Source organism: Actinoplanes sp. NPDC000266 (assembly GCF_042899005.1).
In the GTDB taxonomy this organism is placed as follows: Bacteria; Actinomycetota; Actinomycetes; order Mycobacteriales; family Micromonosporaceae; genus Actinoplanes.
In genome coordinates, this window is record NZ_JBIAZI010000005.1 from 1 (window position 1) to 56,826 (window position 56,826).

General features: G+C 70.9%; 50 protein-coding genes, 2 pseudogenes and 1 riboswitch (1 of these 53 only partly in view). Of the genes and pseudogenes, 24 read left to right on the top strand and 28 right to left on the bottom strand.

Going from position 1 to position 56,826, the window contains the following annotated elements:
- Positions 1-138 precede the first annotated feature (138 nt).
- Positions 139-951 carry a hypothetical protein gene (locus tag ACFY36_RS20440; protein WP_499747573.1) on the bottom strand — a complete coding sequence of 271 codons (813 nt, stop codon included), beginning with the start codon at positions 949-951 and terminating at the stop codon, positions 139-141.
- Positions 952-1,064: 113 nt separating this feature from the next.
- Between ACFY36_RS20440 and ACFY36_RS20445 the strand changes: the two genes are divergently transcribed.
- The gene (locus tag ACFY36_RS20445) at positions 1,065-2,828 is read left to right on the top strand and encodes a potassium channel family protein (RefSeq protein ID WP_499747574.1); all 1,764 of its coding nucleotides are present in this window, start codon (positions 1,065-1,067) and stop codon (positions 2,826-2,828) included.
- On the opposite strand, the gene ACFY36_RS20450 is transcribed toward ACFY36_RS20445, so the two are convergent.
- Positions 2,808-4,028 (bottom strand): DUF4032 domain-containing protein, encoded by a 1,221-nt coding sequence (locus tag ACFY36_RS20450; protein ID WP_499747575.1) that lies wholly within the window; start codon positions 4,026-4,028, stop codon positions 2,808-2,810. The genes ACFY36_RS20445 and ACFY36_RS20450 overlap by 21 nt on opposite strands.
- 120 nt (positions 4,029-4,148) lie before the next feature.
- Here ACFY36_RS20450 and ACFY36_RS20455 point away from each other — a divergent pair, with 120 nt between their 5' ends.
- Together ACFY36_RS20455 and ACFY36_RS20460 are read left to right on the top strand one after the other, a co-directional pair.
- Complete coding sequence (locus tag ACFY36_RS20455) at positions 4,149-5,585, top strand: trypsin-like serine peptidase (protein WP_499747576.1); 1,437 nt, start codon at positions 4,149-4,151, stop codon at positions 5,583-5,585.
- A 10-nt stretch (positions 5,586-5,595) separates the two neighbouring features.
- The gene (locus ACFY36_RS20460; RefSeq protein ID WP_499747577.1) at positions 5,596-6,315 is read left to right on the top strand and encodes a phosphatase PAP2 family protein; all 720 of its coding nucleotides are present in this window, start codon (positions 5,596-5,598) and stop codon (positions 6,313-6,315) included.
- Here the strand turns inward: ACFY36_RS20460 and nagA are convergent.
- The 3 genes from nagA to ACFY36_RS20475 are packed head-to-tail and all read right to left on the bottom strand — an operon-like array spanning position 6,274 to position 9,187.
- Positions 6,274-7,362: an N-acetylglucosamine-6-phosphate deacetylase gene (gene nagA, locus ACFY36_RS20465; protein ID WP_499747578.1), complete on the bottom strand. Its 1,089-nt coding sequence runs from the start codon at positions 7,360-7,362 to the stop codon at positions 6,274-6,276. The genes ACFY36_RS20460 and nagA overlap by 42 nt on opposite strands.
- A complete protein-coding gene (locus ACFY36_RS20470; RefSeq protein ID WP_499747579.1) occupies positions 7,359-8,276 on the bottom strand; it encodes an ROK family protein in 918 nt (305 codons plus the stop codon). Before ACFY36_RS20470 ends, nagA begins: the two co-directional genes overlap by 4 nt.
- A complete protein-coding gene (locus ACFY36_RS20475) occupies positions 8,273-9,187 on the bottom strand; it encodes an SIS domain-containing protein (RefSeq protein WP_499747580.1) in 915 nt (304 codons plus the stop codon). The genes ACFY36_RS20470 and ACFY36_RS20475 overlap by 4 nt, the downstream gene beginning before the upstream one ends.
- A 193-nt stretch (positions 9,188-9,380) precedes the next feature.
- On the opposite strand from ACFY36_RS20475, the gene ACFY36_RS20480 reads away from it, so the two are divergent.
- A complete protein-coding gene (locus tag ACFY36_RS20480; protein WP_499747581.1) occupies positions 9,381-10,166 on the top strand; it encodes a DeoR/GlpR family DNA-binding transcription regulator in 786 nt (261 codons plus the stop codon).
- Here ACFY36_RS20480 and ACFY36_RS20485 read toward each other — a convergent pair.
- Positions 10,163-10,648 (bottom strand): glutathione peroxidase, encoded by a 486-nt coding sequence (locus tag ACFY36_RS20485; protein WP_499747582.1) that lies wholly within the window; start codon positions 10,646-10,648, stop codon positions 10,163-10,165. The two genes, ACFY36_RS20480 and ACFY36_RS20485, sit on opposite strands and share 4 nt — an antisense overlap.
- Positions 10,649-10,837: 189 nt before the next feature.
- Here ACFY36_RS20485 and ACFY36_RS20490 point away from each other — a divergent pair, with 189 nt between their 5' ends.
- The 4 genes from ACFY36_RS20490 to ACFY36_RS20505 all read left to right on the top strand — a co-directional run bounded on the left by ACFY36_RS20490 (position 10,838) and on the right by ACFY36_RS20505 (position 12,705).
- Entirely contained in the window at positions 10,838-11,155 is a 318-nt protein-coding gene (locus ACFY36_RS20490) for a hypothetical protein (RefSeq protein WP_499747583.1), read from the top strand.
- Positions 11,148-11,609, top strand: coding sequence for a putative T7SS-secreted protein (locus tag ACFY36_RS20495; protein WP_499747584.1), 462 nt, complete (start codon positions 11,148-11,150; stop codon positions 11,607-11,609). Before ACFY36_RS20490 ends, ACFY36_RS20495 begins: the two co-directional genes overlap by 8 nt.
- Before the next feature lie 88 nt (positions 11,610-11,697).
- A complete protein-coding gene (locus ACFY36_RS20500) occupies positions 11,698-12,315 on the top strand; it encodes a polymorphic toxin type 28 domain-containing protein (protein ID WP_499747585.1) in 618 nt (205 codons plus the stop codon).
- Positions 12,316-12,324: 9 nt separating this feature from the next.
- Positions 12,325-12,705, top strand: a complete 381-nt coding sequence (locus ACFY36_RS20505; RefSeq protein WP_498692763.1) for a contact-dependent growth inhibition system immunity protein — start codon at positions 12,325-12,327, stop codon at positions 12,703-12,705.
- 155 nt (positions 12,706-12,860) lie between these two features.
- Here ACFY36_RS20505 and ACFY36_RS20510 read toward each other — a convergent pair whose 3' ends face one another.
- The 3 genes from ACFY36_RS20510 to ACFY36_RS20520 all read right to left on the bottom strand — a co-directional run bounded on the left by ACFY36_RS20510 (position 12,861) and on the right by ACFY36_RS20520 (position 16,849).
- Positions 12,861-13,100, bottom strand: coding sequence for a hypothetical protein (locus tag ACFY36_RS20510; protein WP_499747586.1), 240 nt, complete (start codon positions 13,098-13,100; stop codon positions 12,861-12,863).
- A gap of 138 nt (positions 13,101-13,238) precedes the next feature.
- A complete protein-coding gene (locus ACFY36_RS20515; protein ID WP_499747587.1) occupies positions 13,239-14,105 on the bottom strand; it encodes an ABC transporter permease in 867 nt (288 codons plus the stop codon).
- Entirely contained in the window at positions 14,102-16,849 is a 2,748-nt protein-coding gene (locus tag ACFY36_RS20520; RefSeq protein WP_499747588.1) for an alpha/beta fold hydrolase, read from the bottom strand. Before ACFY36_RS20520 ends, ACFY36_RS20515 begins: the two co-directional genes overlap by 4 nt.
- Positions 16,850-16,926: 77 nt before the next feature.
- Between ACFY36_RS20520 and ACFY36_RS20525 the strand changes: the two genes are divergently transcribed.
- Complete coding sequence (locus tag ACFY36_RS20525; protein ID WP_499747589.1) at positions 16,927-19,122, top strand: AAA family ATPase; 2,196 nt, start codon at positions 16,927-16,929, stop codon at positions 19,120-19,122.
- Here the strand turns inward: ACFY36_RS20525 and ACFY36_RS20530 are convergent.
- The 5 genes from ACFY36_RS20530 to ACFY36_RS20550 all read right to left on the bottom strand — a co-directional run bounded on the left by ACFY36_RS20530 (position 19,119) and on the right by ACFY36_RS20550 (position 22,278).
- On the bottom strand, positions 19,119-19,412 hold the full coding sequence (locus tag ACFY36_RS20530; RefSeq protein WP_499747590.1) for a DUF3263 domain-containing protein: 294 nt from the start codon (positions 19,410-19,412) through the stop codon (positions 19,119-19,121). The two genes, ACFY36_RS20525 and ACFY36_RS20530, sit on opposite strands and share 4 nt — an antisense overlap.
- 23 nt (positions 19,413-19,435) lie before the next feature.
- Positions 19,436-20,446, bottom strand: a complete 1,011-nt coding sequence (locus ACFY36_RS20535) for an ABC transporter permease subunit (RefSeq protein WP_499747591.1) — start codon at positions 20,444-20,446, stop codon at positions 19,436-19,438.
- On the bottom strand, positions 20,443-21,420 hold the full coding sequence (locus ACFY36_RS20540; RefSeq protein WP_499747592.1) for an ATP-binding cassette domain-containing protein: 978 nt from the start codon (positions 21,418-21,420) through the stop codon (positions 20,443-20,445). Before ACFY36_RS20540 ends, ACFY36_RS20535 begins: the two co-directional genes overlap by 4 nt.
- A 171-nt stretch (positions 21,421-21,591) precedes the next feature.
- Complete coding sequence (locus tag ACFY36_RS20545; RefSeq protein WP_499747593.1) at positions 21,592-22,008, bottom strand: hypothetical protein; 417 nt, start codon at positions 22,006-22,008, stop codon at positions 21,592-21,594.
- 69 nt (positions 22,009-22,077) lie between these two features.
- Positions 22,078-22,278, bottom strand: a complete 201-nt coding sequence (locus tag ACFY36_RS20550) for a winged helix-turn-helix domain-containing protein (RefSeq protein ID WP_499748187.1) — start codon at positions 22,276-22,278, stop codon at positions 22,078-22,080.
- Positions 22,279-22,411: 133 nt separating this feature from the next.
- Between ACFY36_RS20550 and ACFY36_RS20555 the strand changes: the two genes are divergently transcribed.
- Complete coding sequence (locus ACFY36_RS20555; RefSeq protein ID WP_499747594.1) at positions 22,412-23,008, top strand: GNAT family N-acetyltransferase; 597 nt, start codon at positions 22,412-22,414, stop codon at positions 23,006-23,008.
- Positions 23,009-23,164: 156 nt separating this feature from the next.
- Here ACFY36_RS20555 and ACFY36_RS20560 read toward each other — a convergent pair.
- Both ACFY36_RS20560 and ACFY36_RS20565 read right to left on the bottom strand, forming a co-directional pair.
- Positions 23,165-23,470: pseudogene (locus tag ACFY36_RS20560) on the bottom strand (nitroreductase/quinone reductase family protein); the annotation flags it as partial.
- The gene (locus tag ACFY36_RS20565) at positions 23,427-24,176 is read right to left on the bottom strand and encodes an SDR family NAD(P)-dependent oxidoreductase (protein WP_499747595.1); all 750 of its coding nucleotides are present in this window, start codon (positions 24,174-24,176) and stop codon (positions 23,427-23,429) included. The pseudogene ACFY36_RS20560 and the gene ACFY36_RS20565, both read right to left, overlap by 44 nt.
- Before the next feature lie 97 nt (positions 24,177-24,273).
- On the opposite strand from ACFY36_RS20565, the gene ACFY36_RS20570 reads away from it, so the two are divergent.
- The 4 genes from ACFY36_RS20570 (at position 24,274) to ACFY36_RS20585 (ending at position 28,565) form a co-directional block, all read left to right on the top strand.
- On the top strand, positions 24,274-24,861 hold the full coding sequence (locus ACFY36_RS20570) for a TetR/AcrR family transcriptional regulator (protein WP_499747596.1): 588 nt from the start codon (positions 24,274-24,276) through the stop codon (positions 24,859-24,861).
- A gap of 75 nt (positions 24,862-24,936) precedes the next feature.
- A riboswitch (SAM riboswitch) is annotated at positions 24,937-25,070 on the top strand.
- An 11-nt stretch (positions 25,071-25,081) separates the two neighbouring features.
- The gene (gene thrC, locus ACFY36_RS20575; protein WP_499747597.1) at positions 25,082-26,365 is read left to right on the top strand and encodes a threonine synthase; all 1,284 of its coding nucleotides are present in this window, start codon (positions 25,082-25,084) and stop codon (positions 26,363-26,365) included.
- 242 nt (positions 26,366-26,607) lie between these two features.
- Positions 26,608-27,585 (top strand): GNAT family N-acetyltransferase, encoded by a 978-nt coding sequence (locus ACFY36_RS20580; RefSeq protein ID WP_499747598.1) that lies wholly within the window; start codon positions 26,608-26,610, stop codon positions 27,583-27,585.
- On the top strand, positions 27,567-28,565 hold the full coding sequence (locus ACFY36_RS20585) for a GNAT family N-acetyltransferase (protein WP_499747599.1): 999 nt from the start codon (positions 27,567-27,569) through the stop codon (positions 28,563-28,565). Before ACFY36_RS20580 ends, ACFY36_RS20585 begins: the two co-directional genes overlap by 19 nt.
- Here ACFY36_RS20585 and ACFY36_RS20590 read toward each other — a convergent pair.
- A complete protein-coding gene (locus ACFY36_RS20590) occupies positions 28,501-28,968 on the bottom strand; it encodes a hypothetical protein (RefSeq protein WP_499747600.1) in 468 nt (155 codons plus the stop codon). The two genes, ACFY36_RS20585 and ACFY36_RS20590, sit on opposite strands and share 65 nt — an antisense overlap.
- A complete protein-coding gene (locus ACFY36_RS20595; RefSeq protein WP_499747601.1) occupies positions 28,968-29,477 on the bottom strand; it encodes a GNAT family N-acetyltransferase in 510 nt (169 codons plus the stop codon). Before ACFY36_RS20595 ends, ACFY36_RS20590 begins: the two co-directional genes overlap by 1 nt.
- A gap of 106 nt (positions 29,478-29,583) precedes the next feature.
- On the opposite strand from ACFY36_RS20595, the gene ACFY36_RS20600 reads away from it, so the two are divergent.
- Positions 29,584-30,474, top strand: coding sequence for a hypothetical protein (locus ACFY36_RS20600; RefSeq protein WP_499747602.1), 891 nt, complete (start codon positions 29,584-29,586; stop codon positions 30,472-30,474).
- 267 nt (positions 30,475-30,741) lie between these two features.
- Entirely contained in the window at positions 30,742-32,364 is a 1,623-nt protein-coding gene (gene groL / locus ACFY36_RS20605; protein ID WP_097317642.1) for a chaperonin GroEL, read from the top strand.
- 61 nt (positions 32,365-32,425) lie between these two features.
- Here the strand turns inward: groL and ACFY36_RS20610 are convergent, their stop codons facing one another.
- Positions 32,426-37,000, bottom strand: a complete 4,575-nt coding sequence (locus ACFY36_RS20610) for an Ig-like domain-containing protein (protein ID WP_499747603.1) — start codon at positions 36,998-37,000, stop codon at positions 32,426-32,428.
- A 45-nt stretch (positions 37,001-37,045) separates the two neighbouring features.
- The gene (locus ACFY36_RS20615; RefSeq protein ID WP_499747604.1) at positions 37,046-42,340 is read right to left on the bottom strand and encodes a beta strand repeat-containing protein; all 5,295 of its coding nucleotides are present in this window, start codon (positions 42,338-42,340) and stop codon (positions 37,046-37,048) included.
- A 129-nt stretch (positions 42,341-42,469) separates the two neighbouring features.
- On the opposite strand from ACFY36_RS20615, the gene ACFY36_RS20620 reads away from it, so the two are divergent.
- Both ACFY36_RS20620 and ACFY36_RS20625 read left to right on the top strand, forming a co-directional pair.
- On the top strand, positions 42,470-44,269 hold the full coding sequence (locus tag ACFY36_RS20620; protein ID WP_499747605.1) for a glycerol-3-phosphate dehydrogenase/oxidase: 1,800 nt from the start codon (positions 42,470-42,472) through the stop codon (positions 44,267-44,269).
- The gene (locus ACFY36_RS20625; protein WP_499747606.1) at positions 44,266-44,532 is read left to right on the top strand and encodes a DUF4031 domain-containing protein; all 267 of its coding nucleotides are present in this window, start codon (positions 44,266-44,268) and stop codon (positions 44,530-44,532) included. Before ACFY36_RS20620 ends, ACFY36_RS20625 begins: the two co-directional genes overlap by 4 nt.
- Here ACFY36_RS20625 and ACFY36_RS20630 read toward each other — a convergent pair.
- On the bottom strand, positions 44,522-45,154 hold the full coding sequence (locus ACFY36_RS20630; RefSeq protein ID WP_499747607.1) for an HD domain-containing protein: 633 nt from the start codon (positions 45,152-45,154) through the stop codon (positions 44,522-44,524). The genes ACFY36_RS20625 and ACFY36_RS20630 overlap by 11 nt on opposite strands.
- Before the next feature lie 23 nt (positions 45,155-45,177).
- Here ACFY36_RS20630 and ACFY36_RS20635 point away from each other — a divergent pair, with 23 nt between their 5' ends.
- On the top strand, positions 45,178-46,311 hold the full coding sequence (locus tag ACFY36_RS20635; RefSeq protein ID WP_499747608.1) for an FUSC family protein: 1,134 nt from the start codon (positions 45,178-45,180) through the stop codon (positions 46,309-46,311).
- Positions 46,311-48,099 (top strand): annotated as a pseudogene (locus ACFY36_RS20640) (PrsW family intramembrane metalloprotease); the annotation flags it as partial. The gene ACFY36_RS20635 and the pseudogene ACFY36_RS20640, both read left to right, overlap by 1 nt.
- 738 nt (positions 48,100-48,837) lie before the next feature.
- Here the strand turns inward: ACFY36_RS20640 and ACFY36_RS20645 are convergent.
- Together ACFY36_RS20645 and ACFY36_RS20650 are read right to left on the bottom strand one after the other, a co-directional pair.
- Positions 48,838-49,452, bottom strand: a complete 615-nt coding sequence (locus tag ACFY36_RS20645; RefSeq protein ID WP_499747609.1) for a hypothetical protein — start codon at positions 49,450-49,452, stop codon at positions 48,838-48,840.
- A 42-nt stretch (positions 49,453-49,494) separates the two neighbouring features.
- Positions 49,495-50,739 (bottom strand): AI-2E family transporter, encoded by a 1,245-nt coding sequence (locus ACFY36_RS20650; protein WP_499747610.1) that lies wholly within the window; start codon positions 50,737-50,739, stop codon positions 49,495-49,497.
- Between the two features lie 157 nt (positions 50,740-50,896).
- On the opposite strand from ACFY36_RS20650, the gene ACFY36_RS20655 reads away from it, so the two are divergent.
- Positions 50,897-51,193 (top strand): GroES family chaperonin, encoded by a 297-nt coding sequence (locus ACFY36_RS20655; protein ID WP_499748188.1) that lies wholly within the window; start codon positions 50,897-50,899, stop codon positions 51,191-51,193.
- A gap of 44 nt (positions 51,194-51,237) precedes the next feature.
- On the opposite strand, the gene ACFY36_RS20660 is transcribed toward ACFY36_RS20655, so the two are convergent.
- The 5 genes from ACFY36_RS20660 to ACFY36_RS20680 form a co-directional block, all read right to left on the bottom strand.
- Complete coding sequence (locus ACFY36_RS20660) at positions 51,238-51,570, bottom strand: DUF1416 domain-containing protein (protein WP_499747611.1); 333 nt, start codon at positions 51,568-51,570, stop codon at positions 51,238-51,240.
- Positions 51,571-51,572: 2 nt separating this feature from the next.
- Positions 51,573-52,421: a sulfurtransferase gene (locus tag ACFY36_RS20665; protein ID WP_499747612.1), complete on the bottom strand. Its 849-nt coding sequence runs from the start codon at positions 52,419-52,421 to the stop codon at positions 51,573-51,575.
- A 163-nt stretch (positions 52,422-52,584) separates the two neighbouring features.
- Complete coding sequence (locus tag ACFY36_RS20670; protein ID WP_360248245.1) at positions 52,585-52,662, bottom strand: Ms5788A family Cys-rich leader peptide; 78 nt, start codon at positions 52,660-52,662, stop codon at positions 52,585-52,587.
- Positions 52,663-52,732: 70 nt separating this feature from the next.
- The gene (locus ACFY36_RS20675; protein ID WP_499747613.1) at positions 52,733-53,524 is read right to left on the bottom strand and encodes an LmeA family phospholipid-binding protein; all 792 of its coding nucleotides are present in this window, start codon (positions 53,522-53,524) and stop codon (positions 52,733-52,735) included.
- 64 nt (positions 53,525-53,588) lie between these two features.
- A complete protein-coding gene (locus ACFY36_RS20680; protein WP_499747614.1) occupies positions 53,589-54,578 on the bottom strand; it encodes a hypothetical protein in 990 nt (329 codons plus the stop codon).
- 204 nt (positions 54,579-54,782) lie between these two features.
- On the opposite strand from ACFY36_RS20680, the gene ACFY36_RS20685 reads away from it, so the two are divergent.
- From ACFY36_RS20685 to pstS, 3 genes are all read left to right on the top strand, one after another.
- Positions 54,783-55,505: a winged helix-turn-helix transcriptional regulator gene (locus ACFY36_RS20685; RefSeq protein ID WP_184954742.1), complete on the top strand. Its 723-nt coding sequence runs from the start codon at positions 54,783-54,785 to the stop codon at positions 55,503-55,505.
- Between the two features lie 8 nt (positions 55,506-55,513).
- Positions 55,514-56,392 carry a mycothiol synthase gene (mshD, locus tag ACFY36_RS20690; protein WP_499747615.1) on the top strand — a complete coding sequence of 293 codons (879 nt, stop codon included), beginning with the start codon at positions 55,514-55,516 and terminating at the stop codon, positions 56,390-56,392.
- Positions 56,393-56,650: 258 nt separating this feature from the next.
- Positions 56,651-56,826, top strand: the beginning of a protein-coding gene (gene pstS, locus ACFY36_RS20695; protein WP_499747616.1) for a phosphate ABC transporter substrate-binding protein PstS. The gene runs 919 nt beyond the window's last position; the window shows 176 of its 1,095 coding nt (coding positions 1-176); it begins with the start codon at positions 56,651-56,653; its stop codon lies beyond the right edge, outside the window.

A 56,826-nucleotide genomic window follows, 5' to 3' on the forward strand; every position in this document is an offset into this window, starting at 1 on the left:
TGTTGGTTCCCCGCCACAGCGTCCGGCGGGGGGGGGGGGGGGGGGGCCGGCCCGGGGGGGGGGGGGGCGCGGGGCCGCCCCCCCCCCCAAACCCCCCCCCCCCCCCCCCGGGGGCCGCGCCCCTTCCTGCTGAAAGGGCTACTTGTACTGCTGGTCGATCCCGGCGACCGGGCGGCCGTTCGGCGAGAACTGGCGGTGCTCGTCGATCGGCTCCTCGTGCAGGCGCGGGTCCTCCGGGGCCGCCGTGGTGGCGGCGACGGGAGCGGGCTTGGGCCGCTTGTTCGGCTTGGCCTGCGCGAAACCGGCGTCGGCGGCCGGGACGATGGCCATGCCACCGGCCGGGAGGCCGCTGGTGTCCGCGGGGTCGCCGGTCGCCTTGCGGGCGATCGGCCGGGTCAGGCCGGCCGACGGCTGTCCGTCGGGCATGAGCAGGCCGCCGACCAGCGGCAGGCCGCCGGAGTTGTTGAGCAGCGGGAGCTGCTGGAGCGGCAGCTGCCGCAGGGGGAGCTGCTGAAGGGGCAGCTGCTGAAGGGGAGAGCCCTGGAGCGGGAGCTCCTGGACCGGGACGTCGCGCAGCGGGCGGTCGAGGGCCTGGCCGCTACGGGTGCGCTGCAGCGCACCGCCGACCACGTCGGCCGCCGGGAGCTGCGGCTTGGGCTCGTTGGCGGCGTTGCCGGGCAGCAGCGGGTTCAGGTCGGGCGTGCCTGTCGGCGCCTTGAAGCCCACGACCGGGTTCTGGGCGAGCGGGCTGTCGTTGAGCGAGCTGTAGCGCAGCGGATTGTCCACATTGACGCCGTTGCTCTGGCCGAGCACGTCGGCGAGACGCTGGTCGAGCTGCTGCTCGGCGGTGTCGGTACCCGCGCCCGGCAGCAGATCGGCCTGCGCGGGGGTGGCCCCGAACAGGAAGATCCCTCCGGCGAGCACCGCTCCGGCGACGATCGTTTTGCGCACTGAACTCCTCCTGGCGACTGGGGGATGCTGACCTTTAACCCAATTCGGACTTAAGGCTCGGATGGGGCAACGAGCGGCCCCGGCGGCGGGTTCCGGCTGGTTACGATCGCGGCGTGGCAACCGATCAAGGCAGATCCCTCATGGCCCGGCTGCGCGAGCGCACGAACGACGCCCGCCCGCACATGGTGATCTGCGGATCGGACGCCCTGGTCTACACGCTGGCCGAGGAGCTGGCGCGCTCCGGGCACCGGGTCCGGCTCACCCTGATCACCCCACCCGAGCTGAAGACGGCCGTCCCCGATCTGGGTGACCTGCGGGCCCGCGGCGTCAAGGTGATCACCGCGACCCGGCTCGACGAGCGCACGTTCCGCGACGCCGGCCTGGCCGGGGCCGACGCGCTGGCCCTGGTGATGCCCGACGACATGGTCAATCTGCACGCCGCTCTCTGCGCCCGCGCCGTCGAGGGCGACCTGCGGCTGGTCATCCGCATGTTCAACACCGGTCTGGCGTACGGCGTCCGGCGGCTCTTCGCCGATTGCGCGGTGCTCTCGGATGCCGCGATGGCCGCGCCGGCCTTCGTCGCGGCCGCGCTCGGCGAGGTCGCGCCGACCCACTTCCGCTACGCGTCCCGCACCATGAACGTGGCCCAGCGGGCCGACGTGCCGGACGACGCTGTCCTGCTCACGCTGGCCACATCGGACGGCCGGGGCAAGACCACCGTGCTGCCGCCGGCCTCGGAGGCCAAGCCGGCCGATCTCGTGCTGGCCGAGGCCGGCCGCCGCCCGGCCGCGCAGGCGGTGGCCGCCCGCCGGCTGTCCCGCGAGGGGCGGCGCCGGCGGCCGTGGCTGTCGATAGGCCGGGCCATCCGGGTCGGCCTGAGCCGCAAGCTCGGCATCGCCGTGCTGGTCGCGCTCGGTCTCACCCTGGTCTCCGGTGTGCTGCTGAGCCACTTCACCGGCGTGCAGGGATTCTGGAAGTCGATCTACATCACGTTACTGACCGTGGTCGGCTCGTCCGATGTGGAGGAGAACAACAAGCCCGCGGCCCAGGCTGCCCAGCTGGTGCTGACCCTGGCCGGGGTGGCGCTGTTGCCGCTGGTCACCGCAGCCGTGGTCGACGGCGTGGTCAAGACGCGGCTGGCCCTCGACCGGGGCGAGATCCTCAAGGTCTACTCGGGTCACATCGTGCTGGTCGGGCTGGGCAACGTCGGCACCCGGGTGCTGCGCCAGCTGATCGATCTCGGCCTCGACGTGGTGGCGATCGACCGTAATCCGGAGGCTCGCGGCGTGAAGGTCGCCGAGGACCTGGACGTCCCGGTGATCATCGGCGACGCGGCGCTGGAGGCGACGTTGCGCTCGGCGTCGATCGCCAACTGCCAGGCGCTGGTCGTGGTCTCCACCGACGACTCGGTCAACCTGCAGGCCGCCCTGCACGCCCGCCAGGCCCGCGACGGCATTCGGGTCGTGCTGAGGCTCTACGACGACGACTTCGCGCGGCGGGTGCAGGACGCGTTCAACATCGACATCTCCCGCAGCGTCTCGCGGCTGTGCGCGCCGGCCTTCGCCGCCGCCATGCTGGAACGCGAGGTGCTGGCCACCATCCCGGTCGAGCGGCACGCGCTGCTGGTCGCGGCGGTCAAGGTGATGCCCGGCTCGGCCCTGGACGGGGCCGCCGTGCGGAGCGCCGACCGCCCCGAGAGCGCCCGGGTGATCGGGATGACCGCGGCCGGCTCCGAATGGGTCGACTGGCTGCCCGACGCCCGGCGCGTGCTGGCGCCGGGCGACGAGATCGTGGTGGTGGCCCGCCGGGCCGGCCTGCGGGTCCTGCTCGAGCAGGCGGCGCGGCCGCTGGACGAGCTAGACGCCGCCGGCGAGTGAGCCGACCTCGACGCCGAGGACGGCCTGCTCGTCGGGCTTCTTGGCCAGGATGTCCTTGAGGTACGACTGCACGGCCGCGGCCATACCCACGTCACGGCCGGCCTGCTCGGAGAGCAGCCACTTGTGCTGGATGACCTGGGTGAAGATCTCCTGGGGCTCCAGCTTGCGGCGCAGGTCGGGCGGCACGGCCCGGACCACCGGCTCGAAGACCTCGGTGAGCCAGCGGTGCGCGGCCTGCTGCTCGTCGGTGAGCAGGCTCTCGGCGCGGTAGGTGTCCAGGTCGTTGAGCAGCTGCCGGGCCTGGTTCTCCTCGGCGTCGAGGCCGGTCAGGCGCAGCAGGCGGCGGGTGTGATAGCCGGCGTCGACGACCTTGGGGCGCACCCGGTAGCCCCCGTCCGTCGTGGACATGGCCACCTCGGCCACGTCGAAGCCGAGCTCGTTGAGGCGGCGGATGCGGCCCTCGATGTCGTGCCGGGCGTCGTCACGGGGCACTTTCTGCTCGTACGTCACCTCGTGCCACAGCCGTTCGTAGCGCGCCACGATGTCGTCGACCACGGCCTCGGGGTCGATCGACTCGTGCAGCAGCTCGGCCGCCTCGAGGTCGAGCAGCTCGCCGAAGATGTTGAGCCGCAGGATCTCGACGTCCTCGCTGCGCTGGCCCTCGGAGAGCTTGGGGTAGAGGTTGCCGGTCTCGGCGTCGACCAGATAGGCCGCGAAGGCGCCGGCGTCACGGCGGAACAGCGTGTTGGACAGTGAGCAGTCGCCCCACGAGAAGCCGGTGAGGTGCATGCGCACCACCAGGGCGGCCAGCGCGTCGAGCAGGCGGTTGAGCGTGTTCGGCCGCAGCACGTGCGAGAACAGCGCGCGGTAGGGCAGCGAGAACTGGAGGTGCCGCGTGATCAGCACGCTCTCCAGCGGCTCGCCGTTGGCGTCCTCGCGGTCGGTGACGATGCCGACCGCCTCGACCGCGGGGAAGTCGATGCGCTCGAGCGCGCGCAGCAGGTCGTACTCCTTCTCGGCGATCCGTTCCCGGGTCTCCTTGAGGGCGTAGACGACGTTGTTGAGCTTCACGAACCGCACGATGTGGCGGGAGATGCCCTGGGGCAGGGCAACCAGGTGATCCGCGGGCCATTCCTCCAGCGGAATGCCCCACGGCAGTTCCAGCAGCGCTGGGTCGACGACGGCGGAAGTGATTCGCACCGAACCAGTGTGCACGGTCTCCCCGGCGCGTCGCTGCCGCAGGTGGCTCGTTACACACAAGCGAGAACGCCTGATTAGCACATATGTCCCTGATATGACGTGAATGGCGGGTTGAACTAAATGCGACGTAAGGCAGGCATAGCAGTCGCGGCCTGCGCGGCTCTGGCCCTGACCGGCACGGCCGGCGCGACCGCGTGGAGGGCCGCGGGTGACAAACGGCCCGTCGGCACCTGGCAACAGGCGCCCGCGCCGGTGGAGCGCACGCCCGTCGCAGCGGAACAAGCGGAACAAGCGGAACTCGCGGAACAGGCGGCCCAGGCCGAAGCGGCGCCGATGGCGGGCCTGCCGGGCGCGGCGGTGGCCCCGGCGCCGTCCGCCTCATCGGTCACAGTGGCCCCTGGGGCCGCCGAGGAAGAGGCGCTTGATCAGGAGGGCCGGCACGAGTCGGCGTCCGCGGTGAAGGGCGACGGCCGGCAGAAGGTCGGAGAGCTGCTCAACGTGCGCCGGCTGCTCGGCTATCTGGGCGGCCAGCCGAAGAAGGAGACGTTCCGCTATCCGGGCGCGTCCTATGTGAAGCTGCACTTCTCCCGCATGGAGATGCTGCCGGGCGACTACGTGACCGTCTCCAACGCCGACGGCACCGAGTCCTACCGCTACGACGCTCCCGAGCTCAGCGACCACGACAGCGACCGCTGGGCCATGTCGGTCACCGGCGACACCGCCGTGCTGGAGATGCACCGGGGCCCGGCCGATCCGCTGCGGCTCGGCGAGCTGCTGGGCACGCTCGGCGTCGACGTCGACCGGGTGGCCAAGGGCTTCAGCCGCTCCGAGCAGCGGGCACAACCCGAGAAGCAGCTGACGGCGCCCGGGCGTACGGGCAAGGAGGAGTCGGTCTGCGGCAGCGACACCTCGGCCGACGCGGTCTGCTACCGCTCGTCCGACCCGGTCGCCTACACCAAGTCGAAGGCCATCGCCCGGCTCCTGATCAACGGGACCGAGCTGTGCACCGGCTGGCGGATCGGCGCCCAGAACCGCATGCTCACCAACAACCACTGCTTCACCAGCACGGCCGAGGCCCACGACACCGAGGTCTGGTTCAACTACCAGTGCGCGCAGTGCGGCGGCTACGACGTCTACAAGCCGACCAAGGTCTGGGGCGCCAGCGTCCTGACGACCGACCGGGTCTACGACTACACGCTCTTCTCGGTCTCCAACTTCGCGGCCGTACGGAAATTCGGCTACCTGACCCTCGACACCGCCCGCCCGGCGAAGAACCAGGAGCTCTACGTCCCGCAGCACCCGGCCGGCGAGCCCACCCGGATCGCCGGGTCGCTCGGCGAGAAGGCCGGCAACTGCTCGGTGGTCGATCCCGGCTACAACGGTTACGCCACCCAGTCGGACGTCGCGTACTACTGCGACACCGAGGGCGGCTCGTCCGGTTCGCCGGTGCTGTCCCGCAAGACCGACAAGGTCGTGGCGCTGCACCACTTCGGCGGCTGCCCCAACTCCGGGGTTCGCGGCGACCTGCTGGCCGCGAGGCTGGGCAAGTACATCTAGTTTTGAAGGCGTGCGTAAACCGAAGAGCTGGTGGCCCGACGTCGCGTTCCTCGCGGCGTTCGTCGCGCTCACCGTCGCCCTGATCAACGGCCACCTGCTGACGCTCGATCAGCGGGTGGCCGACTGGGCGTTCGCGCACCAGCCCGATCCGGTCTACTGGACGGCCCGGGTGCTGAACTACTTCGGGCAGGGCGGTCAGGTGCTGATGCCGGTCGCGCTGATCCTGACCGGGGTGCTGCTGTGGCGGACCCGGTCGGTGCGTGCGCTGCTGCCATTTGTGGCGGGCTTCGTTCTGACGTACGTCACCATCGGGCCCCTGAAGATCTGGGCCGACCGCGCGGCGCCGCGTTTCGACGGGCCCGACAAGACGGTCATGCACAATCCGTACGCCTCCGGGGCCGAGGCGATGAGCTATCCGTCGGGGCACCTGGGCAACTCGCTGGTCTGGTACGCGGTGCTGGCACTTCTGATCGCGGCGCTGCTCCGGCGGCCCCTGACGGCGGCTCAGACCGTTCTGATCCGTTTCGTTCCGGTGGCGATCGTCTTCTGCACGACCGTCTACACCGGCTTCCATTGGCTGACCGATTCCGTGGCCGGGCTGCTGCTCGGGCTGGTGCTGGCGCGCATCGTCGAACGGGTCCCCTGGGACTCGGTGCCTCTGCCGCGGCTTGGAGGCTGGGAGCGCCCTTTAAATCCACACCCCGCGCCGCATGACGCGCTTCACCGTTAAGTCCGGATTCAGTACGACGAGGTCGGCGCTCAGGCCGGCCTCCAGCGCGCCGGTCTGATCGGCGAGGCCGAGGACCCGGGCCGGGGTGGTGCTGGCCATGGCGGCCGCGTCCTCGAGCGGGATGCCGGCGGCGACCGCGTTGCGCAGGGCCACGTCCATGGTCAGGGTGCTGCCGGCGATCGAGCCGTTGCGGGCCAGCCGGGCCACCCCCTCGGCCACGGTGACCTCCTGGCCGCCCAGGTCGTAGGTGCCGTCGGCCATGCCGGTGGCGTCCATGGCGTCGGTGATCAGCGCGGCCTTGTCCGGTCCGGCGGTCCGGGCCGCGAACGACAGCATGCCCGGGTGCAGGTGGATGTTGTCGGCGATCAGCTCGCACACCACCGGCGACGACAGCAGGCCGATCACCGGGCCGGGCTCGCGGTGGTGCGGCGGGCGCATGCCGTTGAACAGGTGGGTGCCGACGGCGGCGCCGGCCCGGACGCCGGCCAGGGTCTGCTCGTACGTGGCGTCGGTGTGCCCGACGGCGGCGGCGACCCCGTTCTCGCGCAGGAAGGCGATCGCCTCCAGGGCGCCCGGAAGCTCGGGGGCGACCGTCACGAGACGTACGGCCGCGGTCTTGATCAGCTCTTGCAGCTCGTCGATCGAGGGGTCGCGCAGATAGGCCGGGTTCTGGGCGCCGCAGCGGGCCTCGGAGAGGTACGGGCCCTCGTAGTGCACGCCCGCGATGACGCCCTCGTCGATCAGCGGCAGATAGGCCGCGGTCGCGTCGCGCATCAGCTCGAAGGGGGAGCTGACCAGGCTGGCCAGCATGGTCGTGGTGCCGTGGCCCAGGTGGAAGGCGGCCGCGGCCCGGGCCGAGCCGGCGTCGCCGGTCGTGAAGGTGTGCCCGCCGCCGCCGTGGCAGTGGATGTCGACGAAGCCGGGCACGATCACGTCGTCGCCCGCGCCCCCGTGAGCTCCGACCTCAAGGATCGTCGGGCCGTCGACCTCGACGTAGCCCTCGACGACGGCGCCGGGACGGACGATGCGGCCGCCGATGCGGGTCACAGTGACTCCAAGTGGTCGAGGGCGAGCAGGGCCGCGCCGATGCAGCCGGCCTCGTCGCCGAGCTCGGCCCGGACGATCCCGGGGATCCGGTGGAAGGTGACCCGCGCGGCGAACGCCTCTCGCAGCGGGCCGAGCAGCGCCTCGCCCGCCTCGGCCAGGCCGCCGCCCAGCACCAGCACGTCGACGTCGTACAGGGCCTGGGCGATGAGCAGGCCGTCGGCCAGCACGTCGATCGTCTCGCGCCACACCGTGCGGGCCAGCTCGTCCGTCTCCAGACGGCTGACCACGTCGAACGCGGTCGCGCCGGGCCGGCCGGACAGCTCCGCGTAGCGGCGGCCGACCGCCTTGGCCGACGTGTGCGCCTCCAGGCAGCCGTTCTGGCCGCAGCCGCACGGGTTGCCGCCGGGGCGGACCACGATGTGGCCGAGCTCGCCGGCGGCGCCGTGCGCGCCCGAATATCCGGCGCCGTCGACCACCAGGGCGGCCGCGATGCCGGTGCCGATGGCCACGAAGAGCACGTGACCACGGCCGCGGCCGGCGCCCAGCCGTGCTTCGGCGATGCCGCCGACGCGGACGTCATGACCCAGCGCGGCCGGAAGGCCGAGCCTCTTCTCCAGGGGGTCGCGCACCGGGACGTCGCGGAAGCCGATGTTGGACGACCAGACGGCGACGCCGTGGGCCTCGTCGACCACGCCGGGAACGGCGATGCCGGTGGCGACGGGGGTCAGGTCCTTGGCCCGGGCCGTGGCCGCGAGCCCGTCGGCGATGTCGACGATGTTGTCGAGGACGGCCTCGGGGCCGCGCTCGGCCAGGGTGGGGTGGCGTTCGGAGTGGTGGACCGTGCCGTCGGCGCCGACCAGGGCACACTTCATGCCCGTGCCGCCGACGTCCAGCGCGACGACGACGTTCGTCATCCCAGGATCACGGAGCGGGTCAGGTTGCGGGGGTGGTCGGGGTCGAGGCCCTGGCTGGTGGCGAGCAGCACGGCCACGCGCTGGGCCACGACCAGGTCGGCCATCGGGTCGAGCGGGGCCCGCCCGCCGCACCAGCTGCCGAGGGCGGCGTAACCGCCGTGGTGGCGGCTGTGCACGAACGAGGCGCCGGTCGCCTCGACGTCGTCGGCCAGGCCGGCCGGGACGTCGCCGAAGGCCCAGACGACGCGGCGCGGGGCGGCGATCGCGATCGGGCCGTGCCGGTAGTCCATGGCCGGGTACGCCTCGGCCCAATATCCGGCGGCCTCCCGGCACTTCAGGGCGGCCTCCTCGGCCAGGCCGACGGTCCAGCCCCGGCCCAGGAAGGTGATCTGCTCGGCCAGCGCCGGGTGCACCGGCAGCGGCAGGCGGATGGCGACCTCGGCGTCGGCCGCGACCGGGTCCATGTCCTCGCCCAGGTGGGAGCGCAGCAGCGCGAGGGCGCTGGTGGCGAAGCGGGTCTGCACGACCGACTGCTCGTCGGCGAAGTCGAGCACGATGGCGTGGGCCGCGGCTTTCGCCGCTTTTTCCTCCGCCACGGCCGTGATCACGGTGACGTCGTCGAGTTCCTTGATCAGGTCAAGGACCTCGGTCGTGGTACCCGAGCGGGTGATCGCGACAATCCGGTCATACTTTCTTCCCGGCGGGAACTCCGACGCCTGGAACGCGTCGGTCTCGCCGTGGCCGGCCCGCTCGCGCAAGGAGGCGTACGCCTTGGCCATGAACCACGACGTGCCGCACCCGACGACGGCGACCCTCTCGCCCCGCTCCGGAAGGCCCGGGGAGCCGGCCAGCTCGGCGGCCTTGCGCCAGCACTCGGGCTGGCTGGCGATCTCCACCTTGACGTAGCTCATGGGTCACCCTTCACACCGTGCGTCGCTGCGCATATGCGCTCGGTTTTAGGCACTTTCGAGCGCCATTCTGCGTGGAAGGCCGCCGTGGATGCAAGCATTGTTTGACGTACCGCGCAGAGCCGAGGTTTGCTTCCCGGGCTTTCGCTCACTAATGTGCACACTCTTATCATGGAACGCTCATCGGGGAGTCTCGGTGGACCGGTACGCGCGGTGGAATGCCCTGCTCGAGTTACTCGCGGAGAGTGGCCGGGTCAGCGTGGAGGACGCGGCTGAGCGCCTGGACGTCTCGCAGGCCACCATCCGCCGCGACTTCGACCAGCTGGCCCAGCAACAGATGATCACCCGCACCCGTGGCGGCGCCGTCGCCAACGGGGTGTCGTACGACCTGCCGCTGCGCTACAAGAGCGCCAAGCACTCGGCCGAGAAGCAGCGCATCGGCGAGGCCGCGGCCCGCCTGGTCACCCCCGGGACGGTCGTCGGCCTCAACGGCGGCACGACGATGACCGAGGTGGCGCGGGCCCTGGCCGTACGCCCCGACCTGAACGCCGGCGGCGAGGGCGCCCAGCTCACGGTGGTGACCAACGCGCTGAACATCGCCAACGAGCTGCTGGTCCGCTCCCGCATGAAGATCGTCGTGGCCGGCGGCGTGGTCCGGCCCCAGTCGTTCGAGCTGGTGGGGCCGCTCGGCGGGGCGCTGCTGAAGGAAGTGACGCTGGACATCGTGCTGCTCGGCGTGGACGCGCTCGACGTGGAGCTGGGCGCGGCGGCCCACCACGAGGGCGAGGCGGCCATGAACAGCCTGATGGTGGCCCGGGCGAAGAGGGTCGTGGTGATCGCCGACTCGTCGAAGCTGGGCGGGCACGCCTTCGCCCGCATCTGCCCGATCGGCAAGGTCGAGACCCTGGTGACCGACTCCGGCGCCCCGCCCGAGGTGGTGGCCGCGCTCAGGGACGCCGGAGTACAGGTCATCTGCGCCTAGAGCTGTTGCTTGATCGCCTCGACCAGGGTCTCGTCGTCCGGAGTGACCCGCGGCGAGAACCGGCCGACGACCTCGCCCGTGCGCGAGATCAGGAACTTCTCGAAGTTCCACTGCACGTCAGCGCTGCCGTCCTCGTGCTGCCGGGCCGCGGTCAGAGCGGCGTACAGGGGATGCTGCTCCTCGCCCTTGACCGAGATCTTCGAGAACATCGGGAACTGAACGTCGAAGGTGCTCCGGCAGAACTCGGCGATCTCCTCATCGGTCCCCGGCTCCTGCCCCATGAAATCGTTGGCCGGGAAGCCGAGCACACTGAAGCCGCTGTCGCGGAACCGCTCGTGAAGCTTTTCCAGCCCGTCGTACTGGGGCGTGAGCCCACACTTCGAGGCCACATTGACCACGAGCAGAACCTGCCCGTCATACGCCGCGAGCGAGGTGGTCTCCCCGTCGATCGTCCGCAGCGGAATGTCCTGAACAGCAGTCATCTAGCCAGCCTCCGGCCTCGCATTTATCGCATCCGCCCGCAAGTCTCCCCCAGCGCGCCGCCCGGCGTCCCGCTCCCGGGCCCATTCACCGCATGAATTTGATCAACGTCGATATTGCGTGTGAGGTCTAGCCTCGCGGGAGCGACGTTCGACGGACCGCCGACATGGGGTGAAGGCAGGCGAGAGACGATGGACGGTCTCGGGTTTCACGTGGAGGTCGAGGTCCTGGAATCGGCCTCGGCGGGCATCAGGCAAAGCGTGGCTGACCAGCGCGACTCCGCTCTGGAAAATCTGGACGGGGCGGCCGGTGCCTACGGGCACGCGGGATTGCACCGGGCGATGGAGAACTTCTGCGACCGGTGGAACGAGGGTCTCGACATCCTCGTGGAGGACGCCGAGGCGATCGGGAAGATCCTGGACGAGGCGGCGAGGGCCTACCGGTCGGCGGACGCCGCCTCGGCGGGACGCCTGACCACCGACCCCGCCGAGGGAGTCGTCGATGACTGAACTCGGGCAGACCCACGATCCGCTGGTGTTGGTGCCGGGTGATCCGGGGGCGGTGGAGAGCAACGTACGGGCGTTGCAGAACAGGGCGGCGAACGCGGAAAAGGCCGGCGACGGCCTGGTTGACATCGACACCGGCGCGTGGACGGGTGCGGCCGGCGACGCGTTTCGGGAGAAGTTCAGTTACGAGCCCAACAAGTGGTACGAAGCGTCCAACTCGCTTGCCACCGCCGCCGACGGTCTGGCCGTCTACGCGGGCACGCTGCGATGGGCGCAGGGCCAGGCGGCCGAGGCGATCCGGCTGTGGGACGAGGGTGAGGCCGCGTCGGCGCGCGCCCGGCAGGCGTATGACCAGCAGGTGGCACAGGCGGTGCCGGGGCAGGTCGTCGCGCCCTTCGTGGACAGTGGTGAGGCCTGGCGGCAGGCGGCGCGGGGACACCCTGCGGAACGCGCGTGACCAGGTCGTTCAGGAGGGTGACACTGCGGCGCGGTTCCTCGATGCGGAAGCGGACGCGGCGCCGGAGGAGTCGAGTTGGCTGGATGCTGTGGGCGACTTCGCGCTCGATGTGGGCGCGGACGTCGTCAACGGGCTGGCCTCGTTCGGCAACGCGATGATCCAGCATCCGGGCGAGACCGCTGCCCTGGCCGGCGGGCTGCTGCTCACCGCGGTCAGCGCGGGCGGGGAAGGGCTCGGATTCGCGCTCGACGCGACTGGCGTGGGAGCTGTTGCCGGCGTACCTCTCAATGTGGTCTCCGCCGCCGGGATCACCACTGGGGTGGCCATCACAGGCGCCGCCACCACGTCTCTCATGCAGCACGCCGCCGGCGAGGACGCGGTCTCGCCGATGAGTGGGAGCCAGCCGTCGCGGTCGGTGCCGACGAAGACCGACCGGATGAAGGAACACCTGACCGACCGGGACCTGGATGCGGCCCGCCGGGAACTGAACGGAGAGGTCGTCGCCCGGAAGCCGTCCGGTCAGCCGTGGGATCACGTGGACGAGGTACGCAACGCGCAACGCGGTCTCACCCGCCGGATCGATCAGCTCAAGCGGTTGCTCGGCGACTCACGGACGAGTGAGGCGGAACGCGCCGCCTATCAGAGCGAGTTGTCCGAAGCCAGCCGCCTGCTCGATCATTCGGAGCAGTTCGTACCCCGTATTTAGGAGACAGACGTGCAGCAGTCGCTGGAAGAGATCGAGGGGAAGGCCTGGGGCGAGCCGCCGGCGGATGCCTCACGGCTGATGGCGACGGTCTATACGTTGCGGAGGCAGCCGGTGGGGACGCTGGGCGTGGAAGGGCTGCGCGTGCTCATCGGGCAGAAGGAGGGGCTCGAGACGCTCGTGCCGCTGGCCTTGGACGAGCTGGAGCGCGATCCGCTGGCCGAGGGCGACTTCTACCCCGGCGACCTGCTGGCCGCGGTGGTGCGGGCGCCACACAGCTATTGGGAGCGGCACACCGATCAGGCGGCACGGCTTCGGGCGGTGGCCAGAGCTGTGGACCTCGAAGAACTTGACGAGGCGACCAGGAACGCAATCGGCGCCTTCAGGGCGTGACGGCCGGCGGTCGCCGCTACGAGCCGAGGGTCAGGAGGTCGTCGCGCCACTGAGCGAAACGCTTGGACGGCGAAGCCGCCAGCCAAGGCGAAGCCATACTGGGCCGCCACCTGGAGGCCGAGCTCCGCCAGTTTGAGGAGGCCCGGCTCCATCCCTCAGCCGGCCAATTCGGGGAAATGGGACTGCCACAGCGTTCGCAGACGCACGGGAAGCCACAGGCTCGGCCAGATTTGGCGCAAAATGTCGCCGCTGAGCCATCGGCTCAGATCGTCAGTGGTTGACGCCTGGTTCAGCACGGTCTGGTACATCACTTGGAGGTCGCCGGCATCTTCCAGGTCGTAGGTGCCGTCACCGGACCAGTCCAGCCCTCGGTCGAGGGTGACGATGCCCCTCATCGGGCCGCGCAGGCTGTCCAGGCTCGCCGCGACCACATAGTGCCGCTGGTCGGCGTACCGGGAACCGGGCGGTGCGCTGTTCGACGTCGCCGTCTGCTTACCTCCCCGCTCTGATCGTACGACCCGGGCTGTCGGTGCTCAGGAAGTGACGTCCTTGCGGGTGAAGCGCCAGAACGCCAAGGACCAGCACACCGTGGCGTAGCAGACGGCGGCGATGGCGCCCTTCACCAAGTCGTCTATCTGGGCCGGGGTGGAGAGCAAACCCATCCAGGCGTCGCTGTAATGCGTGGGCAGGATGTTGCGGATGCCGCCCAGGGCCGTGATCTGGTCGAGGATGCTGGACAGGATCCAGAGCATCACCGCTCCGCCCACCGCGGCCAGCGGGGCGTCCGTCAGGACCGTCAGCAGGAAAGCTATGCCGGCCACGATCAGCATCGAGACGGCCAGGTAGGCGGCCACGCCCAGGATGCGGAGCAGGCCCTGGCCCGGTGGGATCTCGGCCGCCACCGAGCTGCCCAAGGGGTGCCAGCCGTAGCGGATCGTGCCGGCGATCAGTGCCGTCACCGTCAGGGTCAGCAGGGCGGCCAAGGAGTAGAGCAGGGCCACGATCAGCTTCACCGCCAGCAGGCGGGCCCGGGGGACCGGGATGGCCAGCAGATATCTGAGGCTGCCCCAGCCCGCCTCGCTGGCCACCGGGTCGCCGCAGAACAGGGCCACCACCACGACCAGCAGGAAGCCGGCCGACACGGCCAGGCAGAACAGGGCGAAGTTCAGGCCGCCGGAGGTGGCCAGGTCGACCAGGCTGCCGAAGGCGCTGCCCTCGGATTCCTCGTCGCTGTTGCCGCCGAAGGCGAAGGCGATCAGGACGATCAGCGGCAGCAGGACCATGAAGCCGAGGGCGCCCTGCGTGCGGCGGCGGGACGCCTGGCGGCGTACCTCGGCCCAGATGGGCAGGGTGCGGGACGGCCGGTAGCCGGTCGCACCGGGGTTCGCGAGCACGCTCATCGGTCTCCACTTCCTGCCGAGCTCTCCCCGACCAGGGCCAGGAAAGCGTCCTCGAGGCGCCGGCGGGGCACCACCCTGTCCACGTCCACCCCGGCCCGCACCAGCGAGGCGACCACCTCGGAGCGCGGGGTGCCGTTCACGTCCACGATCAGGCCGCTCGGGCCGTCGGGGGTCACCGAGCGCACGCCCAGGTCGCTGAGGACCCGGGACGCCGCGGGCACGTCCGAGACCTCGATCTGCACCGACGGGGACTCGCCGACGATGTCCTCGACCGGGCCCGAGGCCACGATCCGGCCCTTGTTGACCACCACCGCGTGGGTGCACGTCTGCTCCACCTCGGCCAGCAGGTGGCTGGAGACCAGCACCGCCCGGCCGTCGGTGGCGTAGCGCTTCAGCACGCGGCGCATCTCGGCGATCTGCGGCGGGTCGAGGCCGTCCGTCGGCTCGTCGAGCACGAGCAGCTCGGGCAGGCCCAGCATGGCCTGGGCGATGGCCAGGCGCTGGCGCATGCCGTGGCTGTACTTGCGGGTGCGGCGGTGCACCGAGTCGCCCAGGCCGGCGATGGCCAGGGCCTCCTCGAAGTGCGCGTCCTCGGCGGGTCGGCCGGTGGCTTTCCAGTACGCCTGCAGGTTCTCCCAGCCCGTCATGTGCGGCATGAAGCCGGGGCCCTCGACGAGCGCGCCGACCCGCGACAGCACCGGCGAGCCGGGGACCAGCCGGTGGCCGAAGACCAGGGCCTCGCCGGCGGTCGGCATGGTCAGGCCCATCAGCACCCGCAGCGTGGTCGTCTTGCCGGCGCCGTTCGGCCCGAGCAGGCCCACCACCTGGCCCCGCGAGACGGTGAAGCTGATCTCCTCGACGGCCACGAACCCGTCCCCGTACGCCTTGCGCAGCCCCTTCACCACGAGCGGCGTGTCCGCGTACTCCTGCGACGTGGGGGTGTGCTGCCGGCGGAGCCGGCGGCGGCGTACGAGAAGAACCACGGCCAGGCCGAGCGCGATGACCAGCAGGAGCCCGGCCAGGACGTAGCGCCACACGGTCTGCGGATTGGCGATCGGCTCGCCCACGACGGTCGGCAGGGTCAGCGCCGGCTCGACCGCGACGGTGTACGTGGCGGGCTCGGTGGGCGAGAGGAACGCCTGGTCGGTGGTGGCGACCACGACCCGTACGGAATGGCCTTTGTCGATCTGGCGGACGATCGCGGGAAGCGTGACCGTCACCGGTTGCGCGGCGTCGATGCTCGTGGGCAGGCCGGTGAGCCGGACGGGGGCGATCAGGCCGGCGCTGAGCGTCTCGGCCCCCTGCTGATCCACGTCGTAGAGCTTGACGAAGAGCGTGGCCTCACCGGTCGGCGAGGCGGCCCGGAGCCGGATCGTGGGGGCTCCCGCCACGTCGACGGCCTGGCCGACCGGCTGCGACTCGAACGAGGCGAACTGGCCGGGGATGTCGGCCGCGACACCGGCCAGCAGCGTGCTGAGCCGGCCGCCGGTGCCGGGCAGCGACGACAGCGCGCCCGGGTTGCCGTTCGGCGGGTTGGCGATCGGCTGCGCCGATCCCTCCAGGGAGATCTGGGTGCTTCCGGTTCCGCCGAGGCCGGGGTACGAGTCGGTGGAGTACCCGTTCGTCACCAGGCCCCGGTCGAGCGCGCTGAAGCCGGCCACCCGCGAGTACGTGAAACTGTCGGACGGTTTGTCGCCCTCGCCCTTCACGTAGTGGTCGAGCCACTGCACGGTCAGGAACTTCACCCTGTCCTGGTCGGTCTGCGGTCCGGCGCCGCCGTCGTGGCCGCCGGTGAACCAGGCGACCCGCACCGGGGTGCCGGCGGCGGCGATGCCCTTGGCGTTGGCGTCGGCCTCGGAGAGCGGGAAGAGCGTGTCGACCTCGCCCTGCACGAGCAGCGTGGGCGCCTTGATCTTGCTGAGGACCGGGGCCGGGCTCGACTTACGGAGCAGGTCGAGGGTCTTCTGATCGGGTACGCCTGTGGTCGCGACCTGGAGATAGGCGGCGCAGACGTCGGCCGCGAAACGGCCGCAGGCGGGGTTGGCCGTCTCGGCGGCCGGCGGCGGGCCGTCCGCGGACTCGAGGGAGCCGCCGTTGCCGAAGAAGACGCCGGCCCAGCCCTTCTTGAAGACGCCGGTGGTCCCGGTCGCGGCCGACTGTTGCAGGAAGACGTTGCTGAGGTCGTTCCAGGTGATCGACGGAACGATCGCGTCGACCCGCTGGTCCTGGGCGGCGAGCATCAGGGCCAGGGCGCCGCCGTACGAGCCGCCGACCACCCCGACGCGCGGGTCTCCCGTCGCGTCGGTGCGGATCTCGGGTTGCCCGGCCAGCCAGTCGAGCAGGCCCTGGGCGTCGCGCACCTCGTAGTCGGGGCTGTCCAGGTGGATCTGGCCGCCGCTGCGGCCGAAGCCCTGCGCGGTCCAGGTCAGCACGGCGTAGCCGCGGTCGGCGAGCGACTCGGCGTCGTCGCTGACCGACTCCTTGGTGCCGCCGAAGCCGTGCGCGAGCAGCACCGCCGGGACCTTGCCGTCGTGGTCCTTCGGCAGGTAGAGCCGGGTGTCGAGGGCGACCGAGCCGCTGCCGCCGGCGCCGGTCGGCACGGTGATCATCTGGTCCTTGGAGGTCCAGTTCCTGCTCTCCGGCCACGCGGCCCACCCGACCAGCCCCGCGACGAGCACGAGGACCACAGCGCCGGCGATGACGCGGCTGCGGGTGAGCCGGGGCAGCCGTGATGACCAAGACATGCCGAAACGCTATCCGGCCGCGTCTGAGCGGCGGCTGTGAAACCTCTCAGGAGCAAACGGACGATAGCGTTGTCCCGGTGGACGAAGAACTCACGCTGACGGCGACCCTTCGGCTGGCCGGTCTCGACAACCGCCGTGGTGTGGTCCGGCTGCATCCGGCGGTCATGACCGCCTTGACGATCAACCCCGGTGATCCCGTACGCCTGAGCGGCGGCCGGACGACCGCGGCGCTGGCCGCCAAGGCCGAGGCGTCCGCGAGCCGCGAGTTCCTGTACGCCGACGATCTCACCCTGGGCAACCTGGGCATCCGCGACGGCGCCCGGGTCACCGTGGCCAAGCTGCCGGCGGTGGCGGCCCGCCGGGTCACGCTGGCCGGCCCGGCCGACGTGGTCGCGCTGGTCTCGCCCGAGATCCTGCGCCTGGCGCTGCTCGGCAAGGTGCTCAGCGAGGGCGACAACGTCTCGCTCTATCCGCAGGACGTGCCGCTGCGCGAGGGCCAGCGCATGCCGGTGCAGGACATCGGGCGCAACCTGCGCAACCGGCTCGGCTATCAGTGGACGACGGCGCTGCTCACGGTCACCGCGGTCGAGGGCGCCGCGTCGGCGGTCGTGACCATGGACACCGTGGTCGGCTGGCAGGACGGGCAGAGCTCGTCACCGGTGCCGGGCCCGGCCGCCCAGCCGCACGCGCCGGCCTCGACCGATCCCGACGTGCCGCCGCCGAGCATCGACGACCTGCCCGGTCTGCGGGCCCAGGCCAAGGAGCTGGAGGAACTGCTCGACCTCGGCTTCCACCACGGCGAGGTGCTGGCCCGGCTGAACACCAAGGTCTCACTGGGGGTACTGGTGTCAGGCCCGGCCGGGTCGGGCAAGTCCGCTCTGGTCCGGGCGGTGGCCGCGCAGGTCGGCGCGCGGGTGGTGCAGGTGTGGGCGCCGGAGCTGGCCGCGCTCGCCGCCGACTCGGCCGCCGCGCGCCTGCGCGAGTTGGCCCGTGACGCCCGTACGGGGAAACCGACGGTCCTGCTCTTCTCCGACGTCGAAGCGCTGGCGCCGCGCGATGAGCCCAAGCCGATCGCCACGGTCTTCCGGCAGGTCCTGGAGGAGGTCGTGCGGTCCGGGGCGGCGGTGGTCGGCACGACCAGCCGGCCCGAGTCGGTCGACCCGTCGCTCCGCTCGCCCGACCTGCTCGCCGTGCAGCTGGCCGTGCCCCTGCCGGACGCGGCCCTGCGCCGCGAGCAACTCGGCGTGCTCACCCGCGGCGTTCCCCTGGCCGAGGACGTACGCCTCGACGAGATCGCCGGGCGCACACCCGGCTTCGTCGCCGCCGACCTGGGAGCGCTGGCCCGCGAGGCCGGTGTGCGGGCGGCCCTGCGGCAGAAGGAGGCCGAGTCGCCGACCGTGACCATGGCCGACTTCGAGGGCGCGCTCGACGTCGTGCGGCCCACCTCGATGGCCGACTCGACGCTCGAGGTGGCCGCCGTGACCCTCGACGACGTGGGCGACCTGGCCGACGTCAAGCAGGTGCTCACCGAGTCGGTGCTGTGGCCGCTGACCTATCCCGACACGTTCGCCCGGCTCGGCGTCTCGCCGCCGCGCGGAGTCCTGCTCTACGGGCCGCCCGGCTGCGGAAAGACCTATCTGGTGAAGGCGATCGCCGGCACCGGCAAGGCCAACGTGCTGTCGGTCAAGGGCGCCGAGCTGCTGAGCAAGTGGGTCGGCGACAGCGAACGGGCGGTCCGCGAGCTGTTCCGCCGGGCCCGCGAGGCCGCGCCCACGCTGGTCTTCCTGGACGAGGTGGACGCGCTGGCACCGACCCGGGGGCAGGCCACCGACGGCGGCACGGCCGACCGGGTGGTGGCGGCGCTGCTGACCGAGCTCGACGGGGTGGAGGACCTGCGCAACGTGGTGGTGGTCGGCGCGACCAACCGCCCCGACCTGATCGACCCGGCCCTGCTGCGGCCGGGCCGCCTGGAGCGCCTGGTCTACGTGCCGCCGCCGGACGCGGCCGCGCGGGCCGCGATCCTGGAGGCCTCGGCCAAGGCGGTCCCGCTGGACGAGGCGGTCGATCTGAAGACGCTCGGGGCCGAGCTGGAGGGCTTCTCGGCGGCCGACTGCGCGGCGCTGATCCGCGAGGCGGCCCTGGCGGCGATGCGGGACTCGCTGGAGGCGACGACCGTGACCGCTTCCAACGTGGCGACCGCGCGGGAACGCGTACGAGCGTCGCTCGATCCGACTCAGGTGGCGTGGCTGGAGGCGTACGCCGAAACGCACTAACGCCTTCTCGTACGGGCCCTCGTCGATCGGAGACGCCGGAGGCGGCCCACGAGCACGGGATCGTGCTCAAGGGCCGCCGGGTTGTCCAGCAGGGCGTTCAGCAGCTGGTAGTAGCGCGTCGAGGAGAGTTCGAACGTGTCGCGGATCGCCTGTTCCTTGGAGCCCGCGTGTTTCCACCAGCGGGCCTCGAAGGAGAGGATCTCGCGTTCACGTTCGGACAATTCCACAGAACTTGCTAAATCCGAATCCGGCTCGCGGGGCGCCGGGATGGGCGGCTGCTCGTCGGACATGGTCGTCAGCATAGGCTCTTACGTCACGTGATGTCTCGACTACGCATCGTCCACATTGCGGCGCCGGTGATGACCACGAAGAGACCGCCGAGCAGGGCGGCCGCCATCGGCCAGGTCAGCGTCAGCTGGGCCGGCTGGCAGCCGTTGACGGAGGAGAAGTCGCAGGAGTTGTAGTCCTCAAGCGTGATCTCCTTGTTCATCCAGGCCGAGATCCAGGCCGGGATGAGATAGGCCTGCACGAACTTCACCTTGGCCAGCTCGAGCACCACGCCCAGTCCGAACTGGAACACGATCACGGCGCCGATCGTCACGCCCAGCGCCATCGCGGTGTGCCGGCCCAGCGAGGCCAGGCCGAACCCGACCGCCCCGGCCACCAGCACCAGGGCCAGACCGCGCACTTCCATGATCGCGAAGGACTGCCAGGCGCCCGACGTCATGCTGTCGGTGCTGCCGCGGGCCTCCGCGATCAGATAGAAGACGCCGGTCCAGATCGCCGAGGCCACCACCGTGATCACGGTGAAGGACAGCAGGACGGTCAGCAGTTTCGTGCCCAGCACCTTGAGCCGCTGCGGCCGCCACAGCAGCAGGTTCATCATGCCGCCGCTGCTCCACTCGGCGCCCACGAAGGACGCGCCGATGATGAAGGCGGCCAGCGCCAGCAGCGCCGCCAGGGTGGTCGCCATGTCCGGGAAGCTCTCCCGGAAGATGAACGTCGGCGGCATGTACCACTCGTAGTTGTAGTTCTCCTGGCTCGGCGGGGTCAGCTGCTCGCAGTCCGGCGGCCACTGGTTGGCCTGCGGGGTGCCCTTGGCCGCCTCGCAGGACGCCTTGTCCTTCTCCACCTGCTGGGTGTCCCGCTCGAACTGGGCCTGCGCGTCGGCCTTGGCCGCGGCGATCTGCTCCGGGCCGACCGCCTCGTTCGAGAAGAAAATGCCGATGGCGACGGCGGCCAGCACGGCCACGGCGCCGAGCAGGAAAAGCTTGGTGAAGCGGCGCTTGAACAGCCGCCGGGTCTCCGCCTTGTAGAGGCTCACTGTCCCCACCCTCCGACGCTCGCGGTCTGATCCACCTGGCGGTTCTGGCCCTCGACCGGCGCCGTGCCGGTCAGCTCCAGGAAGACGCTCTCCAGGTCGGCCGAGACCGGGGTCAGCTCGCTGACGTAGATCTGCCGCTCGGCCAGGATCCGGGTGATCTGCGCCGGGTTGCCGGCGTTGCCGACCGTGAAGTGGTCGACCTCGACGGTGACCTGGGCGCCGTTGGCCCGCAGGATCTCGACCGCGGTGCGCGTGTCGACACCCGGTTCGAGCCGGACCTTGACGGTCGAGCTGGTGTGGCTCGCGAGCACGCTGGCGACCGAGCCGTACGCGACCCGCCGCCCGGCCGAGATGATGGTGACCTCGTCGCAGATCAGCTGGATCTCACCGAGGATGTGGCTGGACAGCACGACGGTCATGCCCGACTCGGCCAGGTTGCGCATCAGCGACCGCATCTCCCGGATGCCGCCCGGGTCGAGGCCGTTGGCGGGCTCGTCCAGGATCAGCAGCTTCGGCTCCTTGAGCAGAGCGGAGGCGACGGCGAGCCGCTGTTTCATGCCGAGCGAATAGGTCTTGACCCGGTCCTTGCCTCGATCGCGGAGCCCGACCAGCTCCAGCACCTCGGTCACCCGCTGCCTTTTCACGTTGCCGGCGTCGGCCAGCAGCGACAGCGTGTCCTGGGCGCTGAAATTGCCGAAGAACTGAGGGCTCTCGACGATCGCGCCGACCAGCCCGGCCGTCTCCGGCAGATGACGCGGAACCTCCTTGCCGAGAATCGCCATGCGGCCGCCATTGGGCTTGATCAGCCCCAGGAGCGTTCGCAACGTGGTGGTCTTCCCCGACCCGTTGGGCCCGAGAAAGCCGTGCACCTGACCGGCCTCGACGACCATGTCGAACCCGTCGAGCGCCTTCCGCGTCCCTTTGCGGCTGCGATAGGTCTTCTGCAGCCCGGCAATCTCCAAAACGGCAGTCACCCGCGAGACTCTAAACACTCCCGTCAATATCCACAGCCAATGTCCCTCGGTGCCGCTGTGCTTTCCTTTCCGCTTTCCACCGATCCGGTGACCGTTCGCAATCCGCGAACCACACCGGGTGGTCGCGCCGGCTCTTTCGTCAGGTGGGCCCTCGATCTTCGCGGCAGGTCGTCAGCTCAGCCGCCGAAGGCCGTCGGCGATCGCCGCCCGGAGCTGATCGCCGTATTCGCCGGCGGGCAACGCCGCGCCGTGTTCGGCCGCCCGCTCGTAAGCGCCACGGGCCGCGGCCGGATCACCCAGTTGCTCATGGGCCATGGCCACACTGATGTGAAGCGAGGGATAGAAGGTCGCGACCCGGTCGTCGCCGACGGCGTCGGCATGCCGCAGGGCCTCGGTGTTCCACCGTAGAGCCGCCGAGGGGCTGTCCTGCTGCCGAGCCAGATAGTGCGCCACCACGCAGGCGTCGTAGTCATCGGCCCGGGCCGCCCAGGCCTTTTCGTACAAGGCGCGCGCCTCGGCCGGCCGGCCCCGCGCCTCGGCCCGCATCCCGTCCTGGCAAAGCTGGAGCACCCGGTTTCCGAGATCCATTCCCGCTCCCTTCGACGATGGGAGCTTGCGGCCTCGACCAGGTCGAGAGTCAACCGGACGTTCGCTGAGTCAGTCCGCCGTGCGGCGAGTTACGTAGGTGCCGCGCTGGGGCGCGGTGGTGACCAGGCCGCGCTCGCGCAGGACGCGGATCGCCGAACGGACGGTGCCGCGGGCCAGTCCGTGCTCCTGCTGGAGGTAGGACTCGCTCGGGATGGTGTCGCCCTCCTTGAGGTCGCCGCGTTCGATCATGGCCGCCAGGAGGTCGGCCAGCTGGAGATAGAGCGGGGTCGGGGCAAGGGGCTTCCGCCTGTAACGGGTGGCGTGGAGTGCGGGCGGTCGTCAGGATCGAGGTGTGATCGCTGACCTCTGGCCTCCGTTCGGGCTTCGTCTTGCCGTGGCTCGGGTGGAGTTGCGGCTTCCCGATCAGGACGAGCTGGCGGAGCTGGCGCGGCTGGCCGGCAAAGGGGTTCATCGGGCCGGGGAGCGGCCGTTTCTGACGCCGTGGACCGAGGGGAGCGCCGAGGACCGGGCGCGGGCCGTCCTCAAAGGGCATTGGGGTGCTCTGGCGTCGTGGCGGCCGGACGACTGGGAGATCGGGTTCGGGGTGTTCCGGGGCGGGGAGCCGATCGGGCTGGTCGGGCTCCGGGCGGTGGACTTCGCGGTCGTCCGGGAGGTGAAGACCTGGTCGTGGCTGGGGCTCGAGCATCAGGGGCAGGGATACGGGACCGAGGCGCGGGTCGGGCTGCTGACGTTGGCCTTCGATCATCTGGGGGCCCGCGCCGCGCTGACCGAGGTGTTCCAGGACAACCATTCGTCGCAAGGGGTGTCGCGCAAGCTCGGCTACGTTCGGGACGGGATCTCGGTGGATGCCCGGGACGGGGAGGCGCTCGTGTCCGATCGGCTTCGGCTGACCCGGGACGGGTGGCGTGGGCAGGCTCGGCCCCCGGTTGTGGTCGAAGGGGTGCCGGCCTGTCTGGAGATGCTCGGGCTCAGCGGGTGAGTCCGGGAAGGTGACCTCGGCGAGGCGGCTCACGCGCAGCCAGTCGGCCAGGTGGGTCGGCTGGGTGATGGTGCCGGGGTTGCTGTGCTGGTTGAGATCGGCCACGACCTCGGTGAAGACCCGCCGGCGCTCGTCCGGATCGGTCACCGGGCGAGCGTGGGCCGGCAGGTCGGCCCGTACGCCGTTCTTGAGGTGGAACGTGAAGTCGGGGTGGGCGAGCAGGTTCGCGTACCAGCTGGGCGGCGGAAGCAGGCCGCTGTTGAGGTAGAAGCGGCCGTGCACGCGATAGAAGAAGATCTCGATGCGCCGAGGGCGGCCGGTGCGGCGGCCGGTCGTGGTGATGTCGACGATGCGGGCCCGGGTGGGTGACGCGGGGGTCAGGGCGAGCGCCTGGGCGATCGCGGTGCCGGTGGCCATGTCAGAGGGCCGGGCCGAGCAGGAGGCCGCCGTCGACGACCACATCGGTGCCCGTGGTGAAGGGGGCGCCGGCCAGGTGGAGCAGCGCCGCGGTGATGTCGGCGGGGTCGCCCAGGCGGGGGATCGCGTACGGGGAGGGGTCGTAGAAGTCGGCGATCGGGCGGCCGCCGGGCTCGGCCGGCTCGGTGATCAGCTTGGTGGCGATGACGCCGGGGTGCAGGGCGTTGACGCGGATGTTGTCGCGGCCCAGTTCGAGGGCGGCGCTGCGGGTCAGGCCGCGCAGGGCCCACTTCGCGGCCACGTATGACGCGTAAAGGGGCGTTCCGCCGTACGCCATGGTCGAGCCGACGTTGACGATCGCGCCGCCGCCCGCGCGGCGCATCGCGGGGGTGACGGCCCTGATGCCGAGGAACTGGCCGGTCACGTTGACGGCGAACGTGCGGTCCCACATGGCCCGGCCGGTCGCCTCGATCGCGGTCGGCGGGTTCTGCGCGCCGGCGTTGTTGATCAGAATCTGGAGGTCTCCGGCGGCGTCCACGGCGGCCGCCCAGTCCTCTTCGCGGGTGACGTCGAGGCGTACCGGAAGAGCTCTGTCTCCCAGCTCCTCGGCGAGCTCGCGGGCCCGGGGCAGGCCGGACGGGGTGCTGCCGATGACGACGTGGGCGCCTTCGGCGTGGAAGGCGCGGACGTGGCTCTCGCCCATCCCGCCGGTGCCGCCGGTGATCAGAACGGTGTGGTCGGTGAAGCGCATGGTGATTCCCCCGGAAAGGTGAGCTGACCGGCTCACCTCACCATGCGACGCGTTGGTGAGTCAAGTGACTCACCTCGCCATTGGGCATACTGAGAGCATGAGCACGTACCACCGCGAAGTCGCCGAGCGGAAGCGCGCCGCGATCCTGGAGGCGGCGACCGGGCTGTTCCTCGCCTCCGGCTACGACGGGACCTCGCTGGCCAAGATCGCCGAGGCGGCGGGCGTCTCCAAGGCCACGCTGTTCAAGCAGTTCCCGACCAAGGCCGCGCTCTTCGACGCGATCGTCACCGCGTCGTGGCAGGCCGAGGACGACGGCGGCCCCGAGTTGCCGGCCGGCGACCTGGAGGCCGGGCTGACCGCGATCGGCCGCCGCTATGTCGAGCTGCTCACCCGGCCCGGCATGACCGCGCTCTTCCGGATCGTCATCGCCGAGCTGCCGCGCTTCCCGGAGCTCGGTGAGGCCCAGTTCAGCCGGGGTAAGATGCCCTACTTCGAGTCGGTACGCCGATATCTGTCCGACGCCGCGATCGAGGATCCCGAGACGGCCGCCACGCAGTTCCTCGGCATGATCTCGAACTTCGTCTTCTGGCCGTCGCTGCTGCTCACCGACTGGGCGCCGGGGGCCGCCGCCAACGACAAAGCGGTCACCGAGGCCGTCCGGACGATGCTCGCCCGTCACCGCTAAGGGCGTGGCTCACACCTCGGGATCCCGGGAGCCGGATCCCGGGATTTCGTCGTAAGGTGTTGGAAACAACTGAATACCTCATCCAGAGGGGCAGAGGGAACGGCCCGATGAAGCCCCGGCAACCACCACGCAGTCTCGACGACGAGGCCGAGCGCGGCAGGTGCTAATTCCGTCCCTGATCGGCAGGTCGCCGCGGGGAAAGATGAGAGGGAAGGCCTCGATGACGTCTACCGTCAGTGCACCCAGCGCTACCACCACCTCGCCCGCCAAGGGCCTCGTGTGCCGTGCCTGTGGCGCCGAATACCCGCTGGTCGCCCAGCACGCCTGTTACGAGTGTTTCGGCCCGCTCGAGGTCGCCTACGACCAGGCGGCGCTCGCGCGGGTGACCCGGGCCGACATCGAGTCGGGCCCGCAGAACATCTGGCGCTACGCGGCGCTGCTGCCCGCCGGGCAGGACCCGGCCACCCGGGTGACCCTCGACCCCGGCCTGACGCCGCTGGTCAGCGCCCCGGCCCTGGCCGCCGCGATCGGCCTGCGGGCGCCGCTGTACGTCAAGGACGACTCGGCCAACCCGACCCACTCGTTCAAGGACCGGGTCGTCTCGGTCGCGCTCACCGCGGCCCGCGGTCTCGGCTTCACCCGCTTCGCCTGCGCCTCGACCGGCAACCTGGCCAACTCGGTGGCCGCGCACGCGGCTCGGGCCGGCGCCCCCAGCATCGTCTTCATCCCGCACGACCTCGAGCAGGGCAAGATCATCACCACCGCCGTGTACGGCGGCGAGCTGGTGGCCATCGAGGGCTCCTACGACGACGTGAACCGGCTCTGCGGCGAGCTCGTGGAGACCGACGAGTTCGAGGACACGGCGTTCGTGAACGTCAACGTGCGCCCGTTCTACGCCGAGGGCTCCAAGACGCTGGGGTACGAGGTGGCCGAGCAGCTCGGCTGGCGCATCCCGGCCCAGGTGGTCATCCCGATGGCCTCCGGCGAGCTGCTGACCAAGGTCGACAAGGCGTTCAGCGAGCTGGTCGAGATCGGCCTGGCCGAGGCCCCCGAGGGCGGCTGGACGGTCTTCGGCGCGCAGTCGGCCGGCTGCAACCCGATCGCCACCGCGCTCCAGAAGGGCACTGACGAGATCATCCCGGTCAAGCCGACCGGCATCGCGAAGTCGCTGAACATCGGCGACCCGGCGGCCGGCGCGTACGCGATCGAGGCCGTCAAGCGCACCGGTGGCTGGATGGACTACGCCGACGACGACGAGATCCGCGCCGGCATCCGGTTGCTGGCCGAGACGACCGGCATCTTCGCCGAGACCGCCGGTGGCACCACTGTCGCCGTACTGAAGAAGCTTGTGGAGAGCGGAAAGCTCGACCCGGAGAAGGAGACCGTCGTCTACAACACGGGCGAGGGACTCAAGACCCTGGACGCCGTCGCCGAGCAGGTCGGGCCGACTCACACGATCAAGCCGTCGCTGAAGGGCGCGCGCGAGGCCGGCCTGCTCGGATGACGCTCTGTAGTCGGCAATCTGCCAGCAAGTGAGAATTCCATCCCGCGAGGACTTGCGAACAGATCTCCGGGTCGGCAGGATGCTCTCTGCGGGAGGGCGCGACGCCGTACGCGGTCCCTCACTCTCGAGCTTGGCGACAATCTCTCGAGGGACCCAACGACCCACTGCCGGAGGCGGTGTGCGTCCGTTCTCCCGACCAAATTCGTTCGCGTTCATGGCCGTCACCCGGAAGGGTGGCGGCCATGCGTGTATCTATCGAGACTTCTGACTCTCCGGACATCGCGTACAGGATCCGCCGGGCCGTGCAGGCGTACGAGGTTCCCGACATTCCCTTCATGACCGAAAAAGCGTTCAAAGCGGGGATTCTCCATCCGCCACCGGGCCTGGTCATCGAGCGCTATCTCGGCCTGCTCGACGGCGAGCCCGTCGGCTACCTCGAGTTGGAGCTGTTCCAGCTCGACAACCTCACCAACGCGCACGTCGAGATCGAGGTGCTGCCCGAGCATCGGCGGCGCGGGGTGGGCCGGGCCCTCTACGAGCTCATGCTCGAGCGGGCCGCCGCGCACGATCGCAAGCACATCATCGGCTCGACCGTGGACACACACCCCGACGGCGCCGCCTTCGCCCGCGCGATGGGCTCCGTCGCCGGCCTGGAGGACACGCGCAGCCGCCTCGACCTGACCGGCCTCGACGAGGCCCATCTGGCGAAGCTGCGGGCCGACGCGCTGTCCCACGCCGAGGGCTACCGCACGATCGAGTGGCTCGGCGTGCCGGCCGACGACATCATCGACGACGTGGCCTATCTGGAGGGCCGGCTGCTGGCCGACGCGCCGACCGGCGACATCGCCTGGGAGCCGGAGAAGATCGACGCCGACCGGCTCCGCGCGGACGAGGAGGCCCGGCAGAAGAGGGGCCGGCTCAGCTACTGCGCGGGCGCGCTCCAGGGCGACAAGCTGGTCGCGTGGACGGCCATCGCCGGTGAGCTGGCCCAGCCGGCGCACGCCTGGCAGCAGACCACACTGGTCGATCCCGACCACCGCGGGCACCGCCTCGGCATGCTGGTGAAACTCGCCAATCTCGACAACGTCCGCCGCAACCGGCCCGGCATCCAGGCGATCGACACCTTCAACGCCTCGCAGAACGAGTACATGCTGCGGATCAACCGGGCGATGGGTTTCCGGGCGGCCGGCATCGAGACGGAATGGCAGCACGACCTGTGAGCGTGCGGGTCGAGCCGCTCGGTGACGCGGTCGAGAAGGCGTACGAGATCGCTCGTGCCTGTCAGGAGCACGATCAGCCGGACGTGCCGTTCGCGTCCCTGGAGGGCTATCGGGCGGTCCTGGCCAACGGGTGGCCCGGATATACGTACGAGCGCCGCCTGGGCCTTCTGGACGACGCGCCGGCCGGCCTGATGAACCTCGCCATGCCGCAGGACGACAACCTCGACTCGGTGATGGTCGAGATCGGGGTGCTCCCCTCGGCACGGCGGCACGGCGTCGGCCGGGCACTGTGGGACCAGGCCGTCGAGCATGCCCGCGCGCTCGGCCGCCACCACCTGATGGGGCCGACCGTGCAGAAGCATCCGGACGGCGCCGCGTTCGCCACCGCGATGGGGGCGGTGGCCGGCCTCGAGGAGACCCGCAGCCGGCTCGACCTCAGCACCCTCGACCAGCCGCGCCTCGACGAGATGCTGGCCGGGGCGCGGGCCAGGGCGGGCGACCACCGGCTGGTGCAGTGGACCGGGGTGCCGCCCGGCGACGTCATCGACGACGTGGCCGGCCTGCACAGCCGCTTCAACGACGAGGCGCCCACCGGCAACCTGGCCCTGGAGGCGGAGAAGTTCGACGCCGAGCGGGTCCGCGAGGACGAGGAGTCGCGGATCCGGCGCGGGCGCACCAGCTACAACACCGGGGTGGTGCGCGGCGGCCGGCTGGTGGCGATCACGGCCATCGCCGTCGAGAACGAGAAACCGGCACAGACGTGGCAGAACATCACGCTGGTCCACCCGGAGCACCGCGGCCACCGGCTCGGGCTGCTGGTCAAGCTGGAAAACCTGCGGTACGTCCGCGAGAACGAGCCGAAGGTCGAAGTGATCGACACGTTCAACGCGTCCAGCAACGAGCACATGCTGCGGATCAACCAGCAGGTCGGTTTCCGTCCGGTCGACTCGGTCGTCGAGTGGCAGGTGACCCTCGCCTGACGTGCCGCTTGTATCCGCCCGCCTCCAGGCCGGCCATCCGCTCGAAGACGTTGCGCGACCCCCAGTTGCGGGAGGTGGCGTACGAATATCCGCACGCCACCCAGTAGGCCGGCCAGAACAGGGGTCCGAGCACCGCGTACTGGGTGGCGTGGTTGGCCTCGTGCCCGAAAAGGGCCGCCTTCTCGGGCGAGAGAAGCCATTCGGCCGTACGCCTCGTCATGATCACTGAGCCGACGGTGAAACAGCTGGCGGGCGGGATCCGCAGCCGGTAGCCCTCGGCGATCAGCACGCCGTCACGCCCCCGGCGCAGCGTGGCGCCGCCCAGCTTGGCGACGATCAGGCCGACCGCGGTGGTGCCGTTCACCGCGGTGATCAGGCTGCGTGCGACATGCCGCCGGGCCATCAGATCCGCCGGCGCATGCGAAGCTCGGTGAGGGCCGGGAGAACCGGATGGGGCACACGCTCGCCGGTGTCCTCAAAACCGAGTTTCTCGTACGCCCGGACGGCCCGGTCATTGCCGACGACCACTTCGAGCATCGTGCGGCGTCGCCCGGCCCGCCGGGACCAGTCGAAGACGGCCTCCATCAGCTCCGGAAGCACCTTGCCGCCCCGATAGGCGGGGGTGACATAGACGGCGAAGACCACGGTCTCGGGCGAGGAGTCATGGGCGACGGTGCCACCGGCATGCCCGATGAGCCGCCGCCCGGGCCCGGGATCGGCCACGAACTGGGCGAGCTCGTCCCCGGAGGCGGCTTGGGCGATGCGCTGCCGGTAGCCCTCGTGCGACCGGGCGGCGGCCTGGGCCAGGGTCTCGAGAAAGGCGAGCGGGCTGTCGGCCAGCATCTCCAGCCGGAGGGCCCGCATCCGAGCCGCGTCGCCGACGGTGACCCGGTGCACGCTCCAGCTGTCCATGCCGTCCTGACTACCCGTTGACCTTCGTCGCGGCAACCCGGTTGGCACTAATCGGACGGGCGCCCACGGGTGGCGGGAGCGGTGGGTGCTGGGGCAAGGTGTTTCGATGGATCAGGTCGAGGGTGCTCTGCATGTGGTCGGAGAGCCGGTGGTGGTGGCCGCGGACCCCTTCGATCCGGAGTCGCGGACGGCTGAGCTGCCGCGTGGGGGCGTACCCGAAACGGTGAATCCAGGGGTGCGGGACGCGCTCGTGCCTGTGCCGGGGTCGGGGCTGCGTGGGTGGGCCGGGCGGGTTGTGGCTGTGCTCGGGCGGGACGGGGTTCGGCTGCTGCCGGGGATGGCTCTGGCGGCGCTTCCCATGCACTTCTTCGTGGGGCGGCTTGACGACACCGTCATCGCGGCGCCGGCGCTCTTCGATCTGGCCGGTGGGTTCGGGCTGCTCTTGTTGCCGACGATGTGGCTGGCCTATCTGACCGTGTCGGCGCTTCCGCTGGTGATCTGCCTGGCGGGGGCGGTGGGGGTGGCCGTGCCTTCGGCCGCCGACGGGGTGCGGCCCCGGCTGCGCGTGGTGTGGGGGCTGGTGGCGAACCGGCTGCGCGGGCTCTGGCTGTGGTTCGCGGCGGTGGGGCTGGTGACGGGTGGGCTGTCGCTGGTGGCGCACGAGGCCGTGGCCGTGGTGGCCTCGACGGGGCTGCTGGCCGTGGCGGGGGTGTTCGGGTGTGTGGTGCTGATCGAACGCGGTCATGGGATTCGGCGGGCGGTGCATCTGCTGGGGTCCGGGCCGGCGCTGGGGATGGTGGCTGTGTCGGCGGCGGCGTCGGGGCTGCCGCTGGTGGCCGACGAGGCGTTCGGCGGGCTGGCGGCGACCGCGGTGGGAGTGGTCACGGTCCAGGTGTGGGCGGTGGCGGCGCTCGTGGCGTACACCCAAGGTCGTCGCTCGGAAGGACCGGTGACGAGCCGGTCGTTGCGCGCTGAGCTGAACGTGCCTGAAGACTGACTTGAGGAGCCCGGGGTTTCCTTGCACTCGCCACCTGAGAGTGCTAAACAAGTCATTGGCACTCGCTATCGGTGAGTGCCAGCAGGTCGGGACGGTGGGGTCTCGGTCACGGTGTCGCCATCGGCGCCGGGGCACGGGGCCGGTCGTCGCGGGCTATCCGGCTCGGCCTGAGGACGTCACGACGCCAGGTGGTGACGTCCGCAGAGGTTCGCAACGGGCGGGGCCGACGAGGCCCGGCACCGCGTATGTCCAGGAGGACAAAGCCGTATGGCCAAGATCATCGCATTCGACGAGGAAGCTCGTCGCGGCCTCGAGCGGGGCATGAACCAGCTCGCCGACGCCGTAAAGGTGACGCTCGGCCCCAAGGGCCGCAACGTCGTGCTCGAGAAGAAGTGGGGCGCTCCCACCATCACCAACGATGGTGTGTCGATCGCCAAGGAGATCGAGCTCGAGGACACCTTCGAGAAGATCGGCGCCGAGCTGGTCAAGGAGGTCGCCAAGAAGACCGACGACGTTGCCGGTGACGGCACGACGACGGCGACCGTCCTCGCCCAGGCGCTGGTCCGTGAGGGTCTGCGCAACGTTGCCGCGGGCGCCAACCCGATGGCCCTCAAGCGGGGCATCGAGGCCGCCGTGGCCAGCGTCTCCGAGGGCCTGCAGCAGCTGGCCAAGGACGTGGAGACGAAGGAGCAGATCGCCTCCACCGCCTCCATCTCCGCCGGTGACACCACGGTCGGCGAGATCATCGCCGAGGCCATGGACAAGGTCGGCAAGGAAGGCGTCATCACCGTCGAGGAGAGCAACACCTTCGGTCTCGAGCTCGAGCTCACCGAGGGCATGCGCTTCGACAAGGGGTACGTCTCGGCGTACTTCATGACCGACGCGGAGCGTATGGAGGCCGTCTTCGACGACCCCTACATCCTGATCGCCAACAGCAAGATCTCCGCGGTGAAGGACCTCCTCCCGATCCTCGAGAAGGTCATGCAGGGCGGCAAGCCGCTCGTCATCATCGCCGAGGACGTCGAGGGCGAGGCCCTGGCCACCCTGGTCGTCAACAAGGTGCGCGGCACCTTCAAGTCCGTCGCCGTCAAGGCCCCGGGCTTCGGTGACCGTCGCAAGGCCATGCTCGAGGACATCGCCATCCTCACCGGTGGCGCGGTCATCAGCGAGGAGGTCGGCCTCAAGCTGGACGGCGCCGACCTGAGCCTGCTGGGCACCGCCCGCAAGATCGTCATCACCAAGGACGAGACCACCGTGGTCGACGGCGGCGGCGACGCCGAGCAGATCCAGGGCCGGGTCAACCAGATCCGCGCCGAGATCGAGAAGTCGGACTCCGACTACGACCGTGAGAAGCTGCAGGAGCGCCTGGCCAAGCTGGCCGGCGGCGTTGCGGTCATCAAGGTCGGCGCGGCCACCGAGGTCGAGCTCAAGGAGCGCAAGCACCGCATCGAGGACGCCGTTCGCAACGCGAAGGCGGCCGTCGAGGAGGGCATCGTGCCCGGTGGTGGCGTCGCCCTGGTGCAGGCCGGCAAGACCGCGTTCGACAAGCTCGACCTGGTCGGCGACGAGGCGACCGGCGCGCAGATCGTCAAGCTCGCGCTCGACGCCCCGCTGCGTCAGATCGCCGTGAACGCCGGCCTCGAGGGCGGCGTCGTGGTGGAGAAGGTGCGCAACATCGAGGCGGGTCACGGCCTCAACGCCGCGACCGGCGAGTACGTCGACCTGCTGGCCGCGGGCATCATCGACCCGGCCAAGGTCACCCGCTCGGCGCTGCAGAACGCCGCGTCGATCGCCGCGCTGTTCCTCACCACCGAGGCCGTCGTGGCCGACAAGCCCGAGAAGAACCCGGCTCCGGCCGGCGCCCCGGGCGGCGGTGACATGGACTTCTGAGTCCAGTCTTAGTTCGGCGGGTCCGCTTCGGCGGGCCCGCCGTTCTGCTTTCCAGGAGCGGTCAGGGGCGGCGCTTTCCGGGGCGCGGGTTGCCGGAAGCGCCGATCCAATAGAGGGTGGCGCCGATCGTCAGGGTCATGCCGCCGGCGGCGATCACGGCCAGCACGTTGTTGCCCGTGGCGGGGAGCGGCAGGATGCCGGGGTCGGGGTATTTGTCGGGTTTGCCGACTGTCACGGTGATCGTCGCGGTGGCTATGTTGCCGTTGGCGTCGATCACCTCGTAGGTGAAGCTGTCGATGCCGGCGAAGCCCGGGGGCGGGGTGTACGTGACTGTGCCGTCGGCGTTGAGGACGGCGGTGCCGTGTGCGGGCTTGCCGACCGATCGGACGGTGACCGGGCGGCCGTTCGCGTCGGTGGCCGGCAAGGGGATGCCGATGGGGCGGCCCGGCTGGGCGGCGGCCACCTTGTCGGGGACCAACGGCTTGTAGGGGCTCGAAGAGGGCGACGCCGCGGGGCTGGCGGTTGCCGTGGGGCTCGCAGGTGGGCTGCTCGGACTGACTGGGCTGCTCGGACTGACTGGGCTGGTGGGGCTCGGGGAACCGGGATCGGTGGTCGGGGCCGGCGGCGGCGGGATCACGGCCTGGTCGACGTGGACGGTGATCTGGGCGCTTGCGGTGTTGCCGGCCTGGTCCCGTACGTCGTAGGTGAAGGTCTCGATCTGGGCCGAAGCCCCTCGGGGCAGATAGCGGACCTTGCCCGACGGGAGGATCGTGGCGGTGCCCCGCGGCGGCGTGCCGATCGCGGTGACCGCCAGCGGTTGGCCCTCAGGATCGGTGTCGTTGTCCAGCACGGCGATCTCGATCGGCGTGCGCGACGGCGTCGTCACCTCGTCGTCGACGGCCAGCGGGGGCCAGTCGACGGTGATGTGCACGGTTCCCGTGGCGGTGCGGCCCCAGTCGTCGCTGAGCACGTACGTGAAGGTGTCGGCCCCTGGTGAGTCGGCGTCGGCCCGATACGTCACCGTGCCGTCCGCGGCCAGCGTGGCCGTGCCCTCGGCCGCCGGGCCGACCGACGACACCTCGAGCGGCTGTCCGGTGTTCGGGTCGTGGTCGTTGAGCATGACGTCCACCGGTGTGACGATCTCGGGGCGGACCACGAAGGCGTCGTCCTCGGCGATCGGGGCGGCGTTGCGGACCGTGATCGTCACCGTGGCCGAGACGGCCAGGCGGTCGGTGTCCTCGATCGTGTACGTGAAGGCGTCGATGCCGTAGAAGCCGCTGTCCGGCGTGTAGACGACCGTGTCGTCGGAGTCCCGGGTGAGCGTGCCGTGCGCCGCCACCGTGAAACCGGTAAGGCTCAGGGTGTCGCCGTTCGGGTCCTCGTCGTTGGCGAGCATGTCGATGGTCAACGCCGTGTCGGTGTCGGTGGCGACCGACTCGGGGCGGGCGATCGGCGGCGAGTTGACCACGCCGACCGTCACGGTCGCGGTCGAGGTGTCCAGGCCGTCGTCGAGCGTGTAGTCGAAGGCGTCGGTGCCGTGGAAACCCGGGTCCGGTGTGTACGTGATCCGGTTGTCGGCGCCGACCGTCGCCGTGCCGTTCGCCGGGGCCGCGCTGACCGTGATGGTCAGCGGGGTGCCGTTCGGGTCCTCGTCGTCGTTGGCGAGCACGTCGATGGCCTCGGGCAGGTTGGTCCGCACGGTGACCGAGTCGTTCCGGGCCACCGGCACGCCGTTGCCGACCGTGACCGTGACCCGGGCGGTGGCCGCGCCGCCGTGGCCGTCGCCGACGGTGTAGTCGAAGAAGTCGGTGCCCGAGAAGTGGGCGTCCGGGGTGTACGTCAGGGCGCCGCTGAGGGTGCGCGCGACCGAGCCGTGCGCCGGGTCGGTGGTGCCGGTGACGGTCAGCGTGTCGGTGGGGTTGGGGTCGGTGGCCGAGGAGAGCACGTTGATCACGGTGGCGGTGCCGTACGGCGTGGTGGCCGTCCGGTTCACGACGGCCGGCGGGGCGTTGCCCACGGTGACGGTGACCGTGGCGTACGAGCTCAGCCCGCCGTTGTCCTCGATGTCGTAGCGGAACGTCGCGACACCGGAGAAGCCCACCGGCGGCTGGTAGCGGATGCCACCCGGCTCGGCCGTCGCCGTGCCCGTACTGGCCGGGCCGACCGCTGAGATGTGGATGGTGTCGCCGACGTTGGGATCCCGGTCGTTGCCGAGCACCGGAATCAGGATGCCGGTGAGATACGGCGTCGTGGCGTGGTCGTCGGCCGCGGTCGGGGCCGCGTTCTCCACGTCGACGTAGACCTGGCCGGTCGCCTGGCCGCCGCGGCCGTCGCCGGCGACGTACGTGAACGAGGCCCGGCCCGAGAAGCCGGTCGCGGGCTGGAAGCTGACCAGGTCGCCGGTCCGGGTCGCCGTGCCCGCCGAGGCCGGCGAGACCGCGCCGAGGCCGGTCACGTGCAGCGTGTCGCCCGGATTGGGGTCGGTGTCGTTGGCCAGCACAAGCAGGGTCACCGGGGTGTCGGTCGGGGTGCTGGTGACGTCGACGTTGGCTGTCGGCGGGGCGTTGGCCGTGGTCACGGTGGCCGTGCCGGTCGCGGTGCCGCCGTGGCCGTCGGCGATCGCGTACTGGAACGGGTCGGGGCCGGCCCAGCCGATGGCCGGGGTGTAGCGGACCGTGTTGTCGGCCAGCACCACCGCGCTGCCGTGCGCGGGCGGCGTGACGATCGTGACGGTGAAGCCGGTGTTCGGGTCCTCGGGGTCGGTGTCGTTGTCGCGGACCGGGAAGGTGACCGGGGTCGCGTGGCTGGTGGTGGCCGTGTCGGCCACGGCGACCGGCGGCGAGTTCACCCGCAGCGCGGCCGTGGCGGTGTTGTTGGCCGCGCTGGTGTCCTGCCCGGCGCCGGACACGCGCACGGTGGCGAGCGCGGTCGCGGCGGCGCCGGACGAGGCGGTGGCCGGGATGGTCACGGTGGCCTGGCTGCCGCCGACCAGTTGCCCGGCCGGGCAGCTGACGACCGGGGCGTTGGCGGTGCAGCCGGCCGGGAGCGTGCCGTGGGTGACCCCGGCCGGCAGGGTGAGCTCGACCCGGGCCGCGGGCTCGGGGTCCGGGCCCAGGTTGGTGACCGTGGCCGTGTAGGTGACCGGGTTCGGGGCGGCCGCGCGCTGCACGTCGGCCGGGCTGACGGCCAGGCCGGCCGACAGGTCGTCCCGGGGCTGCTGGACCGTCGTGGCCAGGGTGCCGCCGACCGCGGCGACGCTCACGTTGGTGGTCCGGCCGGTGTACGTGACGTTGACCATGTTGGCGATCGCGTAGAGGGCCGGGGTGTCGAGCGCGACCCGGACCCGGAACGTGACGGTGGTGGTGCCGAGATAGGGGATGCTGCCGAGGTCGAACGTGACGGCGCCGGCGGAGTACTGTCCGCCGCTGACATAGGCCGTGTACGTCGGGATCGCGTCGGACAACCGCACGCCGTCGGCCGTGTCGCTGCCCTCGTTGCGCACGACGATCCGATATTCGATCTCGTCGCCCGGCACGAGGTCGCCGCCGTTGACGTCGGTGCCGGTCATGGTCGTGGTGATCTTGGGGGCGTAGAGGTCGATGGCGACCGTGAGGACGCCCGGGTAGTACACGTCGCCGCTGGTGGACATGGTCAGCTCGGCCTGGGTGACGCCGTGCCCGAGCTTGCCGCTGGCGTCGAACTGGTCGATGTCGACGCCGAGCAGGTTGCGGTAGTTGGGGTCCCGGCCGCCGACGATGGCGCCGTTCTCGCTGACCGTGCTGTTGAAGATGTTCACCGGGCTGGGCGGGTTCGCCGCGTCGCTCAACGGCTGCCCGTCGATCTTGAGGCTGTCGCCGGTGGTGCCCAGGTCGCCCTCGAAGGCGACCGCGCCCACCGAGGTGTGCACCGTCCCGGAGTGCGGCGTCTCGAAGCCGGACAGCGGGATGTCCACGTCGTCGTCGCTGATCGAGCCGAAGCCGTCGTACACGCGCAGGCTGCGCAGGGCCTCGGCGGCGTTCCCGTACGCGATGACCAGCGCCCATCCCGCGTACTGCCCCGAGCCGGTGCCGGCCTGGATGTTGGCCACCGAATAGACGCCGTTGCCGGCCGCCGCGACCTGGGCGGTCACATCGGCGAAGCCTTCGTACGCGCTGTTGGTGGTCGACGAGTACACCTCGCCGGCGGTGATCGGGTTCCAGGTCGCGCTCGCCGGCGTACGAAATCGGACCTTGTCTTTGTCGTTGGGAGAGGGCGCGGGCAGGCCGCCGAGGCCAAGGGCGGTGAGAGCACCCCAGTAGAGGCCGGCGAAGAGCACGGTGCTGCCCGGCGGCAGGGTGACCGTCGAACTGCTGTCGTTGAAGGTCGTCAGCAGGTCGCCGTCAGTGTCGGTGTAGACCATCGAGTAGCCGTTGTTGTTCAGCGCGTTGCCGGTGACGCCGCTGCCGTTGCGGGCCGAGGCGCAGGTGAGCACGAGCGACGAGCAGGTCAGGTTCGAGTTGCCGCGCAGCATGATCGCGCCGTTGGCGTTGACGTCGAACCGGCTCGTGAACTGGTCCGAGATCGCCGCGTCGGCCCGCCCGGTGACCAGTGTGGCCAGAGTGACCGCGATGGCGAGGAGAAGAGCCGGTCCGCGCACCACATCACGCTAGGCGCGCCCGGCACCCAGCGTGATGTGAATGCGCTACGACATCCGGTGACGTCCGGGGCGGTGCCGTCCGGGGCCGCTGGTCTGGCCGGCCATCAGCAGGAACCCGCCGACCAGGACGATGGCGCCGCCCGCGGTGACCATCGAGACGATGTCGAGGCCGGTCTTGGCCAGATTGCCGTCGCCGCCGCCGGAGGCCGGCGCGTTCACCGTGACCGTGACGATCGCGGTGGCGACGCCGCCGTGCCCGTCGCTGATCGTGTAGGTGAACGAGTCCACCCCACCGGCGTAGCTCTCGTACGGCGCGTAGGTGACCGAGCCGTCCTTGTCGAGCACCGGCGTGCCGTGCCGCGCGCGGCCGACCTTGGTGATCGTCAGCTTGTCCTGGTTGGCGTCCTTGTCGTTGGCCAGCGGGTGGATCACCACGGAGTCGCCGGCGTTCACCGCGACCGCGTCGTTCCGGGCCGCCGGCTTGGTGTTGACACCGGCCACCGTGATGGTGATCGTGCCCGCGGCCTGGTTGCCGGCGGCGTCGGCGGCCCGGTAGGTGAAGCTGTCGGCGCCCGACCAGCCGGCCGTCGCCGTGTAGGTGACGGTGCCGTCCTTGTTCAGCTTGGCCGTGCCGTGCTTCGGCTTGCCGATCGAGAGCACGGTGATCGGGTCGCCGGCCTCGTCGGTGGTGGGCATGACGATCCGGACCGGGGCGCCCGCCTTCGCGGCGAGCTGCCGGTTCGGGACAACCGGCGGCGTGCCGACGGTGATCGTCACGGTCGTGCTGGTCGTGTCGCCGTTGCCGTCGGTGGCCGTGTAGCCGAAGGTGGCGACGCCCGAGAAGCCGGACGGCGGGGTGTAGACGACCTTGCCGCCGCTGATCTTCGCGGTGCCGTGGTCGGGCGTGGTCACCGCGGTCACGGCGAGCGAGCCGGCCGGGTCGAGGTCGTTGGCCAGCACCGCGACGGTCGCGGTCTCCTGGTAAGCCGTGGTGCGCTTGTCGGGCACGGCCACGGGTGAGCCGTCGCTGACGGTGATGGTGACGCTCGCCTGGGCGGTGCCGCCGTTGCCGTCGCTGATCGTGTATTTGAAGGTGTCCGTCCCGGTGTATCCGGCGGCGGGGGTGTAGCGGATCCTGCCGTCGACGACGGTCGCGGTGCCGTGGGCGGGCGCGCCGGCCGCGGTGACGGTCAGCTTCTGTCCCGGGTTGGCGTCGGTGTCGTTGGCCAGCACGTCCACGTCGACGTGCTTGCCGGCGAGCACGGCGGCCGCGTCGCCGGCGGCGACCGGGGCGGCGTTGCCCACCGAGACGGTCACGGTGCCGGTCGCCGTGCTGCCGGCGGCGTCCTTGACCACGTACGTGAAGGTGTCGGTCCCGGTGTATCCGGCGGCCGGGGTGTAGCGGATCTTGCCGCCGACGACGGTCGCCGTGCCGTGGGCGGGCGCCCCGGCCGAGACCAGCGTCAGCGCCGAGGAGCCGGGGTCGGTGTCGTTGGCGGTCACCGCGATGTCCACGGCCTTGCCGGTGGTGGTCGTGGCCGTGTCGGCCACCGCGGTCGGCGCCGCGTCGATGGTGACCGTGACCTTGGCCGTGTCGGTGCGGCCCAGGTCGTCGGTGACCACGTAGTCGAACGTGTCGGTGCCGCTGGTCATCGCGTTCGGCCGATAGGTGACCTGGCCGTCGGCGGTGATCGTGACGACGCCCTTGGCCGGCTGCGTCACCGAGGCGACGCTGAGCTTCTGCCCGGTGTTCGGGTCGACGTCGTTGGCGAGCACGTCGAGCGTGGCGGTGACGCTGGGGTGCACGACGAACTGGTCGGCCACGGCGATCGGCGCCGCGTTGCGCACGGTGATGGTGACCAGCGCCGAGGCCGTCTTCCCGAAGGCGTCCGTGATCGAGTACGTGAAGGTGTCGGTGCCCTGGTAGCCGGCCGCCGGGGTGTAGGCGACCGTGCCGTCGGCGGCCAGCACGGCGGCGCCGTGGGCCGGCGTGGTGATCGCGGTGAGCTGGATGTCGTCGCCGTTCTCGTCGGAGTCGTTGGCCAGCGGGTGCACGGTCACGGCGGTGTCGGTGTCGGTGGTGGCCGCGTCGTCGAGGGCCGTCGGCGCGGTGTTGACCACGCCGAGGGTGACGGTGGCGCCGGCCGTGCCGCCCTTGCCGTCGGTGACGGTGTAGTGGAACGAGTCGGTGCCGCGGTAGCCGTCGGCCGGGGTGTAGGTGATCGTGCCGTCGCTGTTGACGGTGGCCGTGCCGTGGCCCGGGGCGACGTCGACCGTGACGGTCAGCGGGTCGCCGTTGGGGTCGGAGTCGTTGGCCAGGACGTCGATCGTGGCCACGGTGCCGGCCGGGACGGTGACCGGGTCGGGCTTGGCCACGGGCACGCCGTTGGCCACCGTGACCTTGACGGTCGCGGTGTCGAAGCCGCCCTTGTCGTCGGTGATCGTGTAGTCGAAGGTGTCGTCGCCGGAGAAGCCGGCCTTCGGGGTGTACGTGATCCTGCCGTTGGCGCCGAGCACGGCCGTGCCGTTGGCCGGCGTGGTCAGCCCGCTGACACGCAGCGCGTCGGAGACGTTCGGGTCCCGGGCGTCGGCCAGCACGTCCACCACCACGGCGGTGCCGTACGGGGTGGTCACGGTCTCGCCGGCGGCCACCGGCAGGGCGTTGGCCACGGTCACGGTGACGGTGCCGGTCGCGGTGTCGGTGCCGTCGCTGACCTTGTAGGTGAAGGTGGCGTCGCCCGAGAAGCCGCCCGGCGCCTTGTAGACGACCTTGCCACCGCTGATCGTGACGGTGCCGTGGTCGGGCGTACCGACCGAGTCGAGGCTCAGGGCGTCCTTGTTGCCGTCGGTGTCGTTGGCGAGCACGTCGATGGTCACGGTGCCGGCGTACGCGGCGTCGGCGTGATCGGCCGCGGCGACCGGCGAGGCGTTGCCCACGGTGACGCGGATCTGCCCGGTGGTCTGCTTGCCGGCGCTGTCCTCGACCGTGTAGGTGAAGGTCGCGGTGCCCTTGTAGGTGGCCGGCGGCACGTAGGTGACGACATCGCCGTTGAGCGTGGCCGTGCCCGCGCCGGACTGCGGCTGCGTGATCGAGTCGACGTGGATCGGGTTGCCGTTGGGGTCGGAGTCGTTGGCCAGCAGCGAGATGTCGATCTTCGTGCCGGGCGCGGTGGCGACCACGTCGTCGGTGGCCACCGGGGCCGCGTTGGCGGTCGTCACGGTGACGGTGGCCGTGGCGGTGCCGCCGTCGGAGTCGGTCACGACATAGCCGATGGTGTCGGCGCCGGCCCAGCCCAGGGTCGGGGTGTACGTGATACGGCCGTCGGACTCGACGACCGCCGAACCGTGCGCGGGGCCGGTGCCGATCGTGACCTTGAGGGCCGAGGCGGGGTCCTCGGTGTCGCCGTCGTTGGCCAGCACGTCGATCTTCACCGGAACGCCGTTGCTGGTGGTCGCGGTGTCGGCGGCGGTCGTGGGGGCGGTGTTGACGGTGAGGACGGCGGTGGCGCTGTTGTTGGCGGAGACGGAGTCGAGACCGGTGCCCGAGACGTCGAGCGTGGCCGAGGTCGAGCGGGCGGCGCCCGCGGCGACGGTGGCCGGGATGGTCAGCGTGGCCTGGCTGGACGCGACCAGCGCGCCGACCGGGCAGGTCACGACCTGGCCCGAGGCCGAGCAGCCGGATGGGAGCGTGCCGGCGGTGACGCCGGCCGGCAGGGTCAGCTTCGCGGTGGCCGACGGCTCGAGGTCGGAGCCTTTGTTGGTGACCACGGCGGTGTAGGTGACCGCGTTCGGCGCGGCGGCCCGCTGCACGGTCGCGGGGGAGACCGTCAGCGTGGCGGCCAGGTCGGCGTGCGGCTGCTGCACGGTCATGCTGTCGGTGGCGGGCACGCCGTCGACGTCCATGCCGGTGAAGTGGGCCGTGAACGACGAGCTGGCCACGTCGGTCACCGCGTAGCCGGCCGGGGTGTCGTTGTCGACCTTGACGCGGAAGGTCACCCAGGCCGGGCTGCCGTTGGTGATCGAGCCGAGGTTCCAGGTGGGCGTGGCGCCGGTGTCCGCCACCGGGCTGCCCTTGACCGTCATCGAGCCCGGGATGTAGGTGGTGTGCGTCGGGATCGCGTTGCTGATCACGGTGTTGTCGGCCGGGTCGCTGCCGTTGTTCTTGACGTCGATCCGGTATTCGATCTCGTCGCCGGGCAGCAGGTCGCCGCCGTCGACGTCGGTGCCCTTGGCCGTCGTGACCAGGTCGGGGGCGAACAGGTCGGTGGTGAAGGTGACCACGCCCGGATAGAACGTCTCGCCGCCGGTGGTCAGCGTCAGCTTGGCGGTGGTCGCCTTGTTGTTCAGCTTGCCCGAGGCGTCGAACTGGTCGACGTCGACGCCCATCAGGTTGCGGTTGCCCGGCGAGCGGCCGCTGTTGAGCAGCGTGCCGTTCTCGCTCACGGTGCTGTTGAAAAAGTTGGTGGCCGGGTTGGCGGCGTCGCTGACCGCCACGTCGTCGAGCTTGAGGTTGTCGCCCTCGAGGCCCAGGTCGCCCTCGTAGACGACCGTGCCGATCTTGGCGTTCACGGTGCCGTTGTCAGGGGTCTGAAAGCCCGTGACGGGAATGTTCACGCTGGTGTCGTTGCTGGTCACGACGCCGAAGCCGTCGAAGACGCGCAGGCTGTGCATGGCTTCGTTCGGATTCTGGTACGCCACCACGAGCGACCAACCGGCGTATCGGTCCTTGCCGGTGCCGGCCTGGATGTTGGCCACCGAGAAGTCGCCGTCGCCGGCGCCCGAGACCAGCGGCGTCACGTCGGCGAAGCCCTGATAGGCCGAGTTCGACGGATTGGTGAAGACCTTGGTCGCGGTCACCGTCTGCCAGGCCGCGTTCGACGGCGTACGGAAAAGGACCTTGCCGTTGTCCCCGGCCGCCTTGGCCGGGTTGCCGCTGTTGCCGGCGCTGGTGTCGGCGCCCCAGTACAGGCCGGCGAAGAGCACCTTGCTGCCGCCGGTGGGCAGCGTCACCTTGGCCGTGCTGACGTTGAAGGTCGCCGGGTCGTTGTCCGCGTCCGCGTACTCCATGACGTAGTTGTTGTTGTTCAGCTCACCCTTGGTGGAGCCCGTTCCGGCCTGCGCGGTCGTGCAGGTGGTGGACGCCGGGCAGAGCATGTTGGTGTTGCCGCGCAGGATGATCGAGCCGTTCACGTTGGCCGAGAAGCGGGCCTTGAACTCGGTGGTGATCGCCGCGTCGGCCTTGCCGCCGACCAGCGCCACCGCGACCGTGAGGGCCACGGCGACCACTACCACCAGGACAAGTGCTCGGTACGGCCTGGAACGCAGAACGGCTCTGTGCATGCGGGTCCCCGTCGTCATCCGGCGGCGGCGGACTCCTGCGGTCCGGGCCTTCACTGACGCTAGGAATTGCCAAGTGCGGATCGGGTGCAGCGGGGAGCTACTTCGGTAGCGGGCGCTACCGTGGGGGACGTGCGCGATCCCTCCGTTTCTCGCTACACGGCCGGCCGGCTCTCACCGATCCGCCGCGTCGCCGATCTCCGGCGCCTCCGCGACGAGCAGTTCGACGTCCTGGTCATCGGCGGTGGGGTCACCGGCGCCGGCGCCGCCCTCGACGCCGCCTCCCGCGGGCTCAAGGTGGCCCTGGTCGAGGCCCGTGACCTCGCGGCCGGCACGTCCAGCCGCTCCAGCAAGCTGATCCACGGCGGCCTGCGCTATCTCGAACAGCTCGAGCTGCACCTGGTGCACGAGGCGCTGACCGAGCGCGGCCTGCTCTCCACCCGGCTCGCGCCCCACCTGGTCCGCCCGGTGCCGATCATGGTGCCGTTGCCGGCCGGCAACCCGGCCGCGAGGGTCGGCCGCCGCGCCTACTACGGGCTCGGCGTGGCCGCGTACGACGTCTTCGCCGGCCTCTTCGGCACCGGCCGCGGCATGCCGCTGCACCGCCACCTGAGCCGCGACGGCGCCCGCCACCTGTTCCCCAGCCTGCGGGCCGACACGATCAGCGGCGCCATCCGCTACTACGACGGCCAGGTCGACGACGCCCGCCTCGTGGTCACCCTGGCCCGCACGGCGGCCAGCATGGGCGCGGCCGTCGTGACCAGCGCCCGCGTGGTCGGCTTCCTGCGCGAGGCCCGCGAGGTGGTGGGCGTGCGCGTCCGCGACCTCGAGGCGCCCGACGAGCCCGAGTTCGAGGTCCGCGCCCGCACGGTGGTCGCCGCCACCGGCGTGTGGAGCGACGACATGTCACGAATGCTCAGCGACGTCGGCGTCCGCCCCGGCCTGCGGGTCCGCGCCTCCAAGGGCGTCCACCTGGTGGTGCCGCGCTCGGCCATCACCGGCGAGGTCGGCCTGATCCTGCGCACGCCCACGTCGGTGCTGTTCGTCATCCCGTGGGGCGGCCACTGGATCATCGGCACCACCGACACCGACTGGAAACTCGACCGGTCACATCCGGCCGCCTCGGCCCGTGACATCAGCTACATCCTCGACCAGGTCAACGAGGTCCTCGACCGCCCGCTGACGACGGACGACATCGAGGGGGTGTACGCCGGACTGCGCCCCCTGCTCTCGGGCGAGGCCGAGTCGACGTCGAAACTGTCCCGCGAGCACGCGGTGATCGAGCCGATGCTCGGGCTGATGCTGGTGGCCGGCGGCAAATACACGACGTACCGGGTGATGGCGGCCGACGTGATCGACCGGGCGGTCCGCCGCCTGGGCGGCTCGGCCCGCGCCTCGTCCACCGCCGACCTGCCGCTGCTGGGGGCCGACGGCTATGCGGCGGCGTGGCGCGACCGGCACGACATCGCCCGCCGGCACGGCGTGCCGGCCGGGGTGGTCGAGCATCTCCTCGAACGGTACGGGTCGATGACGGTGCACCTGCTGGCCATGATGAAGGCCGACCCGTCGCTGGCCGTCCCGCTGCGGGGCGCGCCGGAATATCTGGCGGCCGAGGTGGCGTACGCGGCCCTGGCCGAGGGCGCGCTGCACGTCGACGACGTGCTCACCCGCCGCACCCGCATCTCGATCGAGACCCCGCACCGCGGCAGCGAGTCGGCCGAGCACACGGCCGAGATCATGGGCGAGGTGCTGGGCTGGGACAAGGCGGTGCGCGAGCGCGAGGTCGAGCACTACCTGGCCCGGGTGGCGGCCGAGCGGCAGTCGCAGACGATGCCCGACGACCTGGCGGCCGACGCGGCCCGGGTCGGCGCGCCGGACGTCCGCGGCTTCGCGGCCGACCGCGGGGTCGACCTGCTCCAGATCGACCTTTGATCCTCGTCGACGAGCCGCTCTGGCCGGCGCGCGGCCGCCTCTGGTCACACCTGGTGAGCGACCTCTCGTACGCCGAGCTGCACGCCTTCGCCGAGATGCTGGGCGCGCCGCGCCGGGCCTTCGACCGGGACCACTACGACATCCCGGAGACGCGCTTCCGCAGCGCGATCTGGCTCGGCGCGACGCTGCTGCCCTCCCGCGAGCTGGCCGCGCGGCTGCGCGCGGCCGGCCTGCGGCGGCCGAAGCATCTGTCTATCCGTTGAGCTCCTTTTCCAGGTTGGCCCGGGCCCTGGCTTCCCACTGCTCCCGCAGCGGGGCCAGCCGGTAGATCGACGGCAGCTCGAGCAGGGCCTTGAGCACCTGGGCCCGGCCGTCCTTGAAGGCGTCGTCGGGCACGTGCGCGTACTCCCGCCGGATGGCCGCGGTGTACGCCGCGTACTGCTCGTCGTCGCCGGCCAGGACCGCGAGGTCGGCGTCGCAGAGCAGCTCGCCGTCCGGGTCGTCGTCCCCGGTCGCGTGCCCGGCGGTCAGCCCGACCAGCCGCGCCACCTCGGCCGCGTTCGCCTCGGGCACACCGAGCGTGGTCAGCAGCCCCTCGGCGAACTCGGCGCTGTCCCGCTCGTTGGCGTCACCCAGGGCCCGCGGATCGTAGACGGCGTCGTGCATCCACGCGGCCAGCCGCACCCGCTCCGGATGACGGGCCAGACCAGCATGCAGATCAACAACATTGAGTACGTCGGCCAGGTGCTCGACGGTGTGATATTGCCGCTGCGGCTCCGACCAGCGCGTCAGCAGGTAGCCGCCGGCGGCGTCCAGATCGCCGTCGGCGGCCGTCGCGCCGGCGTCACGGGCCGCATGCCGGAAACGTTCCACGAGATCTTCCACCCGACTAACTTAAGGTCACTGAGGTGACCACGAGCATTTCGGGAAGCGTGACCACCGGCGCCCGCGCCGGGCTCCGGCGCGTCCGGGGCGGCCTGGCGCTCGCCGTGCAGGCCGGAGTCGCGGCCGGGCTGGCCTGGTTCGTGGCCCACGACCTGTTCGGCCGGCCGGCGCCGTTCTTCGCGCCCATCGCCGCCGTGATCACGCTGGCCTCGTCGGTCGGCCAGCGCGTCAAACGCACCAGCGAACTGGTCCTCGGCGTGGCCATCGGCATCGGCATCGGCGACGCGCTGATCCTGCTCATCGGCAGCGGCCCCTGGCAGATCGGCCTCATCGTGGTGCTGGCCGTGCTGGTCGCCACGGCCGTGGGCGGCGGAACACCGCTGGTCGTGCAGTCGGCCTCGTCCGCGGTGCTGGTGGCCACCCTGACCTCGAGCACCGGCCTGCCCTGGACCCGGTTCCTCGACGCCCTGGTCGGCGGCGGCATCGGCCTGATCGTGATGACCCTGCTGCTGCCGCTCAACCCGCTCAGCGTGGTCCGCAGGGCCGCCGACCCGGCCCTGCAGGCCCTGGCCGACGGTCTGCACCGGGTCGGCGCCGGACTGGGCGAGAAGGACCGCGACGAGGTCCGCGACGCGCTCGCCAGCCTGCGGGCGGCCGAGGGCACCTTCGCCGCCTTCTCTGCGGCGGTCACCGCGGCCCGGGAGAACGTGGCCTTCGCGCCGGCCCGGTGGCGCAACCGGGGAGCGCTGGCGCTGTACGTCGACGGCGCCGACCAGATCACGTACATGCTCCGCAATGTCCGGGTCCTCAGCCGGCGGGTCGACACGGCCCTCGGCGACGACGAGCCGATCCCAGCGGTGCTGCCGGTGTCGGTGGCGCTGCTGGGCGACGCGGTCGAGCTGCTCAAACAGGAGTGGGCCAAGGGGGTCGAGCCGGTGGCGGCCCGGGAGAGGGCGCTGCGGGCGGCGACGGAGTGCGGACGGGCGTACGAGGAAGGTGTGGGCTTCTCGGGCGGCGTCATCGTGGCCCAGATCCGGACGGCGGCCACCGACCTGCTCCGGGCCAGCGGGGTCGACTACGCGGAGGCACCCCGGCTGGTGCGCCGGGCCGTCGGGTGGCACTTGCGTCCCCGCCGCCGACGTTCCGGCCGGTCTTGATCCTTTCCGGCGTCCTCGGGGCGGCCACGCGTTGTCCGGGTGACTACGCTGGCGGACATGGCCGACGTTTCGCCGGGCGCCCCCGTGCCGCCCGACCAGCTGCCCGTCTTCAGCGAGCAGCCGGCCGTCCCCGGCCCGCAGCAGCCACCCCACCCGACCGCCGGCAAGCCCCGGACAGGCTGGCGCCGCTGGCTGCCCATCGCCGGCGTCGTCGCGTTCCTGCTGGCGGCGGCCATCGGCCTGCTGCTCTACCTCGGCTACAACATCGGCGTCACCAGCCTGCTGGTCGGCCTGGCGGCCGCCGTGCTGCCGGTGCCGCTGCTGGTCTCGGCGTTCCTGTGGCTCGACCGCTACGAGCCCGAACCCATCCGTTACCTGGCCTTCTGCTTCGTGTGGGGAGCGGCCATCGCCACGTCGGTGGCCCTGTTCGTCAACACGGTCACGGCGTCCCTGTTCGAGAAGTGGGGCCTGCCCGAGGCGCTGGTCGCGGTGCTCGTGGCCCCCTTCATCGAGGAGTCGATGAAGGCGCTGGGCCCGTTCCTGCTCTTCTGGCGCCGCCGCTCCGAATGGTCCGGCATCACCGACGGCATCGTCTACATCGGCCTGTCGGCGCTGGGCTTCGCGATGGTCGAGAACATCCTCTACCTGGGCGGACACGGCTACGCGTCGGGCGTCGAACAATACGGCCCGGCCACCGGCCTGCAAAACCTCTTCGCCATCTTCATCGTCCGCATCCTGTTCACCGGCTTCGCCCACCCGCTGTTCAGCTCGATGACCGGCATCGGCCTCGGCCTGGCGGCCCGCTCCGGTGACCGCCGGGTGCGCTGGCTGGCCCCCATCGCCGGCCTGCTCCTGGCGATGATCCTGCACGGCACGTTCAACCTGCTGCCGACGCTCTCGGTCAGCCTCGACCAACCCCTGATCATGTTGTACGGCTACCTCGGCTTCATGGTGCCGTTCTTCTTCGCGGTCGTCGGCTTCGCCATCGCGCTCCGCAGCTGGGAGGGCCGCCTGACCGAGAGGATCCTGCCGTACTACGTCCGCACCGGCTGGTTCGCGCCGCCGGAGGTGGCAGCCCTGGGCAGTCTGGGCCGCCGTTATTCGGCCCGCCAGTGGGCGAGGCGCGTGGCCGGAATGACAGGGCAGAAGGCGATGCGCAGCTTCCAGTTCGCGGCGACGCAGCTGGCCCTGCTCCGCGACGGCATGCAGCGGGGACTGGACCGAAAGCCGGCCGAGATCGAGCGGGCGGCGGCCGAGGAGCAGCGCCTGCTGACGGAGATCCTGGAGTACAGGGCGGCTTTCACAGGCCGGGACCCGGCGACGCCGAGGGCGTTCTGGGACGGGCAGTCCTACCAGATCGCCTTCCCGGACGGGGTGACGCGCACGGTCCAGGCCCCGTCGGAGCCGGTGGTGCCGATTCCGGTGCAGGCGCCGCAGCCGGTGTTCGCGCCGGCTTTCCCGGGGGTGCCTTATGGTGCTCAACCGGGGTACGGGGCGCCTGGCTATAGCGTCCAGCCTGGATACGGTGCTCAGCCCGGTTATGGCGCTCAGGCCGGGAGCGCTCAGCCTGGATACGGTGCTCAGCCTGGATATGGCGCGCAGCCTGGATACAGCGCCCAATCTGGCTATGGCGCCCCGCCTGGAAGCGCTCAGCCTGGATATGGCGCTCAGCCTGGATATGGCGCGCAGCCGGGTTATGGCGCTCAGCCCGGGTACAGCGGTCAGCCCGGCTATGGCAGCGGCTACGGTGCTTCCCCGGGTTATGGCACCCCGCCCGGTCACGGCAATGGCCAGCCCGGCTATGGCAGCGGCCAGTCTGGCTATGGCGGCCAGCCCGGCATCGGGCAGCAGCCTTTCGACGGTCGGCAGCCGACGTCGGGGGCGCAGCCGGCCTATGGAGCCCAGCAGCCGTACGGCGCTCAGCCCTACTACGGCCCGCCGCCCGGCCAACCCGGCTCGCAGCCCACTCAGCCCGAGTCCTCCGCCGGGTCGAACCCGGCCGATCAATCCGGGTCTGCCGCTCAACCGGGCTCGGCCGGCCACGCTCAGCAGACGGAGAACCTCACGCCGCCCGACTCCGGGCAGCCGACCTTGCCGACGCCGGCCGTGTCTCCGGCGCCGAGCACGCCGTACAGCTATCCGAGCCCGCCTCCGTTCGCGCCGGTGCCCACCGAGCCGGCTCAGGCGCCAGAAACGGCTCCTGACAAGCCGGAGCACACTCAGCCGTAGGCGCGCCCGCTTTCCACAGGCCCCGGGTTGTCCACAGGCCGGGTACCCGATCTTGCAGGTTTTCGAGAGGATTCACCTGCCAGAACGGGGTCCTTGGGGAGACATCCCATGGGTTGGTCGTGGCCGGCGCCGCGGGTGCGTTGTCGCTGGTAGTAGGCGTAGGCGCCGGGTGATTGGGTCAGCGCGGAGAAGGCTTGGAGCATGAGTGCGTCGACGAGGCGGTCGTTGTGGACGTATCGGGCGAGGACGGTTGTCTTCTTGCCTGACGCGCGGGTGATCGGGCCGGTCGCGGCTGGATCAAGCGGGGGTGCCGTTCCAGCGCCACGAAGTCTGCAGCTCGTGGCCTGGCAGTTCGGCGCGGCCGGTGGCCCATAGCAAGGTCGGCCACGGGGCGGTGTCGTTGGGAGCCCACGGGAACAAGCGGTGCAGGGCGGCCGCGCACAGCTCCGCCGGCGGTGACCACGGCACGTTCAGGCCGGCCGCTATGTCGTTCGTGTGCACCAATGTCTCGACCACGCCCATCGCGGCGAAGCCGGAAGCGTTCGAAGCTCCGTAGTTGTGGAAGGACAGCTTCTCCGGCGGGGCCGTGGCCAGCACCGCCGCCAGCATCGCGCCGCAGGACTCGAGGACGGTCAGCAGGGCCTCCGGGCCGTCCTCCGGGTCCACGAAGACGGTCAGGCCGGGGCCTCCGGGGCGGCGATGTTGCCAGCCGAAGCGCACATACGTGGTGGTCGACGGGGTCGCGGGGGCCAGCTGGGCCGCGTACGTGAACAGGTCGTCGGCCATGTGCTCGGCCGTCTCCCAGCATGTCCACGTCAGCGGGCCCGCCGGGACCGTCCAGTCGGACGTGGTGGCCTTGGACAGGGTGTCGATGGCCAGGGACACGGCTCGCGTTACATCGTCAGATCTCATTGCCTGAGTTGTAGAGCGAGCCGTGCCCGTACGCCAAACGATTTATGCGGCGCCGCCGGTGACCACCACCGCGTCCGGGGGGATCTCGGGGCGTCGGCGGGCCAGGCGGCGGATGCCCGTGTTCAGGACGGCGATCAGCGGGACCGCGATGAGGGCGCCGATGATGCCGGCCAGGACCACGCCGGAGGCGATGCCGATGATCACGGCCAGGGGGTGGATGGCCACCGCGCGGCCCATGATCAAGGGCTGGAGGATGTGGCCTTCGACCTGCTGGACCAGGATCACCGCGCCGAGCACGATCAGGGCGACCACCCAGCCCTGGTCGACCAGGGCGACCAGCACCGCGACCGCGCCGGAGACGCTGGCGCCGACGATCGGGATGAAGGCGCCCAGGAAGACCAGCGCGGCCAGCGGGAACGGGAACGGGATGTCCAGCACGACCAGGGCGATGCCGATGCCGACGGCGTCGATGAAGGCGACCAGGACCGTCGCCCGCACGTACGAGCCCAGGGTGGTCCAGGACGCGTCGCCGGCGTCGGCCAGTGACCAGCGGGCGTTCACCGGGAAGAGGCGTACGACGAAACGCCAGATCTTGCGGCCGTCGCGGAGGAAGAAGAAGGTCGAGAACAGGACCAGCAGCATGCCGGTCAGCACCTCGAAGACCGTGGCCGCCGTGGAGATGCCCGTCGACGTCAGCTGCGCCGTGTGCGCGTTCACCCAGGTCTGCGCGTTGTCGATGGCCCGGTTGACCTGGTCGTCGGAGAGGTGCAGCGGGCCCGTCTTCAACCATTCCTGAATTTGGCGTACGCCCTCACTCGCGTTCTTGGTGAGCTCGGGCAGGCCGTTGACGAACTGGTTGATGACCAGGGTCAGCGTGCCCGCGACCGCGGCCAGGCCGCAGATCAGCACCAGGAACGTCGCCAGCGACGCGGGCAGGAACCGGCGCAGCATGGCCACGGCCGGCGACAGCAGCGCCGACAGCAGCAGTGAGATGGACAGCGGGATGACGACCACGCTGATGATGCCGATGAAGCGCAGCAGCGCCCAGCCGACCAGCCCGACCACGATCAGCCGCCAGCCCCAGGCGGCCGCGATGCGCAGCGAATGCGGCACCTCGGCGTCGTCGCGGCTGTTCGTCGAGTAGTGCACGTCCTCCGGGTCGGGCGGGGGCGGCGCGAACTCGACCTCGGTGTCGGAGTCGGTCGCGCTGTCGTTGGTGCGCGCCTGGCGCACCGACTCGCGACCGGAGTCGTACGCCTTCCGGAGGTTCTCCCGGACTCGCTCCAAGCGGCTCAACCGCCTACCCCCTCGCGATTGCTGTAAGCAACCACCACCGTAGTAGTCCGACGCAGCTTGATCCCCGCAGGCGGCACCGGCAAAACCAGGCGTACCGTCTGCATTCGTGAGCACCGACACCCGAACCGAGAGCGGATTGCCGATCCGCATGCTGCACGATCGCGTCCTCGTCCGCCAGGACGGGGGTGAGGGGGAGCGCCGGTCGACCGCCGGCATCGTGATCCCGGCGACCGCGTCGATGGGCCGCCGTCTCTCCTGGGCCACCGCCGTCGGCGTGGGGCCGAACGTGCGCTCGATCGTCGTCGGTGACCGGGTCCTGTTCGACCCGGACGACCGGTCCGAGGTGGAGTTGCACGGCCGGGGCTACGTGCTGCTGCGCGAGCGGGACGTGCACGCGGTGGCCGCGAGCCGTGTCGAGTCCGACGGCACCGGTCTCTATCTGTAAATGAAAGCGGCCCCCGAAAAACGGGGGCCGCCGGAAAACGAAGATCAGGCGGGCGCGACGCTCAGGCCGACCTCGTTGACGCCGACCGTGGCGTCGACGACGACCTCGCCGTTGCCGCCGCGCGACAGGGCGCGCAGCGTCCACGAGCCGGGGGCGGCGAAGAACCGGAACGCGCCCTCGGGCGAGGTGACGACCTCGGCCGTGAACTCGCCGGAGCCGTCGAGCAGCCGCACGTAGGCGCCCGCCACGGCCTCACCCGTGGCGGTGCTGACGATGCCGGTGATGACGGTTTCGCGGGTCAGGTCGACGCCGGCCGGCAGCGGGGCCGACTGGTCGGGGGCGGCGCAACCGGCCGCCGTGTTTGACGGAGAAGTCATGGTCACGCCTTCCCGGGCTCGTCGCCGAGGGCGATCGGCACGCCGATGAGCGAGCCGTACTCGGTCCAGGAACCGTCGTAGTTCTTCACGTTCTGCTGGCCGAGCAGCTCCTTGAGCACGAACCACGTGTGCGACGAGCGCTCGCCGATGCGGCAGTAGGCGATGGTGTCCTTGCTGCCGTCGAGGCCGGCCTCACCGTAGATCTTGGTGAGCTCCTCGTCGGACTTGAAGGTGCCGTCCTCGTTGGCCGCCTTGCTCCACGGCACGCTGATCGCGGTCGGGATGTGGCCGCCGCGCTGCGACTGCTCCTGCGGCAGGTGGGCCGGCGCGAGCAGGCGGCCGGCGAACTCGTCGGGGCTGCGCACGTCGACCAGGTTCTTCACGCCGATGGCCTGCACGACCTCGTCGCGGAAGGCGCGGATCGACAGGTCGGGGGCGGAGGCGGTGTAGGTGGTCTTCTCCCGGACCGGCACGTCCTTGGTGTACGGGCGGGCGTCGAGCTCCCACTTCTTGCGGCCGCCGTCGAGCAGCTTCACGTCGCCGTGGCCGTAGAGCTTGAAGTACCAGTAGGCGTACGCCGCGAACCAGTTGTTGTTGCCGCCGTAGAGCACCACGACGTCGTCGTTCTTGATGCCGCGCTCGGACAGGAGCGCGCCGAACTGCTCCTGGTTGACGAAGTCGCGGCGGACCGGGTCCTGGAGGTCCTTCTTCCAGTCGATCTTGATGGCGCCGGGGATGTGGCCGCCGTCGTAGGCGGTGGTGTCCTCGTCGACCTCGACGAAGACGATGCCCGGGGTGTCGAGGTTCTGCTCGGCCCAGTCGGCCGAAACGAGTGCGGTGTCGCGACTCATCGGTTCACTCCCTGTGAGAGTTGGGGGAGAGTCAGCGCACGGGGTTTCAGTCGCACCGCGCGCGGGACCCAGTGGAAACGGAGAATGGATCTCGTGCTGTACGTGCGACGGCGCCACTGCCGATGGAGAAAGAGCTAGAAAATGCTCAGCACTAGTGGCTCCGTCAGAGGACGGAGCAACACAGGCAGGCGGCCACGCGGCACAGGTCGACCGCGCGCCTCTTGGTGAGCAAGGGGCTCATGAAATGTGACCCTACCAGCGGTTCACGGGGTGGTAACAGACTCGACCACCATCCGGGAACATGGCCGGGCTCACAGCCCGCCGGTGTTCAGCGGCACGTTGGTGGCCCCGGCGGTGAAGCGGAGACCGTCGGCCTGCGGCTCCACCTTCTGCACCTTGAGGTTGAGCGGCAGCGCCGGCACGCGCAGGTCGACCGCGAGCTTCTGGACGTACGAGGCGATCAGGTTCTTCACGATGGGCACGTCGGGCAGGCCCTCGGCGGTCACGTCGGAGAACCGGATCTGCACCACGTCGCCCTTGACCTCGACGGTGGCCGCGCCGGAGACGTTGAAGGTCTGCCCGAGCGCCTGCACGGGCGCGGTGCCGACGAGCTTGCCGTTCTGCTCGGCGAGCTTCAGGCCGGGCTGGTTGATCAGCTGGGCGACCTGGTCGTAGTCGATGGTGCCGGTGCCGGTCACCGCCCCGGCCACGATGTCGCCGTTGCCGGTGCGGAGCGTGTCGAGCGGGGCGTTGACGTCCGTGGCCCGTACATCGAGAAGATCGGTCTTGATCGTGCCGCCGTTGCCCGCGGGGCCGGAGAAGTTCGGCAGCTTGATGTGGATCTCCTGGTAGTTGCCGTCGAGCACCTGGGTCAGGAACGGCACGCCCTCGATCGTCACGTCCGGCTTCTCGCTGGTCGCCTGCTGCTGGGTGACCTGCTCGGCCACCCGGTCGCTGATCTCGCGTTCCGCGTAGGACGCGGCCACCCGGTCGGCGACCACCAGGAGCACGCCGATCAGGAGAAGAAAGACGACAAGGACGATGAGCAGGCGGCGCCCACGCCGTTTGCGGGGCCGCTGCTGCGTCCCGTACACCTCGCCCACCGGACCTCCCCATCGAAGCGACGACGAAAAGGTACATGCCCCGTTCCACCGAGCCGTGAAACGGTCAGGTGAGGTACCAGTGTGTCACCGCGTACGCGATCGGGGCGATCACGGCGAAAGCGCCCAGCGGCCCCTGCATGTGCCGGGCCACCCAGAAGGTCGGCGCGTCACCGGCCAGGCGGCGGCCGGCCTGCCCGAAGTTGACGGCCAGGTCGACCAGGTTGGCCGCGACCACCGCGATCAGGCCGATCACGGCGCCCTTGGCCGGGGTGAAGGGCAGCACCAGCACGCTGCCGAGGGCGGCGGCGGCCAGCGTGCCCAGCATCGCGCCGAGCACCACCCCGCCCGCGCCCCGGGGCACCTGGGCCGCGATGCGCGGCTTGGGGAGCACGGCGTCGGTGGCCCGGGCGACGACCAGAGCCACGCCGGCCGCGGTCGCGCACATGGTCAGTGTCTGCGTGCCGGACTCCTGCCGGGTGAGCAGGATCGGGATGGCGTACGCGACCACGCCGGCCACGATGGCCAGGGTGGCCCGCCACGAGTCGCGGGCCCGGGCCCGGTCGTCGGACCGGATCAGCTGGCCGATGAAGGCGGCCACGAACCCGCCGGCCAGCACCCACACGAGCGGGAGCAGGGCCGGCTCGGCGCGGGTGACGGCCAGATAGTCGGCGGCCAGCGCGGCCACTCCGCCCACGCCCAGGGTGACCATGGCCGCCGGCGGGCGCAGGGCCATGATCCAGGCGATCAGGTAGAGAGCCTGGACCCCGAACAGGACGATGGCGTACGGCAGTCGCGCGTCCGGTGCGGAGGTCTGCGCGCCGAGGATCAGCCCGATCGCCAGGAGGCCGGAGAACCCGGCGATGGCCAGCGCGAGCTGCCGCCGGACCGGGACGACCTCGATCTCCTCGAACTCTTCGCCGTCGAGATCGTCGCCGTCGGTCTCGGGCTCGTCGTCGGGACGGACGCCGGAGGGCGGCCTCTTGCCGCCGGAGCGCGCGATCTCGCGCGACGCGTCGGCGTCCCAGGGGTCGTCCTGCGGCATGGAGGGGAACACGCAGCGATCGTGCCAGACCCGGGCCCCGAAGGTAAAAGGCCGGTTACACGGCCACCTCGTGAGCGTTCACTACATCACTCACGCAAACGATCGAGGTGTTCGAGGCGATGGATCGGTTAAGGTAAGCGCAGCCCACCCGTCGGTGACGCCGGGAAAACTACGCCGATGAGTCACCCTGTGCGGCCTGGAGCCGCAAGGACGGAGGTGAGTGTGGAAATCCTTCTGTTGGTGACGGCACGTGCCGGTGAGCCTTCCGCCGTGCTGCCCGCGCTGGATCTGCTTCCCCACTCCGTACGCACCGCCCCCCGCGATGTCCGCACCCTGGTGTCCGGCCCGAGCCCCGACGCGGTCCTGGTCGACGCGCGCTCCGAGCTCTCCGAGGCCCGTGCCACGTGCCGCATGCTGCACGCGACCGGCATCGGCGTCCCGCTGATGGCGGTCGTGACCGAGGCCGGCCTGATCGCGCTGAACGCCGACTGGGGCGTCGACGACGTCATCCTGGCCAGCGCGGGACCGGCCGAGGTCGAGGCGCGGCTGCGCCTGAGTGTCGGCCGCCTGAGCAACGCGACCGCCGGCGCCGGCGGGTCGATCCGGGCCGGTGAGCTCAACATCGACCCCGACACCTACGCGGCGAAGCTCAAGGGCCGCCCGCTCGACCTCACCTACAAGGAGTTCGAGCTGCTCAAGTTCCTCGCCCAGCACCCGGGCCGGGTCTTCACCCGCGACCAGCTGCTGCGTGAGGTCTGGGGCTACGACTACTTCGGCGGCACCCGCACGGTCGACGTGCACGTGCGGCGCCTGCGGGCCAAGCTCGGCTCGGAATACGAGTCGATGATCGGCACGGTCCGCCAGGTGGGCTACAAGTTCGTGGTCCCGCCGTCGGGCCGCCAGCTTCCGGACAACGAGCCGGTCTCGCTGCCGGTCTGATCGACGACATGACGGAGATCCGGTCCACGGACCGGCTGAGCGCCGCGGACGCGGCCGGCGTGGTCACGCTGGCCGCGGCCGCCGACGAGGCCGACGGTGTCTATCCGCTCTCCGAGGATGTGGTTCTCCGGGTGCGCGGCGGGGGTGGCCCCGCGGCGCACCGGCATCTGCTGGCCTGGCACGACAATGAGCTCGTCGGTTACGCGTTCGTCGAGGACGCGTCCGGCGAGCTTTTCGTTCATCCGGCCCACCGCCGGCGCGGCCACGGCACGGCGCTGCTCGCGGCCGCCGGTGACGGCCCGCTGACCTTCTGGGCGCACGGCGACGAGCCCGGTGCGCGGGTCTTCGCGGAGAAAGCCGGTTTCGAGCGGGTGCGCGTCCTGTGGCAGATGCGCCGGTCGCTGCTCGAGCCGCTGCCCGACATTCCGCTGCCGGCCGGCCTGACCCTGCGCGGCTTCCGTCCCGGCTCCGACGAGGACGCCTGGCTGGCGGTGAACGCCCGCGCGTTCGCGCACCATCCCGAGCAGGGCCGCTGGACCATCGACGATCTGCTGCTGCGCGAGGCCGAGCCGTGGTTCGACCCGGACGGCTTCCTGCTCGCCGTCGACATCCAGGACGAGCTGGCCGGCTTCCACTGGACCAAGGTGCACCCCGCCTCCGGCGACGATCCGGCGCTGGGCGAGATCTACGTGCTCGGCGTCGACCCGAGCGGACACCGTAAGGGCCTGGGCGCCGCGCTGAGCGTGGCCGGCCTGCGGCATCTGGCCGCCCGAGGGCTCACTGTCTCGAACCTTTACGTCGACGAGTCGAATGCCGCCGCGGTCGCTCTTTACCGCCGTCTGGGCTTCGAAATCTTCAAGACGGACGTGAGTTATCAGCGTCACTGACTCACATTCTCACGAGTCACGAACAGGACAAGGCCGTATCTCAGGGCGGTAACCACCGCCCGTATAAGTCGGATATTTCGGTCTCTAGTCACTCAGTTCACGCAACGGACAACTCGCCCTCAGGGGAAGGCCATGTCCCGGCGGAAACGTGTTCACCGCCAGTTCACCAATGGCCACTTAACCGGCTACCTCGCCTGCTTAGCTTTCGTTGTGTTGCCGGTGAGAAGCCGGCCAGCACCCACCCCTGAAGGGAAAACTGTGAAGCTCCAGCGGTCCGGTTACATCGCCGGCATTGCTCTGACTGCGACGCTCGCTCTCACCGCGTGCGGCTCGGACAACAACGAGCCGTCGGGTGACAGCGGCGCTTCGGCTGCTTCCGCCAACTGCGTTGCGGGCAGCCTGACGGCCCAGGGTTCTTCGGCTCAGAAGAACGC

Excerpts from the sequence above, each read along its gene's own strand:
- ACFY36_RS20580 (WP_499747598.1), top strand. The coding sequence starts at position 26,608 with ATGCGTGTATCTATCGAGACTTCTGACTCTCCGGACATCGCGTACAGG.
- groL (WP_097317642.1), top strand. The coding sequence starts at position 30,742 with ATGGCCAAGATCATCGCATTCGACGAGGAAGCTCGTCGCGGCCTCGAG.
- ACFY36_RS20495 (WP_499747584.1), top strand. The coding sequence starts at position 11,148 with ATGACTGAACTCGGGCAGACCCACGATCCGCTGGTGTTGGTGCCGGGT.
- ACFY36_RS20570 (WP_499747596.1), top strand. The coding sequence starts at position 24,274 with ATGAGCACGTACCACCGCGAAGTCGCCGAGCGGAAGCGCGCCGCGATC.
- ACFY36_RS20655 (WP_499748188.1), top strand. The coding sequence starts at position 50,897 with ATGCTGCACGATCGCGTCCTCGTCCGCCAGGACGGGGGTGAGGGGGAG.
- ACFY36_RS20645 (WP_499747609.1), bottom strand. The coding sequence starts at position 49,452 with ATGAGATCTGACGATGTAACGCGAGCCGTGTCCCTGGCCATCGACACC.
- ACFY36_RS20530 (WP_499747590.1), bottom strand. The coding sequence starts at position 19,412 with ATGTCCGACGAGCAGCCGCCCATCCCGGCGCCCCGCGAGCCGGATTCG.
- ACFY36_RS20565 (WP_499747595.1), bottom strand. The coding sequence starts at position 24,176 with ATGCGCTTCACCGACCACACCGTTCTGATCACCGGCGGCACCGGCGGG.
- ACFY36_RS20520 (WP_499747588.1), bottom strand. The coding sequence starts at position 16,849 with ATGTCTTGGTCATCACGGCTGCCCCGGCTCACCCGCAGCCGCGTCATC.
- ACFY36_RS20485 (WP_499747582.1), bottom strand. The coding sequence starts at position 10,648 with ATGACTGCTGTTCAGGACATTCCGCTGCGGACGATCGACGGGGAGACC.
- mshD (WP_499747615.1), top strand. The coding sequence starts at position 55,514 with ATGACGGAGATCCGGTCCACGGACCGGCTGAGCGCCGCGGACGCGGCC.
- ACFY36_RS20545 (WP_499747593.1), bottom strand. The coding sequence starts at position 22,008 with ATGGATCTCGGAAACCGGGTGCTCCAGCTTTGCCAGGACGGGATGCGG.
- ACFY36_RS20660 (WP_499747611.1), bottom strand. The coding sequence starts at position 51,570 with ATGACTTCTCCGTCAAACACGGCGGCCGGTTGCGCCGCCCCCGACCAG.
- ACFY36_RS20615 (WP_499747604.1), bottom strand. The coding sequence starts at position 42,340 with ATGCACAGAGCCGTTCTGCGTTCCAGGCCGTACCGAGCACTTGTCCTG.
- ACFY36_RS20670 (WP_360248245.1), bottom strand. The coding sequence starts at position 52,662 with ATGAGCCCCTTGCTCACCAAGAGGCGCGCGGTCGACCTGTGCCGCGTG.
- ACFY36_RS20595 (WP_499747601.1), bottom strand. The coding sequence starts at position 29,477 with ATGGACAGCTGGAGCGTGCACCGGGTCACCGTCGGCGACGCGGCTCGG.
- ACFY36_RS20600 (WP_499747602.1), top strand. The coding sequence starts at position 29,584 with ATGGATCAGGTCGAGGGTGCTCTGCATGTGGTCGGAGAGCCGGTGGTG.
- ACFY36_RS20665 (WP_499747612.1), bottom strand. The coding sequence starts at position 52,421 with ATGAGTCGCGACACCGCACTCGTTTCGGCCGACTGGGCCGAGCAGAAC.
- thrC (WP_499747597.1), top strand. The coding sequence starts at position 25,082 with ATGACGTCTACCGTCAGTGCACCCAGCGCTACCACCACCTCGCCCGCC.
- ACFY36_RS20475 (WP_499747580.1), bottom strand. The coding sequence starts at position 9,187 with ATGAGCTACGTCAAGGTGGAGATCGCCAGCCAGCCCGAGTGCTGGCGC.
- ACFY36_RS20510 (WP_499747586.1), bottom strand. The coding sequence starts at position 13,100 with ATGAGGGGCATCGTCACCCTCGACCGAGGGCTGGACTGGTCCGGTGAC.
- ACFY36_RS20585 (WP_499747599.1), top strand. The coding sequence starts at position 27,567 with ATGGCAGCACGACCTGTGAGCGTGCGGGTCGAGCCGCTCGGTGACGCG.
- ACFY36_RS20515 (WP_499747587.1), bottom strand. The coding sequence starts at position 14,105 with ATGAGCGTGCTCGCGAACCCCGGTGCGACCGGCTACCGGCCGTCCCGC.
- ACFY36_RS20490 (WP_499747583.1), top strand. The coding sequence starts at position 10,838 with ATGGACGGTCTCGGGTTTCACGTGGAGGTCGAGGTCCTGGAATCGGCC.
- ACFY36_RS20590 (WP_499747600.1), bottom strand. The coding sequence starts at position 28,968 with ATGGCCCGGCGGCATGTCGCACGCAGCCTGATCACCGCGGTGAACGGC.
- ACFY36_RS20455 (WP_499747576.1), top strand. The coding sequence starts at position 4,149 with ATGCGACGTAAGGCAGGCATAGCAGTCGCGGCCTGCGCGGCTCTGGCC.
- ACFY36_RS20470 (WP_499747579.1), bottom strand. The coding sequence starts at position 8,276 with ATGACGAACGTCGTCGTCGCGCTGGACGTCGGCGGCACGGGCATGAAG.